Annotated in this window: 39 protein-coding genes and 1 pseudogene (2 of these 40 running past the window's edge); 20 read left to right on the plus strand and 20 right to left on the minus strand. The window is 67.9% G+C overall.

Features of this window, described 5'->3' with window-relative positions; genetic code table 11:
• Positions 1-1,052 carry the 3' portion of a chloride channel protein gene (locus tag ACZLIF_RS12105; protein ID WP_478462632.1) on the plus strand. It extends 745 nt beyond the left edge of the window, so the window shows 1,052 of its 1,797 coding nt (coding positions 746-1,797); its start codon lies beyond the left edge, outside the window; it ends in the stop codon at positions 1,050-1,052.
• A gap of 15 nt (positions 1,053-1,067) precedes the next feature.
• Here the strand turns inward: ACZLIF_RS12105 and ACZLIF_RS12110 are convergent, their stop codons facing one another.
• From ACZLIF_RS12110 to ACZLIF_RS12125, 4 genes are all read right to left on the minus strand, one after another.
• Entirely contained in the window at positions 1,068-1,358 is a 291-nt protein-coding gene (locus ACZLIF_RS12110; protein ID WP_053517836.1) for a DUF6959 family protein, read from the minus strand.
• A 123-nt stretch (positions 1,359-1,481) separates the two neighbouring features.
• Positions 1,482-2,321, minus strand: coding sequence for an OmpA family protein (locus tag ACZLIF_RS12115; RefSeq protein ID WP_128987954.1), 840 nt, complete (start codon positions 2,319-2,321; stop codon positions 1,482-1,484).
• Positions 2,322-2,383: 62 nt separating this feature from the next.
• A complete protein-coding gene (locus tag ACZLIF_RS12120) occupies positions 2,384-9,508 on the minus strand; it encodes an ESPR-type extended signal peptide-containing protein (protein ID WP_478461992.1) in 7,125 nt (2,374 codons plus the stop codon).
• A gap of 202 nt (positions 9,509-9,710) precedes the next feature.
• Complete coding sequence (locus ACZLIF_RS12125) at positions 9,711-10,691, minus strand: AraC family transcriptional regulator (RefSeq protein WP_128989487.1); 981 nt, start codon at positions 10,689-10,691, stop codon at positions 9,711-9,713.
• A 690-nt stretch (positions 10,692-11,381) separates the two neighbouring features.
• On the opposite strand from ACZLIF_RS12125, the gene ACZLIF_RS12130 reads away from it, so the two are divergent.
• From ACZLIF_RS12130 to ACZLIF_RS12190, 13 genes are all read left to right on the plus strand, one after another.
• Positions 11,382-11,561 (plus strand): Flp family type IVb pilin, encoded by a 180-nt coding sequence (locus tag ACZLIF_RS12130; protein ID WP_065175243.1) that lies wholly within the window; start codon positions 11,382-11,384, stop codon positions 11,559-11,561.
• Between the two features lie 104 nt (positions 11,562-11,665).
• On the plus strand, positions 11,666-12,211 hold the full coding sequence (locus tag ACZLIF_RS12135; RefSeq protein WP_065182942.1) for an A24 family peptidase: 546 nt from the start codon (positions 11,666-11,668) through the stop codon (positions 12,209-12,211).
• Positions 12,208-12,684, plus strand: a complete 477-nt coding sequence (locus ACZLIF_RS12140; protein WP_065182943.1) for a TadE/TadG family type IV pilus assembly protein — start codon at positions 12,208-12,210, stop codon at positions 12,682-12,684. Before ACZLIF_RS12135 ends, ACZLIF_RS12140 begins: the two co-directional genes overlap by 4 nt.
• Before the next feature lie 19 nt (positions 12,685-12,703).
• Entirely contained in the window at positions 12,704-13,747 is a 1,044-nt protein-coding gene (gene cpaB / locus ACZLIF_RS12145; RefSeq protein ID WP_128989489.1) for a Flp pilus assembly protein CpaB, read from the plus strand.
• Positions 13,748-13,765: 18 nt separating this feature from the next.
• Positions 13,766-15,124 (plus strand): type II and III secretion system protein family protein, encoded by a 1,359-nt coding sequence (locus tag ACZLIF_RS12150; RefSeq protein ID WP_111185926.1) that lies wholly within the window; start codon positions 13,766-13,768, stop codon positions 15,122-15,124.
• 27 nt (positions 15,125-15,151) lie between these two features.
• On the plus strand, positions 15,152-16,408 hold the full coding sequence (locus tag ACZLIF_RS12155; RefSeq protein ID WP_065175248.1) for a CpaE/TadZ family protein: 1,257 nt from the start codon (positions 15,152-15,154) through the stop codon (positions 16,406-16,408).
• Positions 16,393-17,742, plus strand: a complete 1,350-nt coding sequence (locus ACZLIF_RS12160; RefSeq protein WP_065182946.1) for a TadA family conjugal transfer-associated ATPase — start codon at positions 16,393-16,395, stop codon at positions 17,740-17,742. The genes ACZLIF_RS12155 and ACZLIF_RS12160 overlap by 16 nt, the downstream gene beginning before the upstream one ends.
• A 2-nt stretch (positions 17,743-17,744) precedes the next feature.
• A complete protein-coding gene (locus ACZLIF_RS12165; protein WP_128989491.1) occupies positions 17,745-18,695 on the plus strand; it encodes a type II secretion system F family protein in 951 nt (316 codons plus the stop codon).
• A gap of 22 nt (positions 18,696-18,717) precedes the next feature.
• Positions 18,718-19,647: a type II secretion system F family protein gene (locus ACZLIF_RS12170; RefSeq protein WP_065175251.1), complete on the plus strand. Its 930-nt coding sequence runs from the start codon at positions 18,718-18,720 to the stop codon at positions 19,645-19,647.
• Positions 19,648-19,652: 5 nt separating this feature from the next.
• A complete protein-coding gene (locus ACZLIF_RS12175; protein ID WP_128989493.1) occupies positions 19,653-20,531 on the plus strand; it encodes a tetratricopeptide repeat protein in 879 nt (292 codons plus the stop codon).
• Positions 20,528-20,983: a DUF3613 domain-containing protein gene (locus ACZLIF_RS12180; protein ID WP_128989495.1), complete on the plus strand. Its 456-nt coding sequence runs from the start codon at positions 20,528-20,530 to the stop codon at positions 20,981-20,983. Before ACZLIF_RS12175 ends, ACZLIF_RS12180 begins: the two co-directional genes overlap by 4 nt.
• Positions 20,984-20,991: 8 nt before the next feature.
• Positions 20,992-23,139 (plus strand): TadG family pilus assembly protein, encoded by a 2,148-nt coding sequence (locus ACZLIF_RS12185; RefSeq protein WP_128989497.1) that lies wholly within the window; start codon positions 20,992-20,994, stop codon positions 23,137-23,139.
• 98 nt (positions 23,140-23,237) lie between these two features.
• On the plus strand, positions 23,238-23,945 hold the full coding sequence (locus ACZLIF_RS12190) for a DUF2968 domain-containing protein (protein WP_128989499.1): 708 nt from the start codon (positions 23,238-23,240) through the stop codon (positions 23,943-23,945).
• Between the two features lie 70 nt (positions 23,946-24,015).
• Here ACZLIF_RS12190 and ACZLIF_RS12195 read toward each other — a convergent pair whose 3' ends face one another.
• Entirely contained in the window at positions 24,016-24,609 is a 594-nt protein-coding gene (locus ACZLIF_RS12195) for a DUF4124 domain-containing protein (protein ID WP_343132738.1), read from the minus strand.
• Here ACZLIF_RS12195 and ACZLIF_RS12200 point away from each other — a divergent pair.
• Positions 24,602-25,426 (plus strand): alpha/beta fold hydrolase, encoded by an 825-nt coding sequence (locus ACZLIF_RS12200; RefSeq protein ID WP_065175255.1) that lies wholly within the window; start codon positions 24,602-24,604, stop codon positions 25,424-25,426. The two genes, ACZLIF_RS12195 and ACZLIF_RS12200, sit on opposite strands and share 8 nt — an antisense overlap.
• A 105-nt stretch (positions 25,427-25,531) precedes the next feature.
• Here ACZLIF_RS12200 and ACZLIF_RS12205 read toward each other — a convergent pair.
• From ACZLIF_RS12205 to ACZLIF_RS12235, 7 genes and pseudogenes are all read right to left on the minus strand, one after another.
• Positions 25,532-27,177: pseudogene (locus ACZLIF_RS12205) on the minus strand (MFS transporter).
• Positions 27,171-28,454, minus strand: coding sequence for an alginate export family protein (locus ACZLIF_RS12210; protein ID WP_128989503.1), 1,284 nt, complete (start codon positions 28,452-28,454; stop codon positions 27,171-27,173). Before ACZLIF_RS12210 ends, ACZLIF_RS12205 begins: the two are co-directional and overlap by 7 nt.
• Complete coding sequence (locus ACZLIF_RS12215; protein WP_206733986.1) at positions 28,433-30,280, minus strand: amidohydrolase; 1,848 nt, start codon at positions 30,278-30,280, stop codon at positions 28,433-28,435. Before ACZLIF_RS12215 ends, ACZLIF_RS12210 begins: the two co-directional genes overlap by 22 nt.
• Positions 30,281-30,399: 119 nt before the next feature.
• A complete protein-coding gene (locus ACZLIF_RS12220; RefSeq protein ID WP_128989507.1) occupies positions 30,400-30,819 on the minus strand; it encodes a DoxX family protein in 420 nt (139 codons plus the stop codon).
• 2 nt (positions 30,820-30,821) lie between these two features.
• Positions 30,822-31,478: a hydrolase gene (locus ACZLIF_RS12225; RefSeq protein WP_065175260.1), complete on the minus strand. Its 657-nt coding sequence runs from the start codon at positions 31,476-31,478 to the stop codon at positions 30,822-30,824.
• Positions 31,475-31,891, minus strand: coding sequence for a helix-turn-helix transcriptional regulator (locus tag ACZLIF_RS12230; protein ID WP_065175261.1), 417 nt, complete (start codon positions 31,889-31,891; stop codon positions 31,475-31,477). Before ACZLIF_RS12230 ends, ACZLIF_RS12225 begins: the two co-directional genes overlap by 4 nt.
• A gap of 78 nt (positions 31,892-31,969) precedes the next feature.
• Positions 31,970-32,302 carry a hypothetical protein gene (locus ACZLIF_RS12235; protein WP_128989511.1) on the minus strand — a complete coding sequence of 111 codons (333 nt, stop codon included), beginning with the start codon at positions 32,300-32,302 and terminating at the stop codon, positions 31,970-31,972.
• Between the two features lie 96 nt (positions 32,303-32,398).
• Here ACZLIF_RS12235 and ACZLIF_RS12240 point away from each other — a divergent pair, with 96 nt between their 5' ends.
• On the plus strand, positions 32,399-35,428 hold the full coding sequence (locus ACZLIF_RS12240) for a sensor histidine kinase (protein WP_128989513.1): 3,030 nt from the start codon (positions 32,399-32,401) through the stop codon (positions 35,426-35,428).
• Complete coding sequence (locus ACZLIF_RS12245; RefSeq protein ID WP_065175264.1) at positions 35,421-36,074, plus strand: response regulator; 654 nt, start codon at positions 35,421-35,423, stop codon at positions 36,072-36,074. The genes ACZLIF_RS12240 and ACZLIF_RS12245 overlap by 8 nt, the downstream gene beginning before the upstream one ends.
• A gap of 22 nt (positions 36,075-36,096) precedes the next feature.
• Here ACZLIF_RS12245 and ACZLIF_RS12250 read toward each other — a convergent pair whose 3' ends face one another.
• A complete protein-coding gene (locus ACZLIF_RS12250) occupies positions 36,097-37,290 on the minus strand; it encodes an MFS transporter (protein ID WP_128989515.1) in 1,194 nt (397 codons plus the stop codon).
• Positions 37,291-37,384: 94 nt separating this feature from the next.
• On the opposite strand from ACZLIF_RS12250, the gene ACZLIF_RS12255 reads away from it, so the two are divergent.
• Complete coding sequence (locus ACZLIF_RS12255) at positions 37,385-38,332, plus strand: LysR family transcriptional regulator (RefSeq protein WP_128989517.1); 948 nt, start codon at positions 37,385-37,387, stop codon at positions 38,330-38,332.
• Here the strand turns inward: ACZLIF_RS12255 and ACZLIF_RS12260 are convergent.
• From ACZLIF_RS12260 to ACZLIF_RS12285, 6 genes are all read right to left on the minus strand, one after another.
• A complete protein-coding gene (locus ACZLIF_RS12260) occupies positions 38,313-39,503 on the minus strand; it encodes a beta-barrel domain-containing protein (RefSeq protein ID WP_005414746.1) in 1,191 nt (396 codons plus the stop codon). The two genes, ACZLIF_RS12255 and ACZLIF_RS12260, sit on opposite strands and share 20 nt — an antisense overlap.
• A complete protein-coding gene (locus ACZLIF_RS12265; protein ID WP_128989519.1) occupies positions 39,496-41,661 on the minus strand; it encodes a type I secretion system permease/ATPase in 2,166 nt (721 codons plus the stop codon). The genes ACZLIF_RS12260 and ACZLIF_RS12265 overlap by 8 nt, the downstream gene beginning before the upstream one ends.
• Entirely contained in the window at positions 41,642-42,811 is a 1,170-nt protein-coding gene (locus ACZLIF_RS12270) for a TolC family protein (protein WP_478461998.1), read from the minus strand. Before ACZLIF_RS12270 ends, ACZLIF_RS12265 begins: the two co-directional genes overlap by 20 nt.
• 104 nt (positions 42,812-42,915) lie before the next feature.
• Positions 42,916-51,567, minus strand: coding sequence for an Ig-like domain-containing protein (locus ACZLIF_RS12275; protein ID WP_478461999.1), 8,652 nt, complete (start codon positions 51,565-51,567; stop codon positions 42,916-42,918).
• Positions 51,568-52,158: 591 nt separating this feature from the next.
• Entirely contained in the window at positions 52,159-53,625 is a 1,467-nt protein-coding gene (locus ACZLIF_RS12280) for an amidohydrolase family protein (protein ID WP_128989208.1), read from the minus strand.
• A gap of 51 nt (positions 53,626-53,676) precedes the next feature.
• Complete coding sequence (locus tag ACZLIF_RS12285) at positions 53,677-54,381, minus strand: ankyrin repeat domain-containing protein (RefSeq protein WP_128989206.1); 705 nt, start codon at positions 54,379-54,381, stop codon at positions 53,677-53,679.
• Positions 54,382-54,473: 92 nt separating this feature from the next.
• On the opposite strand from ACZLIF_RS12285, the gene ACZLIF_RS12290 reads away from it, so the two are divergent.
• Both ACZLIF_RS12290 and ACZLIF_RS12295 read left to right on the plus strand, forming a co-directional pair.
• Positions 54,474-55,355, plus strand: a complete 882-nt coding sequence (locus ACZLIF_RS12290; RefSeq protein WP_128989204.1) for a LysR substrate-binding domain-containing protein — start codon at positions 54,474-54,476, stop codon at positions 55,353-55,355.
• A gap of 99 nt (positions 55,356-55,454) precedes the next feature.
• Entirely contained in the window at positions 55,455-56,096 is a 642-nt protein-coding gene (locus ACZLIF_RS12295; RefSeq protein WP_065175273.1) for a hypothetical protein, read from the plus strand.
• A gap of 108 nt (positions 56,097-56,204) precedes the next feature.
• Here ACZLIF_RS12295 and ACZLIF_RS12300 read toward each other — a convergent pair whose 3' ends face one another.
• Positions 56,205-57,671, minus strand: partial view of a TonB-dependent receptor plug domain-containing protein gene (locus tag ACZLIF_RS12300; RefSeq protein WP_128989202.1) — the 3' portion only. 1,260 nt of this gene lie beyond the right edge of the window; 1,467 of the gene's 2,727 nt are visible here — the last part of the coding sequence; its start codon lies beyond the right edge, outside the window; the stop codon is at positions 56,205-56,207.

The raw sequence follows: 57,671 nt of genomic DNA on the forward strand, positions 1-57,671 counted from the left end.
ATGCGATCTACGGCCTGCTCGGTTGCTGCTGCGCCCTGGTGGGGATCGGCGTGATGCGGCTGATCGCCTCCATCGAGGGTGTGGTCAAGCGCAGTCCACTGCCCGTGTGGGGGCGCCCGGTGGTCGGCGGCCTCCTGCTGATTCCACTGGCCATGGCCAGCCCGCAGGTGCTTTCCTCCGGCCACGGTGCGCTGCACCTGGACCTGACCACGCAGCTGCCACTGATCTGGATCGGCGGCCTGCTCGCCCTGAAGCTTCTGGCCTCGGGCATTTCGCTGGGCTTCGGCTTCCGCGGTGGTCTGTTCTTTGCGTCGCTGTTCATGGGCACCCTGGTCGGCACCCTGTTTGCCGGCCTGCTGGCGATGGCCACTGGCGTGCCGGTGATTGATGCCACGTCCGCGGCGCTTGCGGGCATGGCCGCGTTGGCCGCCGCGGTGGTCGGCGCGCCGATGACCATGGCCATGCTGGTGCTGGAAGGCACCCACGACTTCCTGCTGACCAGCGTGGTGATGAGCGCGGTACTGGTCTCCAGCACGCTGGTCCGCCAGTGGTTCGGTTACTCGTTCTCGACGTGGCGCATGCATCTGCGCGGCGAAACCATCCGCAGCGCACGCGACGTCGGCTGGATCCACACCCTCAACGCCGGGCGGATGATGCGCAAGGGCGTTGCCACCACTCCGGCCGGGCTGGATGCCGCTGCGTTCCGCCAGCGGTTCCCGCTGGGCTCCGGCAGTCGCGTGGTCCTGATCGACAGCGAAGGCCACTACGCCGGCATCGTGCAGATTCCGCGCGTCTACGCCGACGGCGTGAAGCCCGAGACACCCGTTGGCGATCTGGCCGAGAACCGCGAGGTGTCACTGTTGCCGGGCGCGGATGTGGTCAGCGTGATGCAGTGCTTCGACCGGACGCAGGCCGACGAACTGGCCGTGGTTGCCGCCGATGGCCAGCTGCTGGGCATTGTTTCCGAGGCCTTCGTGCGCAGGCGCTACGCCGAGGAGCTGGACAAGCGCCAGCGCGAACTGATGGGCGAGCGCGTCGAAGACGCCGATTGATCGCCCGCCCCGCTGCTACAGCGCTTCGCCAGCATCGGCCAGCCGCGACTCGATCAACGCGTACCATTGCTCCAGCATGTCGATCAGCATGTCCAGCTCTGCATCGGCACGCTGTGCCCGGCCGCTGCGCAGGCAGGCCTGGGTTTCCTGCAGCTGGGCCAGGAACCCGGCCACGGTATCGGCCTGCAGGATCAGGCCCGGCAGGCGCCGCCCGGGGATGCGCACGACCGCATGATTGCCGAGCTGGCCATACACGCTGAGGGTGGTTTCCGTCTTCATGGACAGAGGCAGGAATTGGGCGTTCATCGCGTGCACCGTATGAAAACCTGAGCCACCGGCAGGGGTGGACGACGGGGGAGACGTGGCCACGTCCTGCCGGTGGTCAGGGGGGACTCGGGATGCCGGGGCATGGCCACGGCGCGGGAGACTTCAGCGCGGGTGCGCGACCCCGACGATCTGCACCCGGCGATTCGGCGCAAGGCACGCGATCAGTTCGCGACGGTTGCGCTGTGCGCACTGCACGATCGGTTCAGCCGCGCCGCGCCCTTCGGCACTGATGCTGCCGGGCGGCACCCCGCCCTGCACCAGGGCCGCGCGCACCGCTTCGGCCCGCCTCTGCGAGAGTTGCTGGTTGTAGCTGGCCGCACCGATACGGTCGGTGTAGCCGACGACCTGGATCGACTGCACCTTGCTGGCCTCGCGGACCTGCGCCAGGATGCCCTGCACCGCCTGCTGGCCTTCGGCGCTGAGTACCGCGCTGTCGAAACCGAACAGTGCATCGGCGGCCAGGCGCAACGGCTGCTCGGGCAGTGGCGCGGGTGCCGGCGGCGGCGGCGGTGGCCGCGGCGGGTCCAGCACGGCGGCGCAGGATTCGGGCTTCCAGTAGCCAGCCTGGGCGATGCCCTTGTTGTCGAAGCGCACCTGGAACTGGCAGGTGAAGTACTCGGCGCCCTGTGCGGTGCGGAAGTTGAACAGGTAGTTCCACTCGCGCACGCCCCACATGCCTTCGTTGAAGTGCGGCGTACCCAGCAGGCTGTACAGCTGCCGCTTGCTCATCCCGGGCGCGAAGCGGCGCAGGTCGGCGATGTCAGGATAGGTGCCCTCCTTCAGCGACGCCTTGGAGACTTCCGGGAAGGCCACTGCAGTGGCCTCCGCCGGACCCTCACCGGCGGGCGCGTGGCTGCGGCAGGCGGCCAGCAGGCCGGCGGCGAGGATCAGGCCCAGCGACACGGCGATGCGGCCGGCGCGGGCGATGCGATGCTGATTCATGTCATTCCCCCTGTAGACGTTTGCGCGGCAGCCGGGCCGCGATTGCGGCCCGGCTACGGCGGTTACCACTGGATGCCGGCACCGACGGCCACACCGGCCTCGCCACGGCTGTTGGTAGAGCCGCTGAACTTGTAGATCCAGCGGCCTCCTTCCGAGACACCGGACAGGCCCACCGCCACGCCCGATTCGCCGTTGTAGCTGCCGGCGGCGAACGAGGCCATGCTGCGACCCGCTTCGCTCGGCTGCGGCAGCGAGGCCGTGGCCATGGCCGAAGCGATGCCGGCCGAAGCGCGGTTGTCGGTCCTGCGCAGGTCGCGCTCGAAGCCGCCCATGCGCTCGTCGGTATAGGCCTTCGACCAGTCCAGGGTCTGCGCCATGCCGGACTTCAGCTGGTCGACATTGACCGCGTCGGTGCCTGCCGTACCGGCGGCAACGTTGCGGACCGTCGTCGGGCCGCTGGTGCTGCTGCCGAGAGTGACACTGTTGAAGTTGGTGGCTCCGTTGACGGTGGTGTCGTAGCGGATGGTGCCCTGCTGCGAGGCCTGCAGCTGCCGCACGTTGACCGCATCGGTGGCCTGGGTGCCGTCTGCCACATTGACCACCTGCCGTTCGGCGCCGCTGGCCCCAACCGAAACCGTGTTGGCACGGTTGGCCACCGACCCTGCGCCCAGGGCCACCGAGTTGTCGGCCTGTGCCTGCGAGCCGTTGCCCAGGGCCGTCGAGTTGGCACCGGCGGCCGTCGATCCTGCACCACCGGCTGCGGAATTGGCGCCCGTCGCGGCCGGATCGGCCAGGTTGTTGCTGTTGTTGGCGCGGAAGCTGCCGGCGACGTTGGTGATGTTCTGGATCTTCTGGTCGGTGTAGGCCTTGGACTGATCGATGGCATAGTTCACGCCATTCTTCAGCTGGCCGACATTCGTCGCGTCGTGATCGTCCGAGCCGTCGGCAACGTGGGTGATCTTGCGTTCACTGCCGCTGCTGCCGACCGACACTTCGCCTGCCGAATTGCTGGCACCCGTCTGACCATAGGCACCGGTATAGCCGCTCTGCGCGCCGACGCTGGCCACCGAGCCGGCACCCAGTGCCACGCTGTTGTCCGCGCTGGCGTTGGCACCGTTGCCGACTGCCACGGCCGAAGCACCTGCCGCACTGGCCTGCGGACCCACCGCCAGCGCCTCCGCACCTGCCGCAGCGGCCGCCGCGGCGCTGGAGTTCACTGCCAGGTACGGGCTGCCGCCACCGTTGGTGATGCGCTGGTTGAGCACCCTCAGCGAACCGTCCACCGCGGAGAACGCCGCGGTGACGTTGCTGTAGTCGTTGGCGGTCAGGGTGCCGTCGGTGGCGATGCTGGAGATGCTGAACGACGGCGCGGTCCACAGATTGGTGGTGCCGTCGAAGGCCGTGCTGCCACCGAAGTAGCTGGCGATGGTCGAGTTCGTGCTGAACAGCTGGTCGCCGGTGATGGCGTCGCTGCTGCCTGCAAGGATGCTGCCGGCCGCCACGTTGGTCACCTTCACCGCACCCGTGCCGGTACCGCTCAGGGTGACCGTGTTCACGACGTTGCCACTGCCATCGACATCGTACTTCACCGCGCGCTTGTCGATATCGTCGGTCTGGTCGGCGACATTGGCCAGCGAATTGCTGACCGCGTCGAAGGCGGTGCCGACGTCGTTGTAGCTGCCCTGGCTGATGGTGCCATTGGCGGCGATGTTGTTGATCGTGTAGGTCGGCGCGGTCAGCACACCGGCCGCATTGACCGCCGCGCCGCCGCCGAGATGGGTGGCGACAGCCTGGTTGGCAGCGAACAGCTGGGCACCATTGATGGCTTCGGTGCTCGTGGCGCTCACCTGGCCCGGGCCGAGGTTGCGCAGCGTGGTCGCCGTGCCGCCCTGACCCAGCGTGGCGCTGGCGTAGTTGACGCTGCCATCGCCATTGAAGTCGTAGCGCAGCGCGCCTTCCTCCGAGGCCTGCAGCTGGCCCAGGTTCACCGCATCGGTGGCAGCCGTACCGGCGGCCAGATTCGTCACCTGGCGTTCGGCACCCGCGGCACCGATCGACACGCTGTTCGCACGATCAGCCAGGCTGCCGGCACCGACCGCGATCGCGTTGGCAGCCGTGGCGCGGGCGTTGGTACCGACCGCGATGGAGTCGGCACCGGTGGCCACTGCCTCCACGCCCGTGGAGTTCACCCGCAGGTACTTGGTGCCGCCGTTGCGGATATCGTTGATCTGCGTGTTGAGATTGACCAGCGAGCCGTCGACGGCGTCGAAGGCATCGGTCGCATTGTTGTACAGGCCCTGCGCAATGGCGCCATCGGTGGAGATCGTGCTGATCTCGAACAGCGGCGCGGTGAAGGCGCCACTGACCGGATCGAAGGCAGTGATGCCACCGAAGAAGCCGGCGATGGCGGCGTTGGTGGTGGCCAGCTGGCCGCCGTTGACGGCTTCCAGGCTGCCGGCGGTGACCGCACCCGCGGCGAGGTTGCCGATGGTGGTGGTACCGGTGCCGTTGCCGAGCGTGACGCGGCGATAGTCTGGATTGCCTGCGCCATCGACGTCGTACATCACCGCGCCGGCCGAAACATCATCGATCAGGCTGATCGCGCCCTTCAACTGGGCGACGTTGACCGCATCGGTGTTGGCGCTACCCGCAGCCAGGTTGGTGATCTGGCGCTCGCCACCGTTGGCGGTACCCACCGAAACTTCACCGGCAGAGACCTGGGCGGCAGTCAGACCATAGGCGCTGTAGCTGGCCTGTGCGCCGCGCAGCGCTGCGGAACGGTAGCCCAGCGCCACCGAATTGGCCTGGTTGGAGGTCGCCTCCGCACCCAGCAGGGTCTGGCCGTTGGCAGTACCCACCGCGCTGTCGCCGACGATCACCGAGTGGCCCATGCGCGCGGCGTAGTCCGCAGTCGGCACGCCGGTTGGATTGGTGGGATCGTTGGGACCGGCTCCCGGGAACGCCACGTTGGCATCCACCTTCGGCAGCTCATGGCGGGCATTGGCGCCGATCACCACTTCCTTGGAGCCGTTGGCGAAGGCACCGTCACCCATCAGCACCTGGTAATCCTGTGCGGCGTTGACCGCCCAGCAGGAGATGTCGGCCAACGCGATATCCAGGCACTTGGCGGCCCATGCCGGCGAATCCGTCGGCAGCAGCAGGCCCAGCAGGCCACCGGGGTTGCCGTTGTTGATGTTGTAGATGTAACTGTCGGAAGTGACGCCACCGATCAGGGTCAGGTGCGAGCTGCCACCGGTCACCGCGCCGCCCAGGCCATTGAGGGTGCTGCCGACCGGTGACAGGTTCACGACCGGCAGGCCGAGCACGTTGACCGTGGAGTAGGCCTGCATCACGTTCGCGTTGCTGAGCTTGAGATTGCCGTTGTGCAGATAGCCGTCACCGCCGAACAGGCTGCTGGTCGTCGGGCCGATCAGCTGGCCGACGTTGCCGACCAGGCCACCGGTACCGATGATGAGTCCCGCATTCGGATCAGCCGGAGCGGGTGCCTTCGGGCTGTCCGGCGGAATCGCCGAAGGCTGGGTCAGGCCCAGGCCACCCAGCGTGCCACCCACCAGCCCGCCGACTGCGCCGCCGAGATTGTTGACGGTACCGTTGAGGTTGCCCTCCAGCAGGTTGCCCACCGCACCACCGACGTTGCCGAGCGTGCCAGTGAGTACGCCACCCAGCCCGCTGCCCGGCGTGGTGCTGCCACCCCCGAGCAGGCCACCGACAACGCTGCCGACCGAGCCGACCGTATCGTTGAGCGCACCGCCCACGGCACCTCCGATGGTGCCGACGGTGCCGTTGAGCACACCCCCCACCGCACCCCCGACTGCGCCGACCGTGCCGTTGAGCACCCCTCCGACTGCACCGCCGACCGCGCCCACGGTGCCGTTCAAAGCACCGCCGACTGCACCGCCGACCGTGCCGACAGTTCCGTCGAGAACGCCGCCAACCGCGCCCACAGTTCCGTTCAAAGCCCCGCCTACAGCGCTGCCGACCGTGCCGACGGTGCCGTTGAGCGCACTGCCTACGGTGCCGACGGTTCCATCGAGGACACCGCCAACTGCACCTGCGGTGCCGTTCAGAGCGCCGCCTACGGCGCTGCCGACAGTTCCGACAGTGCCGTTGAGCGCGCCGCCGACCGTGCCGACGGTCCCGTCGAGGACACCGCCGACCGCACCTACGGTGCCGTTCAGAGCGCCACCCACAGCACTGCCAACCGTGCCAACCGTGCCGTTGAGCGCACCGCCGACAGTGCCGACAGTTGAGTCGAGAACGCCCCCAACCGCGCCCACAGTTCCGTTCAACGCCCCGCCTACGGCGCTGCCGACCGTGCCGACGGTTCCATCGAGGACACCGCCGACCGCACCCACGGTGCCGTTCAAGGCGCCGCCTACGGCGCTACCAACCGTGCCGACGGTGCCGTTGAGCGCGCCGCCGACCGTGCCGACAGTTCCATCCAGGACACCTCCGACTGCACCTACCGTGCCGTTGAGCGCACCACCCACTGCACCGCCAACGGTGCCGACAGTTCCATCGAGGACACCACCGACCGTACCCACAGTGCCGTTCAAGGCGCCGCCTACGGCGCTGCCGACCGTACCGACTGTACCGTTGAGCGCGCCACCCACTGCACCGCCGACGGTGCCGACAGTTCCATCGAGGACACCGCCTACGGCATCCACGGTACCGTTCAAAGCGCCGCCTACGGCGCTGCCGACCGTACCAACCGTGCCGTTGAGCGCGCCACCCACTGCACCACCGACGGTGCCGACGGTTCCATCGAGGACGCCGCCTACGGCACCCACAGTACCGTTCAAAGCGCCGCCTACGGCGCTGCCGACCGTACCGACCGTGCCGTTGAGCGCGCCATCGACTGCACCACCGACGGTGCCGACGGTTCCATCGAGGACGCCGCCGACGGCACCTACAGTGCCATTCAAGGCGCCGCCTACGGCGCCACCGACCGTACCGACTGTGCCGTTGAGCGCGCCACCGACTGCACCGCCGACGGTGCCGACAGTTCCATCGAGGACGCCGCCTACGGCACCCACAGTACCGTTCAAAGCGCCGCCTACGGCGCTGCCGACCGTACCGACCGTGCCGTTGAGCGCGCCATCGACTGCACCACCGACGGTGCCGACGGTTCCATCGAGGACGCCGCCGACGGCACCTACAGTGCCATTCAAGGCGCCGCCTACGGCGCCACCGACCGTACCGACTGTGCCGTTGAGCGCGCCACCGACTGCACCGCCGACGGTGCCGACAGTTCCATCGAGGACACCGCCGACCGCACCCACCGTGCCATTCAAAGCGCCGCCTACGGCGCTGCCGACCGTACCGACCGTGCCGTTGAGCGCGCCACCCACTGCACCACCGACGGTGCCGACGGTTCCATCGAGGACGCCGCCGACCGCACCCACAGTGCCATTCAAAGCGCCGCCTACGGCGCTGCCGACCGTACCGACCGTGCCGTTGAGCGCGCCACCGACTGCACCACCGACGGTGCCGACGGTTCCATCGAGGACGCCGCCGACGGCACCTACAGTGCCATTCAAGGCGCCGCCTACGGCGCCACCGACCGTACCGACTGTGCCGTTGAGCGCGCCACCGACTGCACCACCGACGGTGCCGATGGTTCCATCGAGGACGCCGCCGACGGCACCTACTGTGCCATTCAAGGCGCCGCCTACGGCGCCACCGACCGTACCGACTGTGCCGTTGAGCGCACCACCTACGGCACCTACGGTGTTGTTCAACGTGTCGCCCAGGGAACCACCGACGTTGCCGACGGTGCCGTTCAGTACACCGCCCACCGCACTGCCGACCGTACCGACAGCACCGTGGAGCGTGCCGCCTACTGCGCCCACGGTGTTGTGCAGGGTGCCGCCCACTGCGCCACCCACGGTGCCGACAGTGCCGTTCAGTACACCGCTCACCGCACCGCCGACGGCGCCGACGGTTTCGTGTAGCGTTCCGCCTGCTGCGCTGCCCACCGTGCCGACCACGTCGTGCACTACGCCACCCACCGCACCGCCGACCGTGCCGGCAGCTCCGTGAAGCGTGCCACCTACTGCGCCCACGGTGTTGTGCAGCGTGCCGCCCACTGCGCTACCTACGGTGCCGACGGTTTCGTGCAGCGTCTCGCCTGCTGCGCTGCCCACCGTGCCGACTACGCCGTGCACTACGCCACCCACCGCACCGCCAAGATCGCCCAGGGCGCCGTGATGCAGGCCTCCAAGACCGAGCGTGCTGGCCTGCGCACTCACGACGGTCCGGCCCGCAAGCTTCAGGTTGCGATCGGCCACCACGTCCTGGCCACCCGGGCCCTGCACGCGCACCTTGCCAGCGACGCCTGCATCGAACGCCGCCGTGATCGCGCGATCATCGGTCTCGCCCGGCAGTTCTTCCTTGGCGGGCAAGCTTACCGCTGCGGTTGCAGAGGCCTTGCCCTGGCCCTCGATTCGATGTCCGGCGATGGCCAGATGCGAGTCGGCGTTGCCGTCGATGCCGGCCTTCAACCCGGACAATCCCTGCGAGGACGTCGTGATACGCGCTGCCGCCTTGGCGCCGGCACCCACCGATGCCACCGGGGCACCCGCGATGCCGATCCTGGCCTTTGCCTTCGCATCGGCCGTCAGCCCCAGCGGCGAAGCGGCGCCGGAGGAAACGTTCGCTGCCAGTGAGGTATCCACCTGGCTACCTGTTCCGATGCCGAGCTGGGCCCGCACATCAGCGGCCAGTGCTGGCGTGGGCACATGCTGCGGGGATGCGTTCGCACCCAGCTTCACCTGCACGGCGGCCGGCAGGACATCGCGCACCAGCGGCAGCGACATCGTGCTCAACTGCAGGCCCACACGCGAATCGGCACTGATCGCAGGCGTCGCCTGCGCCTGTCGCGCGGCTGCGGCCAGGGCGACTTCGGCATCGACCTTCACCGGCAAGGTCTGGGTGTACTTGGCCGCCAGCGCCTGCAGATCGCGCAGCGACTGATTGGATTCGGTTGCGGATGCCGGCCCGCTGGCCAGCACGCACAGCAGCGCAAGCGCAAGGGCGCTGGGCGTCAGCAGGAAGGTGCGCGGATCGCGTGATGCGGTGCCGCCGCTATCGCCGGTGGCCAGTTCCGAGGCCACAACCAGAGCATTGAGCTGGCGGTTCCATACACGCCGGTAGATGCGGTTCATGAGCATTTCCCCCGTAGGCGAACAACTTGAATGACAGTGGACTTGCCGCTAGGCAGGTGACTGACATTTCAACGGTTCGCGGAGGCGTGGCGCACTTCAATCCGGCAGGGCAATCGCGCAATCCGGCAAATCCACGACCGGATTCGGCAGCCGGATATGCAAAACCGGCAGCAATGCCGTGAAAGCCCCTGTGGGGCAGGACTCAAGCCGGTTGGCCCAACTGCGCGGGTGCACGCATCAGGGTATCCCGCGGAAGTTCACCGAACACCTTCCGGTAATTGTCGGCAAAGCGCGAGAGATCCCACAGGCCACAGCTCAGCGCGATCGCCTTGACAGAACGCCTGCTGGAGTCGGCCATCGACAGGCTGCGGCAGGCTGCACACAGGCGCAGCATGGACAGATAACGGTTGGGCGACGTACCGAACAGATCTTCAAATGCATAGCGCAGGCCACGCTCGCTGACACCGGCGGCGTCGCAGATTTCATTCATGTATATATTGCGACGCAGGTTGAGCCGCATGAAATTCTCGGCGCGCTGGGCGATCAGGTAATGCGTACGCCGTGCGCGGCTGCACCCCGGGCGATCGACGGCACCGGCACCCAGCAGGGCCTGGATGTGCTCATGCAGCAGCCGCTCGGTTTCCTCCGGCTGCAGGCTGGCACCCTGCCCCAGCTGCTGGTGCAGCTGCTGGTAATGCAGCGCCAGCGGGGCATCATCACTGGACAGATTGAACAGCGAGAGCGCCTGTCCCGCCGGCGGTGTGCTGCGCAGGCTCAGTTCGGTCAGCTTGCGCTGCACGCGGGATACCGGCACCAGCATCAGGGTCAAGCGGGTACCGGGGCTGAGGGTGAATTCACTGATGCCTTCGGGAAGCACGGTCAACGCCATCCCGGCCGCCAGCGGTACGCCATGGCACCAGCTCACCGCCTCGTCGGTGGCCTGCAGATACCCCAGCATCGCCCAGTCCGGCGGCAGCATGAAGCGGCCACGGCAATGGAATCCGCAGCTGATGCTGCAGAACAGGGCTTCCTCATGCACGCGCGAAGCGAACGCCGCGCGCGGACCATTGCCGTCGAGCAGCAACAGTTCCACATCGCATACGCGAAGCACACCGCTCAGCGTGGCCAGGTCGATCGACCGGAGCTCGCCGTCGTCGCTGTCAACCACCCCACCATCAACCATGACAGTGTCGTCCCCCGTTGGTCAGCTGCCCGCCGCAACCCCCACTGCCCTACAGGTGCGCGCGGTTTCCAAGAGCATCATCCGTTGCCGTGATGGATGCGGCCACTGGCCGGCTCCACCTTGAAAGTACCAAACCTTGAATACGAGTATGCCCGATAATCCACGCAGGTAAACAGGTCGCACGGGAATACAGCAACCCGCGCCCGGCGTGAAGGAAATGTGGGCGCCAGTGGCACGATTCTCGCATGCGTTAACCCGGGTCACATTATTAACATCACGATGAATCGTTACGCCTGGGAACGGCGCTTCATCACAGAATAAGCAACCGATTATCAGGAATAAGAGATTCCTGCCGAATTTGCATATAGGTTCCGGTTGCACCCGGCCGCCATTCAGGCAAAGTCGGTATCACGGTGATCGAACCGCTCCGATGCGGTCACACCCAGGGGACAGCATGACGATGCACGCGCTGCTCGATGACGTTGCGACCACCGGCCTGGTGCCGCGCGGTCGCACATGCGCGGTCGCTGCACTCCCTGGCGGAGATCACCCTGCTTTAGCGATGCGGGACAGTCCCGCATTGCCACCTCCGCCAGGATGGCAGAGGTCCATGGACGGTCCCGACGGAGTCGGGCAACCGGCCGATGCAGGTGTCTTGTTGCCATTGACAGGTAGAGGGAGACAACCGTCATGAACGCTTCCATCCGCAAGTTCCTGAAAGAAGAAGATGGCGTGACCGCACTCGAGTACGGGCTGCTGGCCGCTGTGATCGCCGGCATCCTGATTGCCGTGGGCCGCACCCAGATCACGGAATTCTTCACCACGCTGTTCACCCGCCTTTCGGCAATCGCCACCGAAGCAACCACCTGAGCGACCTGCGGACGCACCACCGCTGGTCGCGCCATCCGCGACCACGGTGGCCGCAGGCCGGGATGCGGTTGCAGACGGTCCAGTGACGGACGAAGGGGAGTGCGATGACACTGCTGGGACTATTGGCCATCGGTGTGTGCCTGCGGATCGCGATCAGCGATCTGTATGCCCGCCGGGTGCCCAATGCCTGGCTGCTGGCTGCGTGCGCACTCGCAATACCTCTGCTCGTCGCCGGGCAATTTGGTGAGCCACGACTGCCATGGCCGGCGCACCTGCTCGGTGCCGTTGCCGGCTTGCTCGCGCTCCTGCCCTTCTACGCACTGCGCTGGATGGGCGCAGGCGACGTGAAATTCTTTGCCGTGCTCGGCCTGCTGCTGGGATGGCATGCCTTGCTGCCGATATGGGTAGTGGCCAGCCTTGCCGCCGGCGCCCACGCAGTGGCGATCCTGCTCGGGCGTCAGCTGGGCATGCACCTGCCGATGCGCGTGCAGCTGCAGGTATCGCGCGCCAGCGAGCAATGGCAGACACACCCCGCATTGCGCGGAATGGAGGCTGCCCGCCAGGGGCGCCGCGGCATTCCCTATGCGGCCTACCTCGCATTGGCGGCGATCGGCTGGCTCCTGGCCACGACCTACGGAGGTCTCGCATGAACACCCTCGGTCCGCGGCGCCAGCGTGGCGTGGTTGCCGTCGAATACGCGCTGATGATGATCCTCGGCCTGGTGCCGCTGCTGCTGTTCACTTTTTCCGGCGTGCTGATCATGGCTGCCCAGCAGACGCTTGCAACGGCCGCTGCCGAAGGCGCGCGCGCATCGCTGCGCTTCGGAACCGCCAACGAACGACGCACCGCCGCGTGCGTCGCAGCACGCCAGTCGATGCAATGGCTGCTGCAGTTCTCCAGGCAGAACCCCGACTGCAGCGCAGGCGGCACCGGTCCGATCCAGGTCTCGGCGCAGGCACCGTGCGCGGGCATGGCAACCGCGCAGTGCATGACGGTCACCGTCCGCTACGACTACGCCGCCCACCCCTTCTTCCCCGGCACCGCCACGCTTTACGGCTGGGTGATGCAGGCCCCCATCCGCAGCGTCGCGGTCGCCCAGCTCGACCTCGGCTCCGGCAACTGACGGTACAGGAGACGGTTCCATGCTCAAGTTGACCCGCATCGCCGCCATCGCTCTGATCGCACTCGCGGTGCTGCTGGCGCTGATCGCATTCGTGATCGGCCGCAGGCCCGCCCCTTCGGTGGAAAGCGCGGCTCCGGTCGTTCAGGCCGACGCACAGGCCATTACGGTGGTCGAGGCCATCGCCCGGCTGCCGGCCGGTGAACCGATCACTGCCAATGGCGTGCGCCTGGCGCGTCGAAGCGCGGCCGTGCCGGGCGCCGTCGCCGACCTGGCCGCCGTGGTCGGCAAGGTGCCGGTGCAGGGCATCGCCGAAGGCAGCACCATCAGCGACGCGGTGCTGGCACAGGGCTTCTCGTTGCAGCTGCGGCCCGGCGAGCGTGCACTGGCGGTGCCGGTGGATGAACTGGTCGGTGCCGGCAACCGCATCCTGCCGGGCGATTTCGTCGATGTGTTCCTCAACCTGCGCAGCGAACCTGCCAGCTACAACGCGGCACCCGACGCCGCACAGACCCGCCTTCTGCTCTCGCGCCTGCGCGTGCTCAGTTATGGCCAGCAGGACATCGCCCCGAACACCGGCAGCACGAATGCCAGCGCCGATGCCAGCAACCGTGCAGACCCGCGCGCGGCGGATATCACCAGCAACGCCAGCAGCGGTGGCGGCAGTAGCGGTGACGCGGCCCAGCCGGCCCGCAGCGCCGTGCTGGCGGTGCCGGTGGCTGATGCCAACCGGCTGCTGCTGGGCGCGCAGCAGGGCAAGCTCTACCTCGCGCTGCGCAATCCCGCCGACGCCGGCCAGCCCGATCTGGCCCTGTTCCCGCAGGCGCGAGGCGTGATCGATCCGCTGCGTGGCCTGGACGCAGAACAGCAGCTGGCGTTGCAGCGCCCCGAGAACCACGCCTTCGCCGGCATCGATGGCGATGCGCTGGCCGGCCGCAGCAACGCACGCGCACGCGCGGTGAACGACGCCCCGGCACAGCCCCCCGCCGCCCGCCGCAGCGCACCGCGCGCATCCGGAATCGAGATCATCCGCGGCGATGGTTCTGCGCCCCGCGGCTCCCTTTGACCTGCACCGAGAGCTTCCATGACCGAACGTCGCCAGAGTCCACGCCCCTCCTCCCGCCAGCGCTGGCTCGCTCTGCTGCTGGTGCTGCTGGCGCCTGCGACCAGCGTGGCTGCTGACGACCTGGTGCTGCAGGCCCGCGAACAGCGGCCCTGGACACTGCCCGCGGACCTGGAACGGGTGGCCATCGCCGATCCGGGCGTCGCCGATATCGTGATGCTGCGTGGCCAGCGCCAGGCGCTGCTGGTCGGCAAGGCCCCCGGCACCACCACCCTGCTGCTGTGGCACCGCAAGCAGTCGGAGCCACAGCGCGTGCAGGTCCGCGTGCAGAGCGCGGTGCAGGGGGCGGCCGATGCGGGTTCCAGCGGCCTGGTGTTCACCCAGCAGGACCAGCAGGGCCTGCTGCAGGGAAGCACCGACAGCGCGCTCTCGCACATGCAGGAACAGAAGGCGGCCGCGATGGCGTTGGGCAAGGATGGCCAGCTGGCCGATGCCTCCACCATCGCCAGCGGCGGTGTGGTCCAGGTCGAGGTGAAGGTGGTCGAGTTCAACAAGACCGCGCTGAAACAGGTCGGCATCAGCTTCCAGAACCGCAACGGCGGTTTTGCCTATGGCTTCGCTCGTCCGGGCGGCATCCTGCCGGGCAACACCGGCGTGCTGCCCGGCATGCAGGAGGGCAATTCCAGCAACGAATCGGAATCGCCCATCTCGTCGGCCTTCCGCCTGGTGTTCGGCTCGACGAAGGGCCTGTGGAATGCGGACCTCGATCTGCTGCAGTCCAATGGCATGGCCCGGGTGCTGGCCGAGCCGACCCTGGTCGCGCTGTCCGGCCAGAGCGCCAGCTTCCTCGCCGGTGGTGAACTGCCGATCCTCGAACCCCAGGGCCTGGGGACCACCACCATCACCTACAAGCCGTTCGGCATCGGCCTGACCGTCACCCCGACCGTGCTCGCGCCCAACCGCATCGCCCTGAAGGTGGCGCCGGAAGCCAGCGACCTCGACTACACCAACGCCATTTCCCTCAACGGTGTGCAGATTCCGTCGATCAGCACCCGCCGTGCCGATACCACGGTGGAACTGGGCGATGGCGAGAGCTTCGTGATCGGCGGTCTCGTCAGCTCGACGGTCGCCTCCACGGTGAACAAGATCCCGCTGCTGGGCGACCTGCCGATTATCGGCTCGTTCTTCCGCGATTTCGACTACAAGCGCCAGGACAAGGAACTGGTGATCATCGTCACGCCACGGCTGGTGCAGCCTCTCGCCCGCAATGCCGAGCTGGCACTGCCAGGCGAGCGCGAGGCCCGGCCCAACCTGCCTGAGTGGGGTTCCTGGCTGCTGGGTCCGGTCAGCCAGGACCCTGTGCCCGGTTTCTCACGTTGAATCCATGATGCCTGCGATACCACGCCCATGCCCTACGCCACTGCCCAGCCGCTGCATCCGCAAGGACCGCCGATGAACCTGGTCCTGTACGGGATGGATCGCGAACTGCTGCCGCGGCTGGCGGCCAAGCTGCCGCCTGCCACCACCCTGCACTGGCAGGACAGCGGTGAGCCGACATCCGCGCAGGACCTGCAACGCGGTCCGCAGAATCTGGTACTGCTCGACTTCCGCCCCGAGCACGCCGCCGCCTCGACCGTGCTGGCGCAGCAGCTGCAGCAGACCCAGCCGGACCTTGCGCTGGTCGCCGTTGGCGCCACCAGTGCCGGGCAGGTCGAAGGCGTGGTGATGGCGCTGCGCGCCGGCCTGCGCGATGTGCTCGACCTGGACAGCGACAACACCGGCATCGAGGCCGCGCTGCGCCGCGCGCTCTCGCCCCGGCCCGCCGCTGCCGCGCACCAGCCGCACAAGGCGCGGTTGATCCTGCTGCTGGGCGTACGTGCCGGGGTCGGCACCAGCACACTGGCCGCGCATCTGGCCGTGCTTGCACAACAGACCCATGCATTGGCGCAGGGCGAGGCCAGCACCCAGGACGGTCTGCTGCTGGAACTGGCGCAGCCGGCAGGCGACCTGGCGCTCTACCTCAATCTGGACAGCCGCTTCCACTACGAAGACGCACTGCGCAATGCCAGCCGAATCGACGCCACCCTGGCGCGCACTGCGATGGCGCGCCATGACAGCGGACTGGTCCTGCTCGACCGCGCCAGCGGCAGCGATGCGCTTCCGCCGTCCGATCCGGGCGCCCTGCTGCAGCGGCTGCGCGGCGTGTTTGCCAGCGTGCTGTGCGACGCCGGCGGCTGCCCGCTGCGTCAACTGCCACCGCTGCTGCTGGACCAGGCCGACGAGATCTGGCTGGTCGCGGACGCTTCGATCGCCACTCTGGTCTCGCTTGACCATGCGCTCAAGCATCTGTCCGGCCAGCGCGAACGGGAGAAGCGCCTGCAACTGGTGATCAACCGCCATGACGACAGCAGCGGCATGAGCCCGGAGCAGATCGCCCGACGGTTCGAGCTTCCACTGCTGGCCACGCTCCCCGAACGACCACGCGTACGTGCCTCCGCCAGCCACGGCCACCTGCTGCTGCAGGACGCGCCGCGTGATCCGTACCTGCGTGCCCTCGCCCCGCTCGTCCAACGCCTGGATCCGGCTGCATGCCCGGTCCAGACGCACGGCCTGCGGGAAAGACTTGCCCTTGCCCTGGGTGGATCGCAATGGAAGACAAAGTAACCCCGTTTCCGCACGCCGTCGCCCGCCACACCGTTCCTGACCACGTTGCGGGCAATCTGCCGTTCGCAGAGACCGAGCAGTACCAGAAGGTGCTGTCCGCGGCGCATGAGCACCTGCTCAACAGCATCGAGGACGAGCGCATCGATATCGATTCCTGGGCACCGGACACGATCGCGCGCTGGGTGCAGGTGCAGACCGTGGGTTTCATCCAGGAGTGGCGCATCCCGATCAATGAAGAGGAGATGCAGGTGGTGGCCGAGGGCCTGGTCAAGGAGCTGACCGGCTTCGGCCCGCTGGACGACCTGCTGCATGATCCCACCATCGAAGACATCCTGATCAATGGCTTCAAGGATGTGCACGTCTCGCAGGGCGGACAGCTCAAGCGCGCAACCCAGCGCTTCACCGACGACACCCATCTGCTGCGCATCCTGCGCCGCATCCTCGCACCACTTGGCAGGCGCCTGGATGACTCCAACCCGATGGTGGATGCGCGCCTGCCCAACGGCGGCCGCCTCAATGCGATCATCTCGCCGCTGGCGGTGGACGGCCCGATGGTCTCCATCCGCAAGTTCCGCAAGGACCCGTTCACGCCCGATGAACTGCTGGCCAAGGGCACCTTCGATGCGCCGATGCAGGCGCTGCTGAAGGCGATGGTGCTGGGTCGCTGCAACATCCTCGTCTCCGGTGGCACCAGCTCGGGCAAGACCTCGCTGCTGAACGCCCTGGCCAGCTACGTGCCACCCACCGAGCGCGTGATCACCGTCGAGGACACCGCCGAGCTCTCGCTCAACCATCCGCACGTGGTGCGCCTGGAGAGCCGCATCGGTGGTGCGGAGGGACAGGGCGCCGTCAGCATCCGTGACCTGGTGCGCAACAGCCTGCGCATGCGCCCCGACCGCATCGTGGTCGGCGAGGTGCGCGGCGCGGAAGTGCTGGAGATGCTGCAGGCGATGAACACCGGCCACGACGGCTCGATGGCCACCATCCATGCCAACTCGCCGCGCGACTGTCTCTATCGCATCGAGATGCTGGCCGGCTTCGCCGGGTTCCAGGGCAGCGAAGACAGCCTGCGCCGGCAGATCGCCAGCGCGATCGATTTCATCGTGCAGATCTCGCGCCTCGGCAGTGGCCGGCGCGTGCTGGTATCGATCACCGAGATCACCGGCGTCAGCGACAACCTGATCACCACCCAGGAGATGTTCCGCCACGAAGTGCAGATCGACGGCAGTGGCAAGGAGACCGACCGCTGGATCGGGCTGGGCTTCCAGCCGCACTCGCACAAGCTCGAGCCATTCCGCCAACTGTTGCGCGAATCCCTCTACGGAGACTACTGAACATGGGGACCGGCCTGCTGCTGGGCGTATTGAGCATCGTGTCGGTGCTGCTGGCGCTGGCGGTATGGCTGTGGGGCACCGCCAACAGCCGCGAACAGCGGCAGGCATCCCTGCAGCATGCCGAACAGCAGTTGGCACGTGGCAGCGCAGGCCCGGGCGGCAACGCGGCTGCGGCCAACGATGGATCGCGGCCGCTGCCGGCAGCAGCTGGCCGTCGCGCGCTGCCCTGGAATGGCCTGCTGCAACGCGCGGGCCTGGCCACCGGCTGGAAGGTGCCGCTGATGCTGCTGGTGCCCGGCCTGGCCCTCTCGCTGTTCGCGATGCTGCGGCTGGGAACGGCATGGATGCTGCCGCTGACGCTGCTGCTGTACCTGCTGGGCTGCTGGTTGTGGATCATGCGCCGCACCGCCAAGCTGCAGGCCAAGCTGCTGCATCAGCTGCCGGACTTCCTCGACAACCTGGTCCGCCTGACCGCGCTCGGCAACAGCCTGCAGTCGGCCTTCCAGGTCGCGTCGCAGCAGGCGACGCCGCCGCTGCGTGAGCTGCTGGACACCACGGTGCGATACGCGCGGGGAGGCATGGACCTGGACCGCGCACTGAACCTCGCCGCGCAGCCCTATCGGATGGAGGTGCTGAAGGTGCTGGCCGTGGTGATGGGCGTCAGCGTCCGCATCGGCGGCCGCGCCGATCAGATCCTGCAGCGCATGGGCGATTTCATGCGCGATCTGGAGCAGGCCCAGCAGGAGCTGTCAGCCACCACGTCCGAGACCCGCATGTCGGCCTGGGTGCTGGGACTGCTTCCGCCCGCCAGCGCCGTACTGATGGCGATCTCCAGCCCCGAGTTCTTCCAGCCCGTCCTGCACGATCCGCTCGGTCACAAGATCCTGCTGATCGCCCTGGGCCTGGAACTGCTCGGTGGTTTCCTGCTGTATCGCCTGGCCAAGTCGCTATGAGCATCCGCAGCGGAGGTTCCCGATGAGCGCAACTGCCTGGTTCGCACTTGCCCTGCTGGTCCTGGCCGCCGGCGTCGCCCTGCTCGGTGTGGGCGGCTGGGTCCGCAGCCATCGCGAGGACCGCAGTGCGGCAACGCTGAAGACCGCACTGCAGCCACGTGACCCGGTCGCCGACGAGGACGCGGCCCGCAGGGATTCACTGGGCTGGCTGGAGCGCTTCGGCCGGACGCTCAGCGGCGGGCGCCTGGAAGCCGCACTGCTGGCGGGCGAGGATCGCCTGCTGCTCGATCTGGCCGGCTGGAACACCCGTCGCGGCACGGCGATCTATCTGGGCCTGCGCCTGCTGCTGGCAGTCCTGGTGCTGGCGCTGACCCTGGCCGTGAGCGATGCCACCGGCCTGGCCCGGATCATGGTGATCGTCGGCGCGCTCGCCGCCGGCCTGCTGCTGCCCAAGTTCGTGCTGGCCGCGTGGGTCAAGCGGCGGCGGCGCGCCGTCAACAACGAGTTGCCGCTGCTGATCGACCTGCTGCGCCTGCTGCAGGGCGTTGGCTTCAGCATGGATCAGAGCCTGCAGACCCTGGGCGACAAGCTGCGCGACGCACTGCCGGTGCTCGGTGGCGAGATCCAGGAGGCGAATGTCGCCTACACCCATGGACGCACCCGCGCCCAGTCGCTGCGCCGGCTCAGCGATGTCTACGGCGATGACGACCTGTCCAGCCTGGTGCAGTTGATCCTGCAGGTGCACGCCCATGGCGGCGCGGTGCAGGAGCCGCTCCGCCAGTTCAGCATCCGGCTGCGCGAACAGCGCCGCAATGCTCTGAAAGAGAAGGTCGGCAAGCTCTCGGTGAAGATGACCGTGGTGATGATGCTGACCCTGCTGCCTGCACTGATGCTGGTGCTGGCCGGGCCTGCGCTGGTCGCGCTGGCCAAAACCCTGTCGAACATGGGATGACCGTCATGCCTGCTCTGCGCCACGCCTGTCTGTTGTTTGCTCTTGCCACTGCCGTCGCGGGATGCGCCTCGTCCACCCCGAAGTACCTGCGCGCGCCCACCCTGGCCGAGCCCGGGCCCGCGCCGCAGGACAGCCGCAATGCCTACCTTGAGCTGATCGAGCGCATGCAGCTGCAAGGGGCCTGGTACGCCTCGCTGGCGCATGTGGATGCATTCCGCCAGCGCTACGGCGATCCGCCGACGCTGCGCCTGCTGCAGGCCAATGCACTGCGCGAGACCGGCCAGACCGACGCCGCGGCCGCGCTGTACCGCGAACTCAGCAGCGGGCCGCAGGCCGCCGCCGCGGCACATGGCCTGGGCCTGATCGCCGCGCATCGCGATGACGAGGCCGGCAGCGAACTGTCGCTGGCCCGCGCCACCCAGCTGCAGCCGTTGAATACCGATTACCTGGGTGACCTGGGGTATGCGCGTCTGCGTGCCGGCCGCTTCGATCAGGCCCGCGAGCCGCTGGCCAAAGCACTGGAACTGTCACCGGGCAACGCCAAGGCGACCGCCAACCTGGCGCTGTGGGCGGTCCTGCGCGGCGACAACGCTACGGCCGAACGTCTGGCTGCCCAGGCCAACCTCAACGAAGACACCCGGCGCAGCATCCAGCAGCAGGCCCAGCAGATCCGCAGCCGGCTGCAGCAGCGCCAGGCCCAGGCAGCGGCGGCCAGCAGCACGGCACGGATCGCCACTGTGCCATCCCGCGCCCCCGCCCCGGCCGGCAGCCGGCTGGCGGCCGAAACACGCCGTGACGCCCGCGATCGCGATCCCTCCCGCCTGCCGCCGTCGATGCTGGAGCGCTTCGGCACGTCCGACCACCCGACCGAGAACACGCCATGACCGCGATGACCCTGATCCGACACCTGCTCCCTGCGGTCACCTGCTGCCTGCTTGCCACGGGAGCCCACGCACAGTCGCCACAAGCGCCGCTGACCGGCCAGATGCTGGGAGGCAGCCCGGCCGCCGGCCCGGCCGTCGCCCCACAGCAGGCCGAAGCACTGGCAACCGTCGACCTCGCGGCGCCTGCGCCGCCCCCGGCGATGCCAACCGCGCCTCCTGCCTCGGTGGCCGCTGCACCGGCTGCGCCACGGCGCAACGAGGTCGGTGATGCCACGCGCCAGCTGTTCCAGCTGCAGGCGTCCGGGCAACAGGCGGGCGCGCGGCTGCCGATCCTCGGTGACCAGGCCACCGCCAGCTACGCGCGCTACCTGAAGAGTTTCGAGCAGGACATCCCCGCCTTCTTCGACACGGATGTCGGCAGTTCCAAGAGCACCTCCAACTCCGGACGCTGAGGCATGCCATGAACCGCTCTCGCCAGCCCCGTTTCCACCGCCCGCGCGGCGGCATGTCCGTCACCATGATGCTGGTGATGCTGGCACTGGTGGCCATGCTGGGTCTGATCGAGGTCGGTTTCCTGTTCTGGGCCAAGCGCGATGCGCAGAAGGTCGTGGACCTGGCGGCGCTGGCAGGTGCACAGCGACTTGAGCTGTGTACATCGAGCAACGGCGACAACAGCGCCGCGCGGCAGAGCGCACTCACGCAGAACCAGTTCCCGGGCACGGTGCAGGTCCGCTGCGGCAACTGGAGCGCCGCACGCGGAGGCAACCGGTTCAGTGAGACGGTCGACGCCAGCAATCCACGCAACGCGGTCCGGGTGGTTGCGACCCGCAGCGTGCTGCCGTTCTTCGGCCAGAACGAGAGCCTGCCGACCATCACCGTGCAGGCCGTGGCGCGGCGCTCGGAACCGACGGCGGTGTTCGCGGTGGGTTCGCAGCTGCTGCGCACGAACGGCAACTCGCCCTTGATGGGCACCCTGCGCCTGGTGGGGCTGGACGTCACCAACGCCACGGTGCTGTCGTACGACGGACTGGCGCAGGCCAACATCACACCGTCAGGCCTGCTCAATGCGCTCGGCATTCCGGTCACCGCCAATCTCAGCGTGGCCGACTTCAATCGCCTGCTGTCGTTGAACCAGGTTTCACTGGCACGGCTGGTGGACGCCACCGCCACGGTGGTCGGCCGCAGCACCACCGCGGGCGTGCAGCTGCGTGCGCTGTCCGACCTGGTGGCCACCCGCCTTGACATCAATCGGGTCAATATCGCGCTGGGCAGCCAGAACGGCGGCGGCGGACTGTTCGCCGAGGTGATCTCTCCCGACGGCACGGTGGGCAGTGCGCTGCAGTCGCAGATCAACGTGCTTGACCTGGTCAATGCAGCCATCTCCATCGCCAATGATGGCAATGGCGTAGCGGTACCGAACCTCAACCTGCTCGGCATGGATATCAAGGCAGGTGTTGTCGAACCGCCGTCGATCGCCATCGGCGGTGTCGGTTCGCGGGCCTACAACGCACAGGTCCGGCTGATGGTCGACGTCGACAGCGACCGCCTGTTCGGGGTGGGGCCACTGCTCAACCTGCTGGGCACGCGCCTGCACCTGCCATTGCATGTGGACGTGGCCAACGCGATGGGAACACTGACCAGCATCCAGTGCAGCGCGGCACCGCCCACCGCCACCATCCAGGTGGACTCCTCTGTACTGCGCGCGTGCGTCGGCAAGGTCAATGCCGCCGACCGTTTCTCCAAGAGCAATGTCTGCGACGCCACCTTGCAGAACGAACAACTGCTGACACTGCTGGGACGGCCGCTGATCAACGACAAGATCACCCTGCCGGCGCTGACCGGCACGCAGAGCCTGACCCTGGCCGCCGGCCAGACCGGCACCACCCGGATCAATCCCCTGGCCGTCGGTGACGCGGTCTCGCACCTGGTCAACGAGCTGCTGCGTGTCCTGTCGGGCATGCTGAGCTCGCCGGCACAGGGCATGAATGCCAACGACACGGCCAAGGCACTGGCCGACCGCTACCTGCAGGCAGCGTTCCCCTCGGGCGGCCGCTACAACGTCGACCAGCTCATTCCCCTGCTGCGCGACGGCGACCCGTCGCGCAACCTGGCACCGCTGGGCAACTGGACGGTCAAGAAGGGCGTGCCAAAACCCTGCCTGATCGGGCTGGGCACCTGCTGGGAAGATGGCTCGGTCTGGGCAGGCTACCGCGCCACCGTGACGGGACAGGGCCTGGGTCTGCTCGACGGGCTGCTCGGCTCACTGGTCGGCGGGCTGCTCATCAACCGCTGCGACAGCCTGCTGGGCAACCTGATCGACTACAACGGCTGCGTCCGCACCAATCTGGCCTCGTACATCCAGACCGCCCCGGACGGCTTCCTCGACGCGGCGGCCGGCGGCGGTGTCACCACGCCCGGCAACAACGTGTCCTGCAGCGGTGTGCTGTGCACCGTGCTGAACCCGGTGCTGGCCGCGCTCAAGCCGGTGCTCAACACCGTCGGCTCCCTGCTGAGCACGACCCTGGCCAGCCTGCTGGGGCTGGAGCTGGGCCGCACCGATGTCAACGTCCAGTCCATCCAGTGCAATGGCGCACAGCTTGTGTTCTGAGCCGGGCCGGCGCCCTTGGCGCCGCCGCCGCGCATGCTAGACTCCCGGGCGGGGAACACTTCCATCTCAACCCACACTCATCCGTGGATGGTCCAGACATGCGAGAAACTTCAGGGGGCACCGTCTTCGCCCGCCACGCGCGCGGCGCGGCAATGCTGGCCGTGGCCATGCTGCTGGCGGCACCGTCCGCACTGGCGGCGCGCAGCAGCCGCGAAGCCGCAGCCGAACCGGTACGCAGCAGCGCACCCGTGGTACGCAACACGGTGGACGAGCTCAAGCAGTTGATGGACGCACGCCAGCTGACCGAACTGCGTACCACGTACAACGGCAACTACGGCGCCAGCCTGCTTTTCAATGCCAGTACCCTGACCTACTACGTCGCCCTGTTCCAGGAAAAGAACTTCTGGCGCGTCATCAAGACCGATGCCGTCGACAACGCCGAGCGCGTCTATCGCACGTTCGTGCAGCAGACCGAACAGCTCGCGCAGGTCTACATCGATACCACCCGCCTGGAAGCCGGCAAGCGCTATACCGAGCGCCTGGTGGCCTACAACGAAGAGCGCCTGCGTACCCTGCAGCAGGAAATGGAGCAGCAGCAGGCGCAGTCGGCCCAGGTCAGCGCGTCACTGCAGCAGGCCCAGCAGCAGGCCGTCAGCCTGAGCACCGATGTGCAGAGCACCAACAGCCAGCTGGACGCCCTGCAGCGCCGCATCCAGATCCTGCAGGCCGAACAGGGCAACCCCGAATTGAGCCTGCCGAAGCCGGACAGCACACCCGCGCCGGCAGCGGCCAGCGACGTTCGCTGAATCCCCCGACAGAACCCGACAGCGGCGCCGAACGGCGCCGTTGTCGTTTTTGGCCTGATTGCGACCCGTTTCAGCGGCAGGCCTCGAACACGGCATCGTCCCACTGCCTGCGCTGGACGAAATCCGCCCGGCGCGTTCTGGCCAGCGCCTCCGTGCGCAACCTGCGCGCCCGTGCGCAGGCCGCAGCGTCCGCACTGATCGGAATCGACGCCCCCTGCGCGCCGCCCGATCGCCGCACCGCCCTGCGCCCACCGGTCCCCGTGCGGGTCGCCTCGGCGGTGAGCGGCGCACTGCCGCGCGGCAGCGACTGCTCGGCGGGCACTTCCCAGCGCCACTCCGCCTGCCCCTGGCAAGGCGTCTGCTGGTACAGCGCACGCCCGCCGTCCGTGCACTTGTAGACCTGGGTCTGCGCCGCTGCGGATGTCGCCAGCAGCATGGCCAGCAGCCCCCATCCCGGCAGAGTCCTCATCTTCACCCCCTCCCACGACCAGCACTCATGGTCGGTACGACGAGCGCCGCGCGCCAGAGCGATCCGCGTCACATCCGTGCTCATCCAGCACAGCCGTGCAAGCCACTGCATCACCTCTGCGCTGTACTGCCACAGGCGACGGCCACCTTCGCCGCCGCCGTCCTTCCCTTCCGCCAAGGAAACCGCAATGAGCAACTACATCACCGTCAACGACGGCGCCCGCATCTTCTACAAGGACTGGGGCACCGGGCAACCGGTCGTTTTCGCGCACGGCTGGCCACTGTCCTCAGACGCCTGGGACCCGCAGATGCTGTTCATGGGCCAGAACGGCTTCCGCGTGATCGCCCACGACCGGCGCAGCCACGGTCGTTCCAGCCAGACCTGGGACGGCAACGACATGGACACCTACGCCGACGACTTGGCCGCGGTGATCGACGCATTGGACCTGAAGGACGCCATCCTGGTCGGCCACTCCACCGGTGGTGGCGAGGTGGCCCACTACATCGGCCGCCATGGCAGCGCGCGCGTGGCGAAGGTGGTGCTGGTCGGTGCGGTACCGCCACTGATGCTGAAGACCGCGGGCAACCCGGCCGGAACGCCACTGGAGGTCTTCGACGGCATCCGCAAGGGCACCGGCGGTGATCGTTCGCAGTTCTTCCAGGACCTGGCCACACCCTTCTTCGGCGCCAACCGTGACGGCAACACGGTCACCCAGGGCATGCGCGATTCGTTCTGGCTGCAGGGCATGCTGGGCGGTGTGAAGGGCCAGTACGACTGCATCCATGAATTCTCGGAAGTCGACTACACCGCAGATCTGCAGAAGATCGACGTGCCGGCATGGGTCGTGCACGGTGACGACGACCAGATCGTCCCCTTCGATGCGTCGGCCAAGCTGTCCTCGCAGATCATCAAGGACGCCGAACTGACGGTCTACCCCGGCGCGCCGCACGGCCTGACCGTCACCCATGCCGATCGCTTCAACGCCGACCTGCTGGCGTTCGCCCGCAAATGATGTCCCGCGGCGGCGCCCCACTGCGCCGCCGCTCCTGCGGGGTAGCGCGGGGCCATGCCCGGCGAACGAATCCAGCATCCGCCGGGCATGGCCCGGCGCTACCGGTCAGATATCGCTGTGGTGATGAGGCAGGCGGCAGGCAGCGGATCGTGACCACCCACAAAGTGACGTACCACCGGCGCGCGTTCACCACGGTGCAGGGCACGCAGCACTTCCTGGATCGCCTTGTCGTCGGCCGTGATGCGTTCGTGCTGGCGCAGGTGCTCCAGCCAGGACGGGGTCACGAAATACTCCAGATGGATGCCCGGGCTGGCCACATCTTCGACCACGCCCCACACCACCGCACCGTCGCGGCGCCGGACCGTGCCCAGCGCGCGCATCTGCGCCTGGAACGATGCACGGTCGGCGGCATCGATGCGGTATTCGATCGTCACCAGCACCGGCCCGCGATCGTTGGAGACCGGCACCGACAGTTCGGGCGCCGGCCAATGACCCGCAGGGCGCAGGTTGAGATCTTCGGTGCCAGCGATACGCACCCTCCACACCAGCAGCCCGCCGATGACCGCGCCTGCTGCCGCAACCAGCAGCGCCAGTTCCGGCGATGTTCGCTGCGCCAGCGCGCCCCAGCATAGGCCACCGGCGGCCATGCCTGCCGAGAACACCATGATGTACAGCGCCAGCGCTCTCGCCCTCACCCAGGCAGGAACCGCCGTCTGTGCGGCGATCTGCAACGAGGACAGCACCGTGATCCAGGCAAAACCGTTCACCAGCATCACCACCGGCAGCAGGTACCAGCTGCGGGTCAGCGCCAGTCCAACCAGGCTCAGTGCCAGCGCCAGCGTCGCCAGCAACACCAGCAGATCGCGGTCCAGCTGTGCGCGCAATCTAGGCAGCAGCAGCGCCCCGGCAACCGCGCCGATGCCGATGCAGCCCAGCAGCATGCCGTACTGCCCTGCACCGCCATGCATCTGCCCTCGCACCACTACCGGCAACAATGCGTTCATCGCCGCAGCGAAGAAGAAAAAGCCGACCGATTTGATCAGCACCGCCTGCAGACGCCCGGCGCGGCTGGCATAGCGCAGTCCGGCCTTCAGTCCGGCACCGAAGCCTTCCGGCGGCAGGCTCGATGCCTTCGGGTCACGCTTCCAGCCCCAGACCACGAACAGCATCGCAGCGAAGGTGATGGCATTGAAGCCAAAGGCCCACACGGCTCCCAGCTGGGCGACGATCAGGCCACCGACAGCAGGCCCGATCGAACGGGCGATGTTGATGCCGATCGAATTCAGCGCCACTGCCGACGGCAGCATCGACTGCGGAACCAGCTCGGAGACGATCGCTGCCTGCGCCGGCATCGCCATCGCCGCGCCACATCCCATGCAGAACGTGAGCAGCACCAGCAGCTGCGGCGTCAGCATGCCGAGCGAGGTCAGCACCGCCATCAAGGCCGCCACTGCCAGCATCCATCCCTGGGTGGCCAGCAGGTACGTGCGGCGATCGACGATGTCGGCCAGGGTTCCTGCGGCCAGTGCCAGCAGCACGATCGGTACGGTTGTGGCTGACTGCACCAGGGCCACCATCAACGGTGATCCTGTGCGTTCGGCCATCACCCAGGCCGCGGCCACGTCATTGACCCACGTACCGATGTTGCTGGCCAGGATCGCCAGCCAGATCGAGCGGAACATGCGGATCTTCAGCGGGGACCAGGCACCTGCGGCCGGTGCGGGAGGTTGCGATGTGCGTGCATTCACCATTGCCATGCTCCAACGATCGAGGCGAACAACGTGTCCTGGCCACCGGCCTGCGTCAGCGCAGGACCGGCATCGACCCAGGCCAGCTGCAGCTGCCACTGCCAGTGTGCACTGGCCTGCCAGCGGGTTTCGGATTTGTACTGGCGGCCGATCCTGCGCGCGCCGCCTGCGCTGCCGGGCAACGCCACCAGCGGTGCGGGCGTGGTGTACACCGCATCGGCGCGGCGGTGCTTCCAGGCCATCTGCATGCCCAGTTCAGTGGTAACGGATTCGTGCAACCGCAGTGTGAGGGTTGGCTGCACGTCCATCAGGTTCGCCGGCGCCAGCAGGCTGGCTTCGCTGAAGTAGGCCGATTTCGGGAACAGGGCATTGAAGGTGCCCAGCCGGGCGTCGTTCGGGCGGCCATCACCACTGGCGATGTCGGCCTTCAGTCCCAGCCGTGGCTGCAAGGGCAGTTGCGGCCAACGCCAACCGGTATCGGTGGCCAGCGTCCACGCGCGGATATCAAGCTGCTCGCTGGTGGTCCGCAGCTCACCGCCCTGCACGACCAGCTCGCTGTTCCAGTCCAACGATCCGGCCTGGCCGAACCAGCGCGCCCCGAGAGTCTGCCGGCGCTCGATGCCGGCGCCTGCCGCGAAGCGGGCGTCCTCCCGGCGATAGTCCAGCAGATAGAGGTCCCACTGGCCCGGACCCTGGCCTGGCGCCGTGGTTGCATAGGCACCCCACAGATGCGCACCGCGTTCGCCACGGTCATCGAACGCACCCGGCCGGTTCTCCACCGGACGCAGTGCCATCAGTTCCAGCACGCCCAGTCCGCCCTGCCATCCGACCCTGGCACCATCGAAGGCCAGGCGGATATTCGGCCCGTCGCGCACCGACAGCAGGCGCGAGCTGCCATGGCCCGCCTCCTGCCGCCCGAGCTGCACATGCAGGCCGCCGCGCTGCCAGCGCCAGTACGCCTGCTGCACGTCCAGCGCACCCCGATCGGTCCTGCCAGGTCCACCGGCCCTCCCACGCTCGCCGTGCACGCCCAGCTGCAGCATCGCCTTCCAGTCGCGTTCTCCGTAGGTGGCCGACGCCAATGCGCGAAGCAGGCCGTAGCCATCCTCGCCGCCGCCGATACCGAAGCGGGTCGGGTCGTAGTACATGCCGCGCAGACGCATCGAGGCATCCCACTGCAACGTGCCATCAGCGGCATCGCTGCAGTAGCCCCCCTCGCAGGCGAGCGCAAGGGACGGCGCGGCCAGCAGGGCGAGGCTCAGAATGCGAAGCACGAGCATCCCATCGCACCCCAGAATGCGGTCAGATCATTGCTGGGTGCTGCGTGGCGCGCGGCATGGTCGTGTGCACCGTGGGTCCTGCAGGCCGCACCATGGTGATGGTGATGCGCCATCGCCAGGCCGGTGGCCGCGCCGCCCACGTGATACCCCCCGAACCGGTTGACCGGCGACCAGTCCGGCATCGCCGGCGGCAGCTGCGGCGCCAGTCCGGCATAGTCTTCGCCGGCATGCACGATGCGGCCACCGACGACGGTAAGCACGCTGGTGATGTCGGCGATGCGGGCATCTTCGACGCGGAAGAAATCGGCCGAGAGCAGGATGAAATCGGCCAACTGGCCTTCCCTCAAGGTGCCCTTCACCGCTTCATCGCCGGAGAACCATGCGCTGCCCTGCGTCCACAGGCGCAAGGCCTGCTCGCGCTCCAGCAGGTTCTCCTCCCCATACAGCGCCAGGCCGCCGACGGTGCGCCCGGTGACCAGCCACGACAGCGCGACCCAGGGGTTGTAGCTGGCCACGCGGGTGGCGTCGGTGCCCGCGCCGACCGGCACGCCTTCGGCCAGCATGCGCTTCACCGGCGGCGTGTGCCGTGCCGCCTGCACGCCATAGCGTTCGACGAACGCTTCGCCCTGGTAGGCCATGCGGTGCTGTACGGCAATGCCTCCACCCAGTGCCCGGATCCGCTCGATGTTGCGCGGGGTGATGGTCTCGGCGTGATCGATGAACCAGTGCAGTCCATCGAACGGTACTTCGCGGTTGACCTGCTCATAGACATCGAGGATGCGGCCGATGCTCTCGTCATAGGTCGCGTGGATGCGGAACGGCCAGCGCTTCTGCACCAGCAGCTTCACCACATCATGCAGCTCCGGCTCCAGTTCCGGCGGCAGCTCGGGGCGTGGTTCGCTGAACAGCTCGAAGTCCGCTGCCGAGAACACCAGCATCTCGCCGGCGCCGTTGTGGCGCAGCAGATCATCGCCCTGGCGGGGCTGCAGGATCTCACTCCAGCCACGGAAGTCATCCACTTCCTTGCCTTTGTTCTGCGTGAACAGGTTGTAGGCGATACGCACGGTCAGCTGGTCGTCGCGGTGCAGCTGCTCGATGACCTGGTAGTCCTCGGGATAGTTCTGGAAGCCTCCCCCGGCATCGATCACCGAGGTGATGCCGAGCCGGTTCAACTCGCGCATGAAGTGACGGGTGGAGTTGGCCTGGTATTCGACCGGCAGGCGTGGCCCCTTGGCGAGCGTCGCATACAGAATCAACGCATTGGGCTTGGCCAGCAGCAGGCCGGTGGGGTTGCGCAGCGAATCGCGCACGATCTGGCCACCGGGCGGGTCCGGCGTTTCGCGGGTGTAGCCGCATGCACGCAGCGCCGCCCCGTTGAGCAGCGCGCGGTCATACAGGTGCAGCAGGAACACCGGCGTATCCGGTGCGATCTGGTTGAGCTCCTGCAGGGTCGGCAGGCGCTTCTCGTGGAACTGCGCGGCGGTGAAGCCCCCCACCACGCGCACCCATTGCGGCGCCGGGGTGCGATCGACCTGTGCCTTGAGCATGGCCATTGCATCGGCCAGCGAACGCAGCCCGTCCCAGCGCAGCTCCAGGTTGTAGTTCAGGCCACCACGGATGAGGTGGGTGTGACTGTCGTTGAGGCCGGGCACCAGTCGCCTGCCCTGCGCGTCGATGAGCGTGGCTTCGGCTCCCCAACCACGCATGATCTCTTCATCGCTGCCTACGGCGATGATGCGCCCTTCCTGTACGGCCAGCGCCTGTGCATGCGGACGGTGTGGATCGAGCGTGGTGATGCGGGCGTTGCGGATGACCAGTGTGTGCATGCGGCGCTCCTTGGGGGCGGAATCGAGGGCGGCGCCGGCCTGTCCGGCAAGGCCCAGCGCCACGGCAGCGCCGGTGCCCAGTACGACGCTGCGGCGGCCGGGATCGAGTGGCTCATGGTTCATGCGATGTCTCCGGGAAATACGGGGCTGTCCAGCGCCCAGGCTCCCGGCCCGGCCAGCGCGATGGCCAGCAGGACGAGGGTCCACATCAGGGGGTACTCGGCGCCGGCGCGCATCCAGAACCAGCCCTTGGGCACGGCCAGCAGCACGGTGAAGCCGATGAACGCCGCTGCGGCCAGCGCAGCGATGCGTGTCTGCCAGCCCAGCAGTACGGCCATTCCGGACAGCACCTGCAGCCCGGCCAGCAGCAATGGCAGAGGCGCGGCCGACGGCAGGCCGAAGCCACGCAGTTCGCCCGCAAAGCCGCCCAGGCCAGGGCCACCGAACCAGCCGAACAGCTTGCCCAGCGCGTGGGGCAGCAGGAAGCCGCCCGCCGCCACGCGCAGGATCAGCAGCGCCAGGTCGAGCCCCGGATCCATGGTCAGTGCCCGCCTTCCTGGGCGCCGAACATGGTCTTGGCGTACTGGATGCCGATGCCGTAACCGCCCGCGTGATCACGGGCGATTCCGGTGGTCAGGCCATAGGTCTCGCCGCGCGCCCAGTCGCGCTGCAGCTCCAGCAGGTACTGCACGCTGGTCATCGGCACCGCACCGGCCTGCACCATGCGGGCGATCGCCCGCTCATGTGCTTCCACGCTGACATCGCCGCAGGCGTCGGTGATCACGTACACCTGGAAACCCTGCTCCAGCGCTGACAGCGCAGGCCCCACGATGCACACGCTGGTCCACAGCCCGGCCATTACGAGGCGACGCCTGCCGATGCGATTGATCTCATCGATCACCGGCTGGTCTTCCCAGGTGTTCATGGAGGTGCGATCGAACACCTTCTGCCCGGGGAAGATCACCGGCAGCTCCGGAAACATCGGGCCGGAGAACGAGGTCTCCGCGACCGTGGTCAGCACCACGGGCACATTGAAACCCTGCGCGCCCTTGCTGATCAGCGCGACGTTGTTGCGCAGCGCCGAGATGTCGATCGTGTGGGTTGCAAATGCCATCTGCGACTGGAAATCGATCAGGACCAGTGCGTGATCGGTGGGCGATAGCAGGCCTTTGGCAGGAATTGCGGTAGCGAGGCTCATGGATGGACTCCGTTGCGAACAAGGGCAGGGGGAAGGGACAGGGCTGCATCTCCAGCCAGGTACTGGCCGGGGCTGCAGCCGGTCTCCGCGCGGAAGCTGCGGACGAAATGGCTCTGGTCGAAGAAGCCCAGCTGCTGCGCCAGGCAGGACATCGGCAGTTGCACGACGGGCAGCAGCTGACGGGCACGCTCGATACGGCGGCGGCGCACGTAGCGCAGTGGGCTCGCGCCGGTTCCGGTGCGGAACAGCCGCACCAGATGGAAGCGGCTCACGCAGGCCGCGTCAGCCAGCTCGGTGACCCGCATCGGCTGTGACAGGTGTTCATCGATGTAATGCAGCGCACGCTGCAGAGCGGCAGCCTGCCGGGGCGGCAGCGCCGCGACGGTCGGAACAGGGCGGGATACGGTAGCCATGGAGGGGTGCCACGACGGGGTGCCCCATGGTGCGGGGCGCCGGCACGATGCCCTACCCCCGACGGACGAGGGCAGCACCTACCCGAATGGGGGAGACCGTCGCTCCAGCACACGTCGTCCGAACAGCCGCGCGTCCAGCGAGTAGGCACCCGGCCCAAGTGCCAGCAGGGCCAACGGCAGCAACGCCAGGGCCCACGGCACGGACTGCCAGAACAGGCACGGCACGGCCAGCAGCGCCGACAGCGGCGTCAGCACCCCCAGCAGCAGCGACAAGGCGACCAGCAGGCAGGCAGCCGTCAGCCAGCCCGCGTCGGACGGGCGCACGCACAGCGCTGCGACCACGCACAGCCGCAGCCACAACAGGCCGGCGCCGGGACCGCGGTCAGGAAACATCACGAACAGGCGCTGCATGGAGAGTCTCTGTGGTCCATGCCGGCGTGATAGCCGAGTGCCGCGGCAGGCGCCTACCCCGTTCGGGTCACCCCGCACTGCCCCGCACCTGCGAGAATGCGCTGCATGCATGGCTGCCCCTTCCCTTCCCTGCGTCGCCTGACGGCGTTGCTGATGTGCCTGCTGCTGTGCATCGCCCTGCCCGCCCACGCCGTGCAGCGCCCGGCAGTGAGCAGCGGGCTGCCCGGCTACGAGCACACCGCCTGGCGGGTGGGACAGGGCGCACCCGGCGATATCTGGGACATCGCCCAGGATCGCGACGGCCTGCTCTGGCTGGCCACCGGCTCCGGGCTGTACCGCTTCGACGGGCGTCGCTTCGAGCGGCAGCCCGCACCGCCCGGCAGCCGATTTCCCTCCACCAACATGGTCACCCTGGTGCCCGGCGATGGCGATGCGCTGTGGATCGGCTATTTCCAGGCGGGCATCAGCCAGTTCGCCAATGGCCAGCTGCGCAACTTCGGGCGCGCGGAAGGGGTTCCGGTCGGCGTGGTGCCGCGCTTCAGCCGCGACCAGCAGGGGCGCCGCTGGGCCGCCATCAACGGCGGGCTGCGCTGGTTCGACGGCAAGCGCTGGCGGCCGCCACCGGCCAGCGCAGGCCTGCCCGAGCGGCGCGTGCAGTGGGTCCTGCAGGACAGCCGCAATACCTTCTGGGTGCTGGCCGACCTGAAGATCTGGAAACGCGCGCCGGGTGCCGTCCGCTTCGAGGACACCGGCATCGCTGTCTCGCAGATGGCCACGTTGGTGGAGAGCCCGCTGGGTGAGGTGTGGCTGGCCGACCGCGTGCGCGGCACCTCGCCGCTGGCCAACGCGGAGGGTGTGCTGCCACAGCACGAGCGCGAGGCACGCCGCCTGCCGGAGCTGGTCGCTGCGCGGCTGCAGTTCACCGCTGATGGCGCGCTGTGGGCGACGATGAGCCCGCAAGGTGGGGTCGCCAGGGTCACGTTCGATGGCAGGCGCGCCGTGCGCATGGAACGTTTCGATTCACCGGATGGCCTGACCGCAAGGTCGGCCGTGCCGATCATGGCCGACCGCGAAGGCAATATCTGGGTCGGCACCAATCTCGGCCTCAACCGCTTCCGCGCGCGCAGCGTGAGGACGCTGTCGGCCGGTCCTGCCGATCCGTATCGCTCGCTGGTCCGTGCCAGCGATGGCCGCGTGTATGGCTACGGCGAGGATCTGGCGCCTTATGACCTGCGCCGGGAGCTGCTCGACGGCAGTGGCGCGCAACTGAAAGCCGCTGCACGCGGCGCGCCGACGCCGATCTGGCAGTTCGACTGGGTCAATCTCGCCCGCACGCGTAACGGCCGGACCGCACGGATCGCACTGCCGGCGCCGTTCACCGGCCAGCCACTGCACGCGCTGCTGTTTCCCGATGACGAGCAGGCCTGGGTCTGTACCGGCGAGCGCGGCGTGCTGCATTACGGGCAGGGCCGTTGGCAGCGCGAACCGCGCCTGCCCGAGCAGGCCTGTTCCTCCCTGGCAATGGACGACAACGGCCAGCTGCTGCTGGGGTATGCCGATGGACGCCTGCGCCATCTGGGTGATAGCACGATCGAGACCTTCGGTGCCGCGCAGGGGCTGTCAGTGGGGCCGGTGACTGCCCTGCTGCAGCAGCGCGATCTGTTGCTGGTCGCCGGCGAATCGGGCCTGGCCGCACGCCTGGGCGGCGGACGTTTCATGCCGGTACGAACCGACCTTGCGGGCGTGCTCGAGGGCATCACCGGCATGGTGGCCGATGCACAGGGTCGGCTCTGGCTCAACGGCAGCCGCGGCCTGGTGCGTCTGGACAGCGCGCATCTGCGGCACGCGCTGCGCGCCGGCCTGCCGGTGACGCCGCGCCTGTTCGATGCCGTGGACGGCATGCCGGGCGTCGCCCTGCAGAGCGGTCCGATCTCCACGGCGGTGCTGGCCGGTGACGGGCTGCTCTGGCTGGCCACCAACCAGGGCCTGGCATGGCTGGACACGACCCACGCGCCCGTCAACAGCATGGCGCCGAGCGTCCGCATCGGCGATGTGCTGTACGGCAACGTGCACGAACCACTGCGTGACAATCTGCGCCTGCCCGCTGGTACCACCCAGCTGCAGATCGACTACGTGGCCCTTTCACTGGCCCGGCCCGAACGCAACCGCTACCGCTATCGACTGTCGGGTGTCGACGAGGACTGGCAGGACGCCGGCAGCAGCACCCGCGCCTACTACACCAACCTGGCCCCCGGCAGCTACCGCTTCGAGGTGGAGGCCGCCAACGAAGACGGCATCTGGAGCCGGGTGCCGGCGCATCGCAGCTTCCGCATCGCACCGACCTTCATGCAGACGGTCTGGTTCAAGCTGCTGTGCGCGCTGCTGGTGCTGGCGGTGCTGGTGATGGCCGTACGGATCCGCAGCGGACAGCTGGCCGCGCTGTTCCGGGCCCGGCTGCAGGAGCGCAACGGCGAACGCGAGCGCATCGCCCGTGACCTGCATGACACGCTGCTGCAGGGCAGCCAGGGCCTGATCCTGCGCCTGCACGCGATCAGCCAGTCACCACAGACACCGGAAACCGTGCGCAGCCAGCTGGAATCGGCGATGCAGCTGGCCGAACGCAATCTGGCCGAGGGCCGCGAACGGGTCAACGCCCTGCGCGACGGTCCCTTCGCGGGTCGTGATCTGGCCTCGGCCCTGGCCGATGTGCACGCTGAGTACGCCGGCCAGGGCACCAACCCACTGCGCCTGACCGTGGAAGGCACCCCGCCCCGCCTGCAGCCGGATGCTGCCGAGGAGGTGTTCCTGATCGGCCGCGAGGCGATCCGCAATGCATTGCGGCATGCGCACGCCAGCGCCATCGAGGTCGAGCTGTCCTACGGTGCCCGCTGCTTCCTGCTGCATGTCCGCGATGACGGCGTTGGCATTGCCGACGACCATGCCGGTGCCGGCCACTGGGGGCTGCAGGGCATGCGCGAGCGCGCGCAGCGGCTGGGCGCGGCGCTGAAGCTGTGGACGCGGCCCGGCCTGGGCACTGAAGTGGCGCTGTCGGTCCCCGCGCGCCGCCTCTATCACCGAAGGCCGTCGCGCTGGCGCTGGCCCTGGAGCAGACCTGACCATGACTGAGCTCTCCCCTCCCATCGGCGTGCTGGTGGTCGATGACCACCCGCTGCTGCGCGACGGCCTGGCGGCCCTGCTCGGCGCCCAGCCGGACCTGCGGCTGCTGGGCGAAGCTGCCGACGGTGAAGAAGCCATCGCGCAGTACCAGCATCTGCAACCGGACGTGGTGCTGATGGACCTGCAGATGCCCCGGCTGGACGGTGTCGAGGCCATCATGCGGATCCGCGCGCTCGACCCGCGTGCCCGCATCATCGTGCTGACCACCTACCGCGGCGACGTGCGCGCGGTGCGCGCCCTGCAGGCCGGTGCCAGCGCCTACCTGCTCAAGGACATGCTGCGCCATGAACTGATCGATACCATCCGCATGGTGGCCGGTGGTCGCCGTGCGCCTATTCCACCCGCGGTGGCCGCCAGCATCGCCGCGCACGTGGTGGAGGACCGGCTGTCGCCGCGCGAAACCGAGGTGCTGCGGCATGTTGCCGGCGGACTCTCGAACAAGCGCATCGGCGAACGCATGCAGATCTCGGAGCAGACGGTGAAAGCGCACATGAAGAGCCTGATGGACAAGCTGGGCGTCGGCGACCGCACCCATGCGGTCACCCAGGCCCTGCGCCGCGGCATCATCAGCCTGGACGACAGCGGCCACGATTGACGCGCGGCTGCGCGCGCAGCGCTCAGCGCAGGCGGATCAGCAGGCTGCCACCGGCACAGAGCGTCGCCAGCCATGCCACCCCATGCCACCCCCACTGCGCCAATGCCAGGCTGCCAAGTGCTCCTCCGGCCGCCATGCCGATGAACATGCCGGTGAACAGCACTGCATTGAGACGGCTGCGTGCGGCGGGCGCCAGGCCATACACCAGTGTCTGGTGGGCCACCAAAGCCGACTGGAAGCCGAAATCGAACAGCAGTGCGCTGGCCACCAGCAGCGGCAGCAGTGCCGCTGCGGGCAGCCACGATTCGGCGAGCAGCAGTGCAAAGCCCAGCAGTGCCACCATGATCGCCAGCCGTGCCACTGCGGGGCTGCCCAGCCTGTCGGCGAAGCGACCGGCGAACGGCGCCGCCAGCGCGCCCGCCGCACCGGCGATACCGAAGGCCCCCGCGGCAGCACTGCCCAGCCCCAGGCGCGCGTGCAGCATCAGCGCCAGGGTTGACCAGAACGCGCTGAAACCCACCGCCAGCAACGACTGGCTCGCCACCGCCCGGCGCAGCTGCGGCTGCTCCCGCCACAGCGACAGCAACGAGCCCAACAGCGCCGGATAGCGCAGGGTGCTGGTGGGTGCGAAGCGAGGCAGTGCACGCGCCATCACCACCCCCATCGCCGCCACGGACACGGCCGCCAGCACGAACTGGGTGCGCCAGCCCCAGGCCTCGGCCACCATCCCGCTGACCACGCGCGACAGCAGGATGCCCAGCAGCAGACCGGTCATCACCCGTCCGACCACCTGCCCGCGTTGCGCATCCGGTGCCAGCGCCGCAGCGGCAGGCACGATGTCCTGGGCCAGCGTTGCCATCAACCCGACCAGCAGGCTGGCCATCAGCAGGCCCGGCAGGTGCCCTGCCCCGGCCGCTGCGGCGAGTGCAACCGACAGCAGCGCGGACTTCAGCAGGATCAGCGACCGGCGGTCGAAACGATCCCCCAAGGGCGCCAGCAGCAGGATGCCCAGCGCATAGCCGAGCTGGGTCAGGGTCGGCACCAGACCCGCCGCGCGCTCGCCCGCGGACAGGTCCTGGGCGATCAGTCCCAGCATCGGCTGGCTGTAATAGAGCGATGCCACCGAAAACCCGGCACCGGCCGCCATCGCCAGTACCAGGAAGGTGGAAGGTGCCACGACCGGCGGGGCGGTCACGGAAAGCGTGGGGGTGGACATCGGCAACTCCAGTCAGGGGGGACGGGCGTAGCCTGCGCCTATTCGCTTTACGTCTGTAGTAGGATCAAATGAATACTTTTCATGCATGGTGCGTATGATGGAGATGGCCCCGGGCGCCGACCGGCTCGACCTGCTGCGCACCTTCCTGCGCATCGTCGACGCCGGCAGCCTGTCTGCCGCCGCCGTGCAGCTGGGTACCACCCAGCCCACCGTGAGCCGCCGCCTGCAGGCACTGGAACGGCAACTGGGCCTGCGACTGCTGCACCGGTCCACGCATGGTCTGCAGCTGACCGAGGAGGGCATGCGCTGCCAACGGCACGCGCAGCGGGTGGTGGAAGAATGGGAAACGCTCCAGGCCGAACTGCAGGGACAACCCGACGTGCTGCGTGGGCGCCTGCGTGTGATGGTGCCGCATGCGTTTGGACAGGCACAGCTGCTGCCGACCATGCTCGCCTTCCTCGCCCGGCATCCACAGTTGAGCCTGGAGTGGATCCTCGAAGACCGGCGCCCGGACTTCATTGCCGAGGGCGTCGACTGTGCGGTGCGGGTCGGCCCGGTGGACGAGCCACGCATGGTCGCGCTGCCGCTGGCCGAAGTCCCACGCATCGTGGTCGCCGCGCCTTCGCTGGTCGATCCCGATGCGGTGACCACCGCTGCACAGGCGCAGGCATTGCCCTGGATCTCCCTCGTCACCTACTACCGCGAACGCCTGCTGCTGCATGACGCGCGCGGGCGTGCCCACACACTGTCGATCACGCCGCGCCTGCTCAGTGACAACCTGTTCGTGGTCCAGCAGGCGGCGCGTGCGGGCCTGGGTGCGGCGGTGATATCGGCCTGGCTGGTCGCCGAGGATCTGGCGCACGGCCGCCTGGTCCAGTTGTTGCCGGGCTGGGAAGCGCCGCCCCTGCCGGTGCATGTGGTGTTTCCCGCCGCGCGCCAGCAGCCGGCGCGGCTGCGCGCCTTCATCGATGCGATGAAGGCCGCCCTGCCGCAGCTGCATGGCATGCGGCCGACTGCCGGTCTCAGTTCAAGCGCGCCTTGATCAACGGTCGCAGCAGGTAGTTCAGGACGCTGCGCTTGCCGGTCAGGATGTCCACATCCGCCACCATGCCGGGAATGATCGGCAGGGCCTCGCCGTGCCGCCGCAGCTGGCTGCCATCGGTGCGGATCAGCACCTGGTAGAACGATTCCTTGCCCCGCGGCGTATCCTCCTCGATGGTGTCGGCACTGATCTGCTCGACGGTCCCGCTGAGTTCGCCGTAGATGGTGTAGTCATAGGCGGTGATCTTGACCTTGGCCGGCATGCCCGGCACCAGGAACGCGACGTCGCGCGGCTTGACGCGGGCTTCCACCAGCAGCCGTTCCTCCACCGGAATCACCTCCATGATCGGCTCGCCGGGAGGAATCACGCCACCGCGGGTATTGATCAGCACCGTGTTGACCCGCCCACGCACGGGCGACAGGATCTCGGTGCGCCGCAGCTGGTCCTGCCGCTGGTGCACGATCGGCTCCAGTGCGGACAACTCCGCCTTCAGCTTGGAGCGTTCGGTATAGGCTTCCTGGAAATAGGTGTTGCGCAACTCGCTGAGCTTGCCGGTCAACGTGGCGATTTCCTGGGTCAGCTTCAACTCTTCCATCTGGCTGACGGCGTTGCGCGCGACCAGCGGCCGCACGATCCTCAGCTGGTCGCGCGCGATCGACAGCTGCTGGCCGATGGCTGCCGAACTCTGCTGCAATGTCGCACGGCGGGACTGGTACAGCTCCCGCTCCGAACGTGCCAGCGCGCTCCCGGCCGGAATGTCGTCCGGGAACTCGATGGCACCTTTGCCCAGCACCTCCGCATCCAGTCGCGCGATTGCGGCCCGCAGCACCTGCGACTGGTTGGCCGATTCCTCGTAGTTGGTGCGGAAGTGGGTTTCCTCCAGCCGCACCAGCGGCTGGCCCACTTCGACCAGATCTCCCTCCTTCACCAGCAGGCGATCGAGGATGCCTCCTTCCAGGCTCTGGATCTTCTGCATGCGGCTGTACGGCACCACCCTGCCCTCGCCACGGGTCACCTGGTCCAGCTGCGCAAGCGCGGCCCAGCCCACGGCGATGGCCACCGTCGCCAGCAGCACCCACAACAGCGGTCGGTACACGGGATGGGTGGACGCCAGCAGTGGATCCGCAAGCTCGCGCCGCAGTCGCTGCGAACGCTTCTGCCGCTCAACCATGATGTCCTCCTGCGACCGCGGCGATCGGCTGCACCTGGTTGCCCTGCACCACCTGCTCCAATGGGCCGTCCATGATGATCCTGCCGTTGCGCATCACCACGGCACGCTCGACGAGGGCCAGCATGCTGCGCTTGTGGGTGGTCAGTACCAGCGTGCGCTGGCCGAGCCAACGCTGCAGGAACTGGATGACATGGGTCTCGCTCTGCTGGTCGAAGGCGGCGGTGGGCTCATCCAGCAGCACGACAGGCGGATCCTGCAGGATCACCCGGGCCAGGCCGATGGCCTGGCGCTGGCCACCGGACAGGCTGCCGTTGCCCATCACCAGCTGGTCCAGCCCCAACGGATTGCCGCGCACGAAAGGCCCCATGCCCACCGCGTCCAGCGCCTCCAGCAGCTCCTCATCCCGCCAGGCGACACCTTCCAGATTGAGGTTGTCGCGCAGGCTGCCATGGAACAGCGCCACGTCCTGCGGCAGATAGCCGATGTTGCGTGCGCGGTCACCGGGATCGATCTGTGCCAACGCCACGTCGTCCAGCAACAGGCGTCCCTGCTGCGGCGTCACCAGTCCGGACAGAACACGCAGCAGGCTGGACTTGCCGGCACCGTTGCCGCCCAGCAGCGCCACACGCTGCCCAGGTGCGATGGACAGCGCCTGCACGTCGACCACCCACGGCCCTTCGCCCAGCGCCAGGCGGACATCGTGCAGCTGGTAGGCACCCTGCAGGCGCGGCCGGTGCACGAAGCGGGCACCCTGTGGGCGCTCCTGCTCGGCGCCCATCAACTGGTCCAGCCCCTCCATGGCGACGCGGGTGTGCTGCCAGCGCCCCAGCACCGCCGCAACCTGCGCCAGCGGCGCGATCGCCCGCGATGACAGGATCGAGCACGCCACCAGTGCGCCCACGGTCATCGCACCGTCATTGATGCGGTAGACACCGAAGGCGACCACACCCACATACGCAAGCTGCTGCACCACGGCCGCGCCATGGCTGAGGCTGGCGGTGAGCGTACTTGTCTTCAACGCCGTTCCCGCCAGCTGCGCCGTCAGGCTTTCCCAGTGCTTCAGGCTGCGGCCTTCGGCACGGGTGGCCTTCACTGATTCCAGGTGTTCAAAGGCCTCCAGCAGCACGCTGTTCTTCATCGCCCCTTCGCGCAGATTCTGCCGCGACAGCTCACCCAGCCGGCGCTGCGCGAGCACGCCCGGCAGCACCATCAGGACACAGGCCACCACCGGCACCCAGACCACATGCCCACCGATCAGCGCGATCAGCAGCAGGAACACGAACACGAACGGCAGGTCGCTGAGCAGCGCAGCGGTGGACGAGGTGAAGAAATCACGCACGCCCTCAAACTCGCGTACCTGGGTACTGAATGCCCCCATCGACGCCGGCTTGGCGTTGATCCGGGTACCCAGCACGCGGGCGAACAGCAGCGTTCCCAGCTGCAGGTCCATGCGCTTGCCGAGCACATGCAGCAGCTGCCCGCGCAGGACGCGCAGCACCCCTTCGATGATGACCGCCAGGGCAACGCCACTGGCCAGCACCCACAGCGTGTCGAACGCTGCCACCGGCACCACCCGGTCATAGACCTGCATGGCGAAGATCGCCGTCGCGATGGCCAGCAGGTTGGCCACGAATGCGGCGGCCCCCACCTCGACATAGGAGCGCCACAGCTGACGCAGTGGCCCGTAGAACCAGTGCTCGCCCCGGCCCGCGGCGAAATCGCCGACCCGGCCATCCGAGCGGAAGCGCGGTTTGGCGAACACGGCCGTACCACTGTACAGCGCCTGCAGTGCCTGCAGCGGCATGGCCTGTGTTCCACCCTCGGCCTGTGGCACCTCCACCTGCGCCTGGTCATCGCTGATCGCCGTCAACAACAGCGTGTTGCCATTGTTCAGCAGCAGCAGGACCGGCAGCAGATAGGCGTCGATGTCGGTCAGCTCGAAGGCCTCCACGCGCGCGTTCAGATCCGCCCGCCGCAGCGCGCGTGGCACCCGCTGCAATGGCAGCCGCCCCTGCTCCAGAGCAATGCCGTCAACCAGCTCGGCAGCACCCAGTGGCCGGCCCAGCCGCTCGCACAGCAGCAGCAGGCCATCCTGCAGCGGGTCGCGCGGCGTGTTGCCGCTGCCGGTGGTGGTCGATTCAATGCGCGGCGTCTGCATGCGCCCTCCCTCCAAGCAGCTCACCCAGCTGCCCGATCTGGGCGGCAGCGCGATAATCGATGCGGACCCGCTCCATGCGCAGAGTTGCCAGCTGGCGTTCGGCCTCCATGCGCTCGCGCTGCACGCTGAGCAGATCGATGATGTCGCGGCGTCCGACCTGGAACTGGTCGTGATACAGGCCGCCGACGTGCGTGGACTCCTCCACCTGCTGCTGCAGCGCCTGCTCACGCAGTACCAGCGCATCGGCGTTGTCGAACAAGGTGCGCATCTTGCGCCGCAGATCACGACGGGTGGCGTCGGCACTCCACTGCGCCGCCTCCAGTCGCTGCCGGGCTGCCGCCGGCCGCTGGAAGTTGCTGAAGCCGCGCAGGACATCCATGCGCAGGCGCAGCGAAACCACCGCGTCGTTCTCCATCTGCCCGCCGATCTCGCGGCGCAGCGCCGATGCCTCCACGTTGAGCTGTGGCTTCAATGCCGCGCGTGATTCGGCCAGCTCCGCCTCGGCTGCAGCGGCATCCTCGCGCGATTCCCGCAGCAGCGGCGCGGCCTCGATCGCTGCATCCAGGCCGTCATGCTGCCATGCCCGCTTTCCGTCAGGCAGGTCGGGCGCCTGCAGCGGGCCAGCGTCCCGGCCCAGCAGCAGGGCCAGCTGGTTGTTGGCATCGCGCAACGCGCCTTCCTCGAACGCCAGCTGGTCCTGTCCGCGCGCGAACTCCAGCTGCGCGCGATCCAGCTCGGTGCGGTCGGCGTAGCCACTGCCGCTGCGGTCGCGGGCCATGCCGCGGACGCCCTCGATCCGCTGCAGGAAGTCACGCACGGCCGCCACTCTTTCGCGTGCGACCAGCACGTCCAGATAGGTCTCGATGATGTCCAGCGCCGCGTCGTCGCGGGCGACTTCCAGTGCTGCCAGATGACGGCGCTGGGTCGCACTTGCGGCCTCGACCTGGCTGCGCGTCCGGCCCCAGTCGAACAGCATCTGCGACAGCGTGACGTCGTACACCATCTCGGACATGTGTCCAGCCTGCGGTCCGCCGGAGACCTGCAGCGCGGGAAAGTAGCCCCCCCGCGCGATCTTCACGTCGGTGCCTGCCCGTTCCGCCTCGCTCAGTGCCGCACGCACCCGAGGATGGATCGCCAGTCCGGTCTGCACAGCCTGCTCCACACTCATTGCACTGGCCCCCGCCGGCAGGCCGCACAGCAGGAGGAGCGCGAACGCTCCCCCCGCCCACCGCCTTCGGCTCCGCCGTTGCGGCATCAGGCCACCACCTGCACCGAGTTGTCCTCCACCAGCAGCGTGGTGCTGCCAAAGGTGTACACGTCGTAGGTCACACCATTGATCAGCTGCGTGGTTCCGGTGTTGACCGCACCGATGACGTTCAGCACATCGTTGTTCTCGCCGGTGATCTGCAGGGTGTCGTTGCCATCGGTGATCGCCGCCACCTCCGCCGCCGTGAGGGTGAGCACGCTGCCCGAATCTCCCGTGCCCAGATCGATGCGCTCGATGTTGCTGAGCGTGCCCACACCGACCGAGTTGTAGTCCAGGTCGATGCCATTGGCCAGGATCAGGGTGTCGAAACCAGCCCCGCCATCGATGCTGACGAAGTTGGTGGCGGTGACCTGGATCGCATCGTCACCGTTGCCGGCGACCACGCGATCGCCGCTGCCGACGTTGAAGATCAGATCGCTGCCATCACCGCCGTTGATGTGCTCGGAACTGCCGTTGGCGCCGGACAGTACGTCATTCCCGGATGTACCGTTGACATCGATCTGGCCGATGTTCAACGACAGGCCATTCGGACTCAGCGTGACGCCGTAGGCAGCGCTGTCGTTGCCATTGGAATCGGTAGATACCAGATTGAAGGATATCTGCGACCCAAGGTTGAGGATATCGGTGATGTTCAACCCGAGCTGGCTGAGGATGGTCGGACTGAGCAGGTTCAGCGAGAAGTTGCCGGAGGAATCGGCCTGGATCGGCAGCAGCTCGACGTTCAGGGCGGGCGTGATCACCCGGATCACCACGCTCGAATCCGGCTCGGTGGTGCCACTGAAGCCAAAGCGCGGATTGAGGGGGTTGAGGCTGACGTCCACGCCGAAGTTGCCGATGGTGACCGGCTGTTCGATGCTGGTGCCGATGCCGATGCTGGCCACGTTGCTCGGATTGCCAGCCGGATCACTGCCCACGACCGAGACCTGTGCATTGAGCAGCTGGTCCCAGGTGAAGTCGATATCCAGATCGGTGAGCAGATTCAGCGACGCCAGGCCACTGTTGTCGGCGGTGACCGTCGCCGTGGCCGTCACACCTCCTACCGTCAGCGTGACCGTCAATTCGGTGCCGGGTTCGGCGGAAATGGTCAGCAGATTGCCGACCAGCGACAGCACCGGGGTTGCGGGTGGAACCGTATCGATGGTGAAGCCTTCCGGCGCCGATGCGGTGCCACCGGCGACTTCGGCGGTGATGGTCGATGCGCCTTCCGGGAACGGCCCCATGCCAGCGGGCGGCGTCAAGGTCACGGTCACCGAACCGGCCGCGATGTCCGCAGCGGTGAGGGTGTGGCTGACATCGGCCTCATAGCCGTTCTGGCCCGCGAACCTGACAGTGATGACCTGCCCGACCTGCATCGTCGGGCGAACGGTCACGTCGACCTGGATGCCGTCGCCGATTTCCGCAGCATTGATCCACGTGTCGGCGGCCTCCGGCACGCTGATGTCCGGCGGCGCAAGATCGGGGGCATTGATCGTCGCCGGACCGCTGGTATTGCCCGCCAGATCGATCGCCACCGCAGAGATCAGCTCGCCGGCGATCAACGGTGGTGCGAACGGCAGGCTGAAGTTGCCGCTGCCATCCACGTTGACGGTGATCGGATTTGCGGTGTCTCCATTGACCACGATCCGGACCTGGCTGTTGGGCTCGGCCGTGCCACTCAGCAGCGTACCGTCAGCGCTCACGCTGAGCAGCGGCGCTGGCGGCGCCACGGCGTCCACCGTGGTGGTGGCCGGGCCGCTGTTGTTGCCCGCCGCATCCTGAGCCACCGCGTTGATCACGGTGCCATCTGGCAGCGGCGCTCCAGGGGTGAAACTCCAGTTGCCACTGCCATCGGCGGTGGTCTGCCCGATCGGGTCGCCATTGCCGTCAGTGAGGATCACTGTCGCGCCGGCTTCGGCGGTGCCAGCGATGACGCTGCCATTGCTCGGGTCGATCACCGGCGCCGGCGGCGCCACGGCGTCCACCGTGGTGGTAACCGGGCCACTGCTATTGCCCGCCGCATCCTGCGCCACCGCATTGATCACGGTGCCGTCGGGAAGCGGTGTGGCCGGGCTGAAGCTCCAGTTGCCGCTGCCATCGGCGGTGGTCTGCCCGATCGGATCGCCGTTGCCATCGGTCAGGATCACTGTTGCACCGGCTTCAGCCGTGCCGCTGATGACGCTACCGTTGCTCGGATCGATCACCGGGGCCGGCGGCGCCACCGCATCCACCGTGGTGGTGGCAGGGCCGCTGGTATTGCCCGCCGCATCCTGCGCCACCGCAGTGATCACGGTGCCATCAGGCAACGGCGCTCCAGGAGTGAAGCTCCAGTTGCCGCTGCCATCGGCGATAGCCTGCCCGATCGGATCGCCGTTGCCATCGGTGAGGATCACCGTCGCGCCGGCTTCAGCCGTGCCGCTGATGACGCTGCCGTTGCTCGGGTCGATCACCGGGGCAGGCGGCGCCACGGCATCGACCGTGGTGGTGGCCGGGCCACTGGTATTGCCCGCCGCATCCTGCGCCACCGCGTTGATCACGGTGCCATCGGGCAGCGGCGCTCCAGGGGTGAAGCTCCAGTTGCCACTGCCATCGGCGATAGCCTGTCCGATCGGGTCGCCATTGCCGTCAGTGAGGATCACTGTCGCGCCGGCTTCGGCCGTACCGCTCACCACACTGCCGTTGCTTGGTTCGATCACCGGGGCCGGCGGCGCCACCGCATCCACCGTGGTGGTGGCCGGGCCGCTGCTGTTGCCTGCTGCGTCCTGCGCCACCGCGTTGATGACCGTGCCATCGGGCAACGGCGTGGCCGGGGCGAAGCTCCAGTTGCCGCTGCCATCGGCGGTGGTTTCGCCGATGGGATTGCCGTTGCCGTCGGTCAGGATCACCTTCACGCCGGGCTCGACGGTGCCGGTGATCACCGTGCCATTGCTGGCATCAAGCGTCGGCGCCGGCGGCGCGACCGCATCGACGGTCGTGCTGACCGGGCTGCTGTTGTTGCCGGCCGCGTCGCGCGCCAATGCATTGATGACGGTGCCATCGGGCAGTGGCGTACCAGGAGTGAACGACCAGTTGCCACTGCCATCGGCGGTGGTCTGCCCAATCGGGATGCCGTTGCCGTCGGTGAGGATCACTGTCGCCCCGGCTTCAGCCGTGCCGCTGATGACGCTGCCATTGCTCGCGTCGATGGTCGGTGCCGGCGGCGCGACCGAATCGACCGTGGTACTGGCCGGGCCGCTGCCGTTGCCCGCCGCATCCTGTGCCACCGCAGTGATCACCGTGCCATTCGGCAAGGGTGTGGCCGGCGTGTAGCTCCAGTTGCCGCTGCCATCGGCGGTGGTCTGCCCGATCGGGTTGCCGCTGCCATCGGTCAGGATCACCGTCGCGCCGGCTTCGGCCGTGCCGCTCACCACATTGCCGTTGCTCGGGTCGATCACCGGTGCCGGCGGCGCCACCGTATCCACGGTCGTCGTGGCCGGGCCACTCGCGTTGCCTGCCGCATCCTGGGCCACCGCCGTGATCACCGTGCCATCGGGCAGCGGCGTGGCGGGCGTGAACGACCAGTTGCCACTGCCATCGGCGGTGGTCTGGCCGATCGGATCGCCATTGCCATCGGTCAGGATCACCGTCGCGCCGGCTTCGGCGGTACCGCTGATCACCGCACCGTTGCTGGCGTTGATCACCGGCGCTGGCGGCGCCACCGCATCAACGGTGGTACTGGCCGAGCCGCTGCTGTTGCCGGCCACGTCCTGCGCCACCGCAGTGATCACGGTGCCGTCCGGCAGTGGCGTTCCCGGCGTGAAGCTCCAGTTGCCACTGCCATCGGCGGTGGTCTGCCCGATCGGGTTGCCGTTGCCATCGGTGAGGATAACCGTGGCACCGGCTTCTGCAGTGCCGCTGATGATGCTGCCATTGCTGGCATCGATGACGGGCGCCGGCGGTGCGACCGCATCGACCGTGGCGCTGGCCGGGCCACTGGTATTGCCCGCCGCATCCTGGGCGACCGCAGTGATCACCGTGCCGTCCGGCAGCGCCGTGGCGGGGGTGAAGCTCCAGATGCCGCTGCCATCGGCCGTGGTCTGCCCGATCGGGTTGCCGTTGCCATCGGTGAGAATCACTATCGCACCGGCTTCGGCGGTGCCGCTGATCACCACGCCGTTGCTGGCGTTGATGACCGGTGCCGGCGGTGCCACCGCATCCACGGTGATGCTGGCCGGGCCACTGCTGTTGCCGGCCGGGTCCGTCGCGATGGCGTTGACCACCGTGCCGTCGGGCAATGGCGTGGCCGGGGTGAAGCTCCAGTTGCCGCTGCCATCGGCCGTGGTCTGCCCGATCGGAGTGCCGCTGCCGTCGGTCAGCACGATGACTGCATTGGCTTCTGCAGTGCCACTGATCTCGGCCCCATTGCTGGGATCGATCACGGGCGCCGGCGGCGCAACGCCATCGATGGTGATGGCCGCCGGCGCACTGTCGACACCCGAAGGACTGCGCGCGATCACATTGACCACGGTCCCATCGGGCAGCGGCACGCCCGGGGTGAACGACCAGTTGCCACTGCCGTCGGCGGTGACCTGCCCGATCGGGTTGCCGCTGCCATCGGTGATGATGACTGTATTGCCTGGATCTGCAGTACCGCTGATCACCGAGCCGTTGCTGGGATCGATCAGCGGAATCGAGGGCAACGAGCTGTCGACGGTGGTGCTTGCCGGTGCGCTGGTGTTGCCTGCGGCATCGGTCGCGGTGACGTTGACCACCGTGCCATCGGGCAGCGGCGTGGCGGGACTGAAGCTCCAGTTGCCGCTGCCGTCGACAGTGGCCTGCCCGATCGGATTGCCGTTGCCATCGGTCAGCGTCACGGTGCTGTTCGGTTCGGCAGTGCCGGTAAGGACGCTGCCATTGCTGGCATTGACAACCGGCGTTGGCGGCGCCACCGCATCGACCGTGGTGCTGCCTTGCGGGCCGGTGTTGCCGGCCGCATCCTGCGCGACCGCGTTGACCACCGTCCCGTCAGGCAGTGCCGTGGCCGGGGTGAAGCTCCAGTTGCCGCTGCCATCGGCAGTGGTCTGTCCGATCGGGTTGCCATTGCCATCGGTGAGGATCACCGTGGCGCCGGCCTCGGCGGTGCCGGTGATCGTCGTGCCATTGCTCGGTTCGAGCACGGGGGCCGGCGGCGGCAGCGCATCGACGGTGATGGCCGCCTGGGGACCGGTATTGCCGGTGGCATCGGTGGCGGTCGCCACGATCACCGTCCCGTCCGGCAGCGGCGTGCCGGGAGTGAAGCTCCAGTTGCCACTGCCGTCGGCGGTGACCTGGCCGATCGGATTGCCGCTGCCGTCGGTCAGGATGACCGTGCTGCCAGCTTCGGCAGTACCACTGACGGTGGTGCCGTTGCTGGGATCGATGACCGGCGCCGGCGGCGCACTGGCATCGACAGAGACGGTAGCCGGCGGACTGGTATTGCCAGCCGCGTCCACCGCCACGGCCGTGACGCCGGTGCCATCGGGCAGCGGGGTGGCCGGCGTGTAGCTCCAGTTGCCGCTGCCATCGACGGAGACCTCCGCGATCAGACCACCGTTGCCGTCAGTGAGGATGATCTTGCTGTTGGGCTCGGCGGTACCGCTGACCGTGTTGCCGTTGCTGGGATTCAGCACCGGCGTCGCCGGTGGCAGCGCGTCCACGGTGATGCTGGTCGCGCCGCTGGTATTGCCCGAGGCATCGGTGGCGGTCGCGCTGACGACGCTGCCGTCGGGCAGCGGCGTAGCGAGCGGGAACGACCAGTTGCCGTTGCTGTCGACCGGGGCCTGTCCGAAAGGATTACCGCTGCCATCGATCAACGTGACGACACTGCCCGGCTCGGCCGTGCCAGTGAGCGTGATGCCATTGCTCGGGTTGACCACGGGTGCGGCAGGCGCGACGGCATCGACCGTGATCGACGAAGGCGCACTGGTGTTGCCGTTGGCATCGGTGGCCGTGGCGTTGATCACGGTGCCATCAGGAAGCGGCGTCGCCGGAGTGAAGGTCCAGTCGCCGAAGCCATCGGCGGTGACCTGCGCAATGAGATTGCCATTGCCGTCGGTGAGCGTCACCGTGCTTCCCGGCTCGGCGGTGCCTACGATCAGGGTGCCATTGCTGACGTCGAGCACGGGCGCCGACGGCGCCTGCGAGTCGATGGTGACGCTGCTGCCGACGCTGGCGTTGCCGGAGCCATCCACTGCCACGGCGTTGACCACCGTCCCGTTGGGCAGCGGCGTGGCGGGCGTGTAGCTCCAGTTGCCGCTTCCATCCACCGTTACGCTGGCAATCGGATCACCATTGCCATCGGTGAGGATCACCCTGCTGCCAGGCTCGGCGGTACCAGTGACTGCGCTGCCGTTGCTCAGGTTCAGCACAGGCGCGGCCGGTGGCACCGCATCCACCGTGGTGCCGCCCTGCCCGCCGGTGTTGCCTGCCGCGTCGGTGGCGGTGGCATTGATCACGGTACCGTCCGGCAGTGGCGTGGCCGGGGTGAAGCTCCAGTTGCCGTTGCCGTCAGTGGTGGTCTGGCCTATTGGAGTGCCGCTGCCGTCAGTCAGCGTCACGGTACTGCCGGGCTCGGCCGTACCGCTGATACTCGTGCCGTTGCTGGGAAGGACGACCGGGGCGGCCGGAGCGACCGCGTCGACGATGATGCTGGCGCCGGGGCCGGTGTTGCCGGTGGCGTCCGTGGCACTGGCGTTGACCACGGTGCCGTTCGGAAGCGGCGTGGCCGGGGTGAAGCTCCAGTCACCGTTGCCGTCGGCGGTGACCTGCCCGATCGGATTACCGTTGCCATCGGTCAAGGTGACCGTGCTGCCGGGCTCGGCGGTTCCGCTGAGCGTGGTGCCGTTGCTGGCCTCGAGTATGGGCGCGGCAGGCGGCTGCGAATCCACGGTGACCGTTGCCGGCGGGCTGCTGTTGCCTGAGGCATCCTGGGCAACCACCGTGACCACCGTGCCATCGGGCAGCGGCGTGCCGGGGGTATAGCTCCAGTTGCCGCTGCCATCGACGGCGACTTCCGCAATCGGATTGCCGTTGCCGTCGGTCAGCACCACCGTGCTTCCGGGCTCGGCGGTGCCCGTGAGCGTGCCGCCATTGCTGGGCTCCACGGTAGGCGTGGACGGCGCGACCGCATCGACCGTGATGCTTCCCTGGCCGCTGGTGTTACCGGCCGGATCGGTTGCGGTGGCATTCACCACCGTGCCGTCCGGCAACGGCGTGCCCGGGGTGAAACTCCAGTGGCCATCGCCATCGGTGGTGACCTGGCCGATCGGGCTGCCATTGCCGTCGGTGAGGGTCACCGTGCTGCCGGCCTCGGCGGTACCGCTGATCGTCGTGCCGTTGCTTGGATCGATGACCGGTGCGGCGGGCGCAACGCCATCGATGGTGATCGACGTGGCAGGGCTGGTGTTGCCGGCCGCATTCTGGGCCACGGCAGTGACCACGGTTCCATCAGCAAGCGCCGCAGGCGGCATGAAGCTCCAGTTGCCGCTCGCATCCGCCACCGTCTGGCCGATCGGATTGCCATCGCCATCCGTAAGCAGGATGGTCAGGCCCGCGCCCGCCGTTCCGGAAATCACACTGCCATTGCTGGCATTCACCAGCGGCGCGTCGGGATAGTCGGGGGCCTGCACCGTGACCGGCGGACTGCTGTTGCCGGCCGGATCGGTCACCACCACGCTGATCGTCTCGCCTTGGGTCAGCGGTGGGTCCAGTGGCACCGTAAACTGGCCATCGCCACCGATCACCACGGTGGCATCGGGCTGGCCATCGCCATCGGTATCCACGCCCACCGTCGCTCCCGGCTCACCGCTGCCGCTGATGCTGCTGCCGTCGTCAGCCACCACCACGTTGCTGGCCGCTGCAGGCGGTGTGGTATCGGGGGCCGTCGCCTGCCCCGGTCCGCTCACGTTGCCGGCGGCATCGACCAGCGTCACGCTCACTTTCTCGCCGTTGGTCAACGGCGGCGACAGGGTGACACTGAATCGCCCATCGGCACCCACCGTCCCGGTCGCATCAGGCTGACCGTCACCATTGGTATCGACCCGCACCGTGGCACCGATTTCACCGCTGCCGGTAAGCGTCCGGCCATCTGCACTGAATGCCAGCCCGGTGGGTGCGGCCGGCGGCGTGGTATCGGGTACCGGGGGCGGTGGATTCGGCGATCCGCCACCGCCACCGCCACCGCCACCGCCACCGCCGCTGTCCGCCAACGCCACCGCTGCGCCGACCGCGGCCAGCCCGCCCAGCACCATCGCGCCGCTGATGCCACTGCCTGCGCCCGCGCCCACTGCCGTCAGCGAGTCGAATCCAGCCAGCGTCTCCTGCGGCAGATAGCTGGCCGCCAACGGCCCATCGCTGGCCACCGCCGGCAGATCGACGGCCACGAGCTTCTTGTCATCCACCAGGAACAGATGGCTGGGCGATTGTCCTTCAGCATAGAAGTTGACGATGCGGACGTTCTCGCCGGTCTTCAGCTGCACCACGAGATCCTGGCCGTCCTTCACGTAGCCGGCGACCTGGTCTGGATCGATGTCCAGTGCGACGTTGCTGCTCTGCTGCAGCGTCACGACATCATTGAGGACGGTGGTGGCGGCGGTATCGGAGCTGATCGATTCGCTTGCCGGGACAACCTTGACGCGGATGGCCATGGGACATTCCTCTCTACAGGCGCACCGCCATGCGCACAACGACGTCACGCACAGCGATCACGCTGGCACGGCGGCACGGAATGGATATGTTTTCGCGCGAAGCCACCGCCAACGGGCAAAACGCCTGCTGCCGGATACGTGCTTCGGAATCTTCAGGCGACCGGATGCAGCGATGCGACGCGCCCGGTCGTGGTGCGATGCAGCGCTACAGCGTGGGCGCGAGATGCAGATGCATGAACGACAATCCTCTTGTCTGGAATCGCCGACGCGCGTTCAGCGACGCGGTCAGGGCCGTCGGACGTCGGCCATTGCTCCCCGTCCGCTGCGGGAGGGTATACACCGCGCCGAAGTGAACGTTCCATGCAGATTGCGTGCATGCGGCCTTCATTGCGTGGGTCGTTGAAAGCTCTGTGACGCAGTTGGCACGTCATTACGCTTGAAGAGCCGTTTTTCCGGGGAAAAAATGCGATGCCAATTGACGCTTTAGGCTTGTTTTGCGCGGCGCAAAACGAACGAAGGAACGGTTGGGAGTGCCCGCAGCAGCGCATGGCAACTCCCCCGTTCCTCTCATTCCCACAACGATGACTGCGTTCAGTCCGCTGATCGGGCCTTGTCTGCTTCATCGTTCCACGCGGCCACGCGCGCGCGGGTGTCGGCCAGCATCTGGTCCAGCGCTGCACGATCATGCACATGGCCGCGCAGGATCACGCTGTCGATCTGCCTGGTCGCGGCGATGTCCTGCAGCGGATTGGCGGTCAGCAGGACCAGGTCCGCCGCCTTGCCGTCGGCCACGCTCCCGTAGCGGTCCATCTGCCCGAACCAGGCCGGGCCAGACCGCGTGGCCGCCGACAGGGCCTGGGGGGGTGTCAGCCCCTCCTGCACGAACAGCTGCAGTTCCTGGTGCAGTCCGATCCCGGGATAGTTGAACGAATTGAGGAAGCCGGCGTCGGTGCCGGCAATGATCGTCACACCCGCTTCCTGAAGCATCGGCAGCACCGCGGCCACCTGCCGGTACTGCGCATGCCGCGCCTGGATCTGTGCCGGCGAGGCCTTGGCCGCACGCTCCACGCGCCACTGGTAGGTGGCACGCAGGCCTGGGCCGATGTAGGCCAGATAGGGATCGTGGGCATGATCGTCCTGGTCGAGGAAGTCGAGAATGCGTCCGCCGTTGAGTGTGGGCGTCACGAACACGCCTCGACGGGCGAAATCACGATACGCGCGCATCGCGGTGTCACGGTCGAAACTGGCATCCAGCTGCCGGTTGGCTTCCGCACGATCGATACGTCCGGCGCCGAAATCGGCTGCAATCCGCGCCTCATCCCTGCTGCCCGCCTTGAACGCATAGTCCAGGTGTTCGATCGACGCCAGGCCAGCATCGACCGCCTGCTCCACGGTCAGTGCCATTGGGATATGGCCCGATGCCCTGAATCCTGCCTTGCGCGCGGCGGCGGCCGAGTACAGGAAAAGTTCCGGTGTCAGCGTACTGTCCGTGATCTTGACGAAGTCGACCTTGTCGCGCTGCAGGCGCGTGATCGCCTGATCGGCATCGGCGCGGCTGCCGACTTCGATCGTCCCCTTCCAGACCGGCTTGATGCCTTCGATCTTGGCGCCGGAGCTGAGCAGGCGTGGACCGAACAGTGTGCCGGCGGCGATCTCGCCACGCCACTGCAGCACCTGCTGCGGCAGATCACCCGAACAGTCGCGCACGGTGGTGATGCCATGGGCGACGTACAGCGGCAGCAGTGCCTTGTTCTCTTCGATCAGCGCAGGGCCTCCACCGAAGTGCACATGCATGTCCCACAGTCCCGGAATCAGGTACTTCCCCTGCGCATCCAGCTGCCGGTCCGCGCGCCACTGGCCCTCCAGCCCTGCGTCAGGGCCGACCGCAACAATCGTCTCGCCGCGGATCACCACGCTCTGCCCCGGCAGGGTGCGGGCGTGCTCCACATCGACCACGGTGGCATTGCGGATCAGCAGATCGGCACGTTCGGCTGCAGCAGCGGACAGCGGTGCGCAGGCGAACAGCACAGCAAGGGACAACGGGCGGAAACAGAACATGGACAACATCCTGATGGGCACGGCCAGCGTGCGGAATGGAAGGAGCAGATATCAGCGTGTCGCGCCATGCTGGCGCAGCAGGGTTTCGATCGCGGCGAATCCGCGCTGGCGCGCATGAGCCAGCGGCGTCACGCCCTCGCCGTCGGCCAGCTCAGGATCGGCGCCCGCTTCGAGCAGCAGCTGCACGATCTGCGTGTGGCGCGGCCCTCCGTCGCCGAGCAGGATCGCCTCCAGCAGCGCCGTCCACTGCAGTCGATTGACGTGGTCCACTGCCACGCCCGCACGCAGCAGCATGCGCACCGTGGTGACGTGGCCACGCTCGGCGGCGGGAATCAGGGCGGTGCCGCCATAACGGTTGGTGCTGCGCAAGTCGGCACCATGGCTCAGGGTCAAGGCCAGGATCCCGTCCAGTCCGCGCGCACCGGCGTACAGATAAGCACTGTCCTGCAGCCTGTCCTTGGCGTTGACATCGGCCCCCGCCTCGATCAGCACGCGCGCCGCGTCCACGCGGTTGCCATGGGTCGCCAGCAGCAGCGCGGTGCGGCCCTGTGCGTCGCGCGCTTCCAAGGCCGCGCCATCGGCCAGTGCCTGGCGCACCGCTCCGGCATCGCCGCGGCTGGCGGCCTCCCGCAACCGCGTGTCGGCCTGGCCGGACGGGTCTGCGGCACAGGCCGGAAATGCCACGGCCAGCAGGCACAGCAGAAGCGCGCGCCGTGAGGGCGCAGCCCAGCGCAGACAGCGGTGTTGCAGGTACATGATGAACCCTCCGGAATCAGTCGGCCGGACGTTGCCGGTACCTTGGCCGCATGGTAGAAGTCGCCACGGGTATCCAGAAATGAAATGTTCAAATGCAAGAAAGTTCAAAATCGAATAGGTCAATGTTCGAACTGGACCTGCTGCGGGCCCTGGTGATGGTGGCCGACTGCGGCAGCTTCACCACTGCGGCCACCCGCCTGCACTCGACCCAGTCCACGGTCAGCCAGAAGGTGCGTCGTCTGGAAGAGCTGGCCGGTCATCGCCTGCTCGAGCGTGGCCATCGCGATGTGCAGCCCACCGACGCCGGCCACACGCTGCTGGGCTATGCCCGGCGCATGCTCGACCTGAACGAGGAAATGGCACAGGCGTTGGCGGGCGCCACAGTCGAAACAGCGGTCCGCATCGGTGTGCCCGAGGACTTCGTCAACGCGCAGACCACGCGCATGCTGGCCGCTTTCAGCCGCCGCCATCCGCAGGTGAAGCTGGAGATCAGCAGCGGCCTCAGCCGCGATCTGGCCCATGGCTTCGACCATGGCGAACTGGACCTGGTCCTGGTCAAGCAGCGCCGAAACAGCCGCCAGGCCGTGCATTGCCGGCGTGAACCGATGCACTGGATCGACAGCCTGCGCAGTGGCTGCCTGCTGCAGGAGCCTGTGCCGCTGGTGACCTTCCCGCCGCGCGGACTGTACCGCGACGAAATGATCCAGGCGGTCGAAGCACTCGGCCTGCGCTGGCGCATCGCTTTCACCAGTTCATCGCTCAGCGGCATCCAGGGCGCGGTTGCCGATGGCATCGGCATCAGCCTGCTGCCGCGTCGGGCAGTGGGCCGCGGACACCGCATCATCGACGGCGAACGGAACCTGCCGGTGATCGACAACTACGAGATCGGGCTGCTGCACCGTGGCGACGCCGATGAGGCCGTGCGTGCGCTGGCCAGCGAGCTGTGGCAGCAGGTGCAGCGCGAGCCGGTATGAGCCCGTTCGATGAATATCGCCGGGTGCAGGGGCGCGGCGGGTGCGCCGTACACAGCGCTGAACGGGTACCATAGACACCTGTTTCCGCTGTGATGCCGCATGGGCCCGTCCGACCGCCACGATCGTATCCGCCGCTGGCAGGCCGCTTCGCTGCTTGCCGCCGCGCCGATCGCCAGCCTGTCCGCCAGCGATGCCGTCGGCGCTCCGCCGCCGCAGGCACCGCCTGGCCAGCAGCGGATCGCCCCGGCGGCGCTGGTCGAACGGCTGCATCAGCGGGTGCTGTCCGGGCAGAGCGCCACAGCCACGCTGGAAAGCTGGTGTGCCGAACACGGCCTGGCCCAGCAGGCCCGCGTCCGCGCGGTGCGCATCCATGGCGATGACAAGCAGGCCCCGGCCGAGGTGCTGCAGGCACTGGGCGCCGACTCCAGCGCCGCGCTGCGCTACCGCCGCGTGCAGCTGGTGTGCGGGAACCGCGTGCTGTCCGAGGCCGACAACTGGTACCTGCCCGGCCATCTCAGTACGGCGATGAACCAGGTGCTGGACAGCACCGACGAGCCTTTCGGCCGCGTGGTCGGCCCGCTGGGCTTCCAGCGCGAGACCGAAGCCGACCAGACCTTCTGGCCCCCCCGTGGCGAGGGCGACCACGGCATCATCCTGGAAGTGCGCGCCTTGTTGCGCGACCGCCAGCAGCAACCTTTCAGCTACGTCATCGAATCCTATCTGGTGCAGGCGTTGCCGTAAGCGTGATTGCGGGCGGCGGTGACGACCGTCCGCGCGTCATGAAGGCATCAAGCGACGCCTCTCCGCTCGCCGCAGACGCGAGTCGAAGAGGCGCCCCACCTGCGCTGCTCAGTTGAAGCGGTAATCCATCTCCACCCAGAACTGGCGGCCATAGGGGTCGTAGTTGCCGACCGGATAGAACGGCCAGCCACCCCCGTTGCGGTCCGCCGGCGGCCGGCTGTTGCGCAGGTTGTTGACGATGACACCCAGCGACAGGTTGTCGCCGAAGGTGCGGAACACGCTCGCGTTGTACGTCATGTACGGTCCGATGCGGCCGCTGCCGTCGCTCTTCGGCAGCGAGCCATAGCGGTTGCCGTACACCGTCGCGGTCCAGTCACCGCGGCTCCAGGTCACGCTGCCGTTGACCTTGCTGCGCCACTGCCAGTCGTCGAGGGAATTGCGGATGTCACGCACCTCGTCATCGGCGAACTGCCGGTACTCGTGCTCGAGCAAGACGGTGTAGGCCAGGCGCGTGGTGAAGCGCCCCGCCCGCCCGGCATCGAAACGCCAGTTGCCCTTCAGATCGATGCCGCGCACGGACTCGGATGCCGCGTTGATCGGATTTATCAGCACCCGGGTGACCTGGTCCGGCTGCACCGCCGCAGTGGAAGGATTGCGGATCACTCGGGCCAGCGCGTCCTGGCACAGCGGCGAACCGATATCGCGCACTTCACCGCCCAGGGTACGGCCGAGGCGGCAATCGGCTTCGTCGCGCAGGATGCGGCTGCTGTCGAGATTGGTCACCTCGTTCTCGATGCGGATGTCATAGTAGTCCGCACTGAAATCCAGGCTTGCCAGCGGCGACCAGACCACACCGAAGCCGTACGACTTTGCGGTTTCCGGTTCCAGCTGCGGATTGGCGCGGTTGCTGAAGTCGATGGACAGCCCGTTGAAATCGCAGTCGTCATACGGCTGACCCGCGGTACGGCACCGCCAGTAATCGGTCATGCCCGGGTTGTAGCCACGGGTTTCAGTGGCGAACACGTAGTTCATGTCCGGCGCACGGAAACTGGTGGCGGCCGTGCCACGGATCAACAAGGTGTCCAGCGGGCGGAACTCCACGCCGAAGCTCCACGTCGCCTTGCCGATGTGTTCGCCTGCGGCCCGGTACTGATCGTAGCGGCCCGCCAGCGTGGTGGTCAGGCGCGGCAGCAGCGGCAGCTGCAGTTCGGCGCCCACCGCATAGCGATCACGCTCTCCTCCTGCACCGACGCCGGCAGTGGTGTTCCAGAACTCTCCGGTTCCCAGCCGCGGGTCCGGACGGTTGCGATACCCCTGGCTGCCGGCCTCGACCACGGCCGCCAGCGCCGCGTCGCCTCCAGGCAGTTCGAACAGTCGGCCGTTCACGCTGGCGCTGAAGGTCTGCAGCCACGCCGCATTGCGGCTCTCCTGGTAACCGGACAACTGCCCGTACTCGTCCGGCGTCAGCGGCTGGTAAAGCCGTGCCGGATCCGGCGCGTAGACCTCCACCCCGTCGCGCACGCCCAGTGTGGGACCGAGCAGGTATTCGTTGATTCCCGCCAGCAGCACCGGCCG

It is taken from the genome of Stenotrophomonas sp. 2201_Sma, from assembly GCF_056486685.1.

Coding starts and splice junctions, on each gene's coding strand:
- ACZLIF_RS12135 (WP_065182942.1), top strand. CDS start 11,666: ATGACACTGCTGGGACTATTGGCCATCGGTGTGTGCCTGCGGATCGCG.
- ACZLIF_RS12115 (WP_128987954.1), bottom strand. CDS start 2,321: ATGAATCAGCATCGCATCGCCCGCGCCGGCCGCATCGCCGTGTCGCTG.
- ACZLIF_RS12225 (WP_065175260.1), bottom strand. CDS start 31,478: ATGAGCCTCGCTACCGCAATTCCTGCCAAAGGCCTGCTATCGCCCACC.
- ACZLIF_RS12295 (WP_065175273.1), top strand. CDS start 55,455: ATGGGCCCGTCCGACCGCCACGATCGTATCCGCCGCTGGCAGGCCGCT.
- ACZLIF_RS12200 (WP_065175255.1), top strand. CDS start 24,602: ATGAGCAACTACATCACCGTCAACGACGGCGCCCGCATCTTCTACAAG.
- ACZLIF_RS12220 (WP_128989507.1), bottom strand. CDS start 30,819: ATGGATCCGGGGCTCGACCTGGCGCTGCTGATCCTGCGCGTGGCGGCG.
- ACZLIF_RS12155 (WP_065175248.1), top strand. CDS start 15,152: ATGCCCTACGCCACTGCCCAGCCGCTGCATCCGCAAGGACCGCCGATG.
- ACZLIF_RS12180 (WP_128989495.1), top strand. CDS start 20,528: ATGACCGCGATGACCCTGATCCGACACCTGCTCCCTGCGGTCACCTGC.
- ACZLIF_RS12255 (WP_128989517.1), top strand. CDS start 37,385: ATGATGGAGATGGCCCCGGGCGCCGACCGGCTCGACCTGCTGCGCACC.
- ACZLIF_RS12280 (WP_128989208.1), bottom strand. CDS start 53,625: ATGTTCTGTTTCCGCCCGTTGTCCCTTGCTGTGCTGTTCGCCTGCGCA.
- ACZLIF_RS12140 (WP_065182943.1), top strand. CDS start 12,208: ATGAACACCCTCGGTCCGCGGCGCCAGCGTGGCGTGGTTGCCGTCGAA.
- ACZLIF_RS12125 (WP_128989487.1), bottom strand. CDS start 10,691: ATGGTTGATGGTGGGGTGGTTGACAGCGACGACGGCGAGCTCCGGTCG.
- ACZLIF_RS12170 (WP_065175251.1), top strand. CDS start 18,718: ATGAGCGCAACTGCCTGGTTCGCACTTGCCCTGCTGGTCCTGGCCGCC.
- ACZLIF_RS12230 (WP_065175261.1), bottom strand. CDS start 31,891: ATGGCTACCGTATCCCGCCCTGTTCCGACCGTCGCGGCGCTGCCGCCC.
- ACZLIF_RS12110 (WP_053517836.1), bottom strand. CDS start 1,358: ATGAACGCCCAATTCCTGCCTCTGTCCATGAAGACGGAAACCACCCTC.
- ACZLIF_RS12265 (WP_128989519.1), bottom strand. CDS start 41,661: ATGCAGACGCCGCGCATTGAATCGACCACCACCGGCAGCGGCAACACG.
- ACZLIF_RS12120 (WP_478461992.1), bottom strand. CDS start 9,508: ATGAACCGCATCTACCGGCGTGTATGGAACCGCCAGCTCAATGCTCTG.
- ACZLIF_RS12130 (WP_065175243.1), top strand. CDS start 11,382: ATGAACGCTTCCATCCGCAAGTTCCTGAAAGAAGAAGATGGCGTGACC.
- ACZLIF_RS12260 (WP_005414746.1), bottom strand. CDS start 39,503: ATGGTTGAGCGGCAGAAGCGTTCGCAGCGACTGCGGCGCGAGCTTGCG.
- ACZLIF_RS12215 (WP_206733986.1), bottom strand. CDS start 30,280: ATGCACACACTGGTCATCCGCAACGCCCGCATCACCACGCTCGATCCA.
- ACZLIF_RS12290 (WP_128989204.1), top strand. CDS start 54,474: ATGCAAGAAAGTTCAAAATCGAATAGGTCAATGTTCGAACTGGACCTG.
- cpaB (WP_128989489.1), top strand. CDS start 12,704: ATGCTCAAGTTGACCCGCATCGCCGCCATCGCTCTGATCGCACTCGCG.
- ACZLIF_RS12160 (WP_065182946.1), top strand. CDS start 16,393: ATGGAAGACAAAGTAACCCCGTTTCCGCACGCCGTCGCCCGCCACACC.
- ACZLIF_RS12250 (WP_128989515.1), bottom strand. CDS start 37,290: ATGTCCACCCCCACGCTTTCCGTGACCGCCCCGCCGGTCGTGGCACCT.
- ACZLIF_RS12240 (WP_128989513.1), top strand. CDS start 32,399: ATGCGCTGCATGCATGGCTGCCCCTTCCCTTCCCTGCGTCGCCTGACG.
- ACZLIF_RS12235 (WP_128989511.1), bottom strand. CDS start 32,302: ATGCAGCGCCTGTTCGTGATGTTTCCTGACCGCGGTCCCGGCGCCGGC.
- ACZLIF_RS12185 (WP_128989497.1), top strand. CDS start 20,992: ATGAACCGCTCTCGCCAGCCCCGTTTCCACCGCCCGCGCGGCGGCATG.
- ACZLIF_RS12210 (WP_128989503.1), bottom strand. CDS start 28,454: ATGCTCGTGCTTCGCATTCTGAGCCTCGCCCTGCTGGCCGCGCCGTCC.
- ACZLIF_RS12285 (WP_128989206.1), bottom strand. CDS start 54,381: ATGTACCTGCAACACCGCTGTCTGCGCTGGGCTGCGCCCTCACGGCGC.
- ACZLIF_RS12190 (WP_128989499.1), top strand. CDS start 23,238: ATGCGAGAAACTTCAGGGGGCACCGTCTTCGCCCGCCACGCGCGCGGC.
- ACZLIF_RS12275 (WP_478461999.1), bottom strand. CDS start 51,567: ATGGCCATCCGCGTCAAGGTTGTCCCGGCAAGCGAATCGATCAGCTCC.
- ACZLIF_RS12245 (WP_065175264.1), top strand. CDS start 35,421: ATGACTGAGCTCTCCCCTCCCATCGGCGTGCTGGTGGTCGATGACCAC.
- ACZLIF_RS12175 (WP_128989493.1), top strand. CDS start 19,653: ATGCCTGCTCTGCGCCACGCCTGTCTGTTGTTTGCTCTTGCCACTGCC.
- ACZLIF_RS12165 (WP_128989491.1), top strand. CDS start 17,745: ATGGGGACCGGCCTGCTGCTGGGCGTATTGAGCATCGTGTCGGTGCTG.
- ACZLIF_RS12150 (WP_111185926.1), top strand. CDS start 13,766: ATGACCGAACGTCGCCAGAGTCCACGCCCCTCCTCCCGCCAGCGCTGG.